Origin of the sequence: Microcystis sp. M144S2 (assembly GCF_020246065.1) — a bacterium.
GTDB lineage: Bacteria > Cyanobacteriota > Cyanobacteriia > Cyanobacteriales > Microcystaceae > Microcystis > Microcystis ichthyoblabe_A.
Genome location: NZ_JADBTR010000044.1, coordinates 1 through 55,502, shown reverse-complemented (window position 1 = coordinate 55,502; position 55,502 = coordinate 1). Strand labels below are relative to the sequence as shown.

64 protein-coding genes and 2 pseudogenes (1 of these 66 running past the window's edge) are annotated in these 55,502 nt (G+C 43.5%); 40 read left to right on the top strand and 26 right to left on the bottom strand.

Annotation, left to right across the window (positions count from 1 at the left end):
* Positions 1–60 carry the final stretch of a hypothetical protein gene (locus tag IM462_RS05915; protein WP_002803037.1) on the top strand. The gene continues 402 nt to the left of window position 1, outside the view, so only the last 60 of its 462 coding nucleotides appear in the window; the start codon falls outside the window, past its left edge; its stop codon occupies positions 58–60.
* 18 nt (positions 61–78) lie between these two features.
* Positions 79–285: a hypothetical protein gene (locus IM462_RS05910; protein ID WP_016517055.1), complete on the top strand. Its 207-nt coding sequence runs from the start codon at positions 79–81 to the stop codon at positions 283–285.
* Positions 286–569: 284 nt separating this feature from the next.
* Here IM462_RS05910 and IM462_RS05905 read toward each other — a convergent pair whose 3' ends face one another.
* The gene (locus IM462_RS05905) at positions 570–1,787 is read right to left on the bottom strand and encodes a tRNA nucleotidyltransferase/poly(A) polymerase-related protein (RefSeq protein ID WP_287702649.1); all 1,218 of its coding nucleotides are present in this window, start codon (positions 1,785–1,787) and stop codon (positions 570–572) included.
* Between the two features lie 94 nt (positions 1,788–1,881).
* Between IM462_RS05905 and IM462_RS05900 the strand changes: the two genes are divergently transcribed.
* The 3 genes from IM462_RS05900 (at position 1,882) to IM462_RS05890 (ending at position 2,643) form a co-directional block, all read left to right on the top strand.
* Positions 1,882–2,130: a Ycf34 family protein gene (locus tag IM462_RS05900; protein ID WP_002760106.1), complete on the top strand. Its 249-nt coding sequence runs from the start codon at positions 1,882–1,884 to the stop codon at positions 2,128–2,130.
* Between the two features lie 110 nt (positions 2,131–2,240).
* Positions 2,241–2,498: a hypothetical protein gene (locus IM462_RS05895; RefSeq protein WP_287702647.1), complete on the top strand. Its 258-nt coding sequence runs from the start codon at positions 2,241–2,243 to the stop codon at positions 2,496–2,498.
* Entirely contained in the window at positions 2,464–2,643 is a 180-nt protein-coding gene (locus IM462_RS05890; protein ID WP_002795919.1) for a PIN domain-containing protein, read from the top strand. Before IM462_RS05895 ends, IM462_RS05890 begins: the two co-directional genes overlap by 35 nt.
* 19 nt (positions 2,644–2,662) lie before the next feature.
* On the opposite strand, the gene IM462_RS05885 is transcribed toward IM462_RS05890, so the two are convergent.
* From IM462_RS05885 to IM462_RS05855, 7 genes and pseudogenes are all read right to left on the bottom strand, one after another.
* Positions 2,663–5,362 carry a DNA methyltransferase gene (locus IM462_RS05885; RefSeq protein WP_287702644.1) on the bottom strand — a complete coding sequence of 900 codons (2,700 nt, stop codon included), beginning with the start codon at positions 5,360–5,362 and terminating at the stop codon, positions 2,663–2,665.
* A gap of 206 nt (positions 5,363–5,568) precedes the next feature.
* Positions 5,569–7,026, bottom strand: coding sequence for a DASH family cryptochrome (locus IM462_RS05880; protein ID WP_287702642.1), 1,458 nt, complete (start codon positions 7,024–7,026; stop codon positions 5,569–5,571).
* A 72-nt stretch (positions 7,027–7,098) separates the two neighbouring features.
* Positions 7,099–7,542, bottom strand: a pseudogene (locus tag IM462_RS05875) (ISL3 family transposase); the annotation flags it as partial.
* A 753-nt stretch (positions 7,543–8,295) separates the two neighbouring features.
* Positions 8,296–9,498 carry a glycosyltransferase family protein gene (locus IM462_RS05870; RefSeq protein WP_287702640.1) on the bottom strand — a complete coding sequence of 401 codons (1,203 nt, stop codon included), beginning with the start codon at positions 9,496–9,498 and terminating at the stop codon, positions 8,296–8,298.
* Between the two features lie 5 nt (positions 9,499–9,503).
* Complete coding sequence (locus IM462_RS05865) at positions 9,504–10,403, bottom strand: FkbM family methyltransferase (RefSeq protein ID WP_287702638.1); 900 nt, start codon at positions 10,401–10,403, stop codon at positions 9,504–9,506.
* A 6-nt stretch (positions 10,404–10,409) separates the two neighbouring features.
* A complete protein-coding gene (locus IM462_RS05860; RefSeq protein ID WP_287702636.1) occupies positions 10,410–11,159 on the bottom strand; it encodes a class I SAM-dependent methyltransferase in 750 nt (249 codons plus the stop codon).
* Between the two features lie 879 nt (positions 11,160–12,038).
* Positions 12,039–12,389: pseudogene (locus IM462_RS05855) on the bottom strand (helix-turn-helix domain-containing protein); the annotation flags it as partial.
* A 49-nt stretch (positions 12,390–12,438) separates the two neighbouring features.
* On the opposite strand from IM462_RS05855, the gene IM462_RS21180 reads away from it, so the two are divergent.
* A complete protein-coding gene (locus IM462_RS21180) occupies positions 12,439–12,681 on the top strand; it encodes a hypothetical protein (protein WP_407069729.1) in 243 nt (80 codons plus the stop codon).
* Positions 12,682–12,819: 138 nt separating this feature from the next.
* Here the strand turns inward: IM462_RS21180 and IM462_RS05850 are convergent, their stop codons facing one another.
* A complete protein-coding gene (locus IM462_RS05850) occupies positions 12,820–14,247 on the bottom strand; it encodes a glycosyltransferase family 2 protein (RefSeq protein WP_287703549.1) in 1,428 nt (475 codons plus the stop codon).
* Between the two features lie 211 nt (positions 14,248–14,458).
* On the opposite strand from IM462_RS05850, the gene IM462_RS05845 reads away from it, so the two are divergent.
* Entirely contained in the window at positions 14,459–15,694 is a 1,236-nt protein-coding gene (locus tag IM462_RS05845; protein ID WP_046660776.1) for a bifunctional sterol desaturase/short chain dehydrogenase, read from the top strand.
* A gap of 261 nt (positions 15,695–15,955) precedes the next feature.
* Here IM462_RS05845 and IM462_RS05840 read toward each other — a convergent pair whose 3' ends face one another.
* Positions 15,956–16,900, bottom strand: a complete 945-nt coding sequence (locus IM462_RS05840) for an NAD(P)-dependent alcohol dehydrogenase (protein WP_287703548.1) — start codon at positions 16,898–16,900, stop codon at positions 15,956–15,958.
* A 2-nt stretch (positions 16,901–16,902) separates the two neighbouring features.
* Positions 16,903–17,289: a hypothetical protein gene (locus IM462_RS05835; RefSeq protein WP_287703546.1), complete on the bottom strand. Its 387-nt coding sequence runs from the start codon at positions 17,287–17,289 to the stop codon at positions 16,903–16,905.
* Between the two features lie 752 nt (positions 17,290–18,041).
* On the opposite strand from IM462_RS05835, the gene IM462_RS05830 reads away from it, so the two are divergent.
* On the top strand, positions 18,042–18,572 hold the full coding sequence (locus tag IM462_RS05830) for a universal stress protein (RefSeq protein WP_287703544.1): 531 nt from the start codon (positions 18,042–18,044) through the stop codon (positions 18,570–18,572).
* On the opposite strand, the gene IM462_RS05825 is transcribed toward IM462_RS05830, so the two are convergent.
* Both IM462_RS05825 and sppA read right to left on the bottom strand, forming a co-directional pair.
* Entirely contained in the window at positions 18,562–20,721 is a 2,160-nt protein-coding gene (locus IM462_RS05825) for a ComEC/Rec2 family competence protein (RefSeq protein ID WP_287703542.1), read from the bottom strand. The two genes, IM462_RS05830 and IM462_RS05825, sit on opposite strands and share 11 nt — an antisense overlap.
* A gap of 54 nt (positions 20,722–20,775) precedes the next feature.
* Complete coding sequence (gene sppA, locus IM462_RS05820; protein WP_287703540.1) at positions 20,776–22,590, bottom strand: signal peptide peptidase SppA; 1,815 nt, start codon at positions 22,588–22,590, stop codon at positions 20,776–20,778.
* Between the two features lie 170 nt (positions 22,591–22,760).
* Between sppA and IM462_RS05815 the strand changes: the two genes are divergently transcribed.
* The 3 genes from IM462_RS05815 (at position 22,761) to obgE (ending at position 24,474) form a co-directional block, all read left to right on the top strand.
* Positions 22,761–22,982 carry a hypothetical protein gene (locus IM462_RS05815; protein WP_079206340.1) on the top strand — a complete coding sequence of 74 codons (222 nt, stop codon included), beginning with the start codon at positions 22,761–22,763 and terminating at the stop codon, positions 22,980–22,982.
* A 206-nt stretch (positions 22,983–23,188) separates the two neighbouring features.
* Complete coding sequence (locus tag IM462_RS05810) at positions 23,189–23,401, top strand: hypothetical protein (protein WP_287703537.1); 213 nt, start codon at positions 23,189–23,191, stop codon at positions 23,399–23,401.
* Between the two features lie 44 nt (positions 23,402–23,445).
* Complete coding sequence (gene obgE / locus IM462_RS05805; protein ID WP_002801904.1) at positions 23,446–24,474, top strand: GTPase ObgE; 1,029 nt, start codon at positions 23,446–23,448, stop codon at positions 24,472–24,474.
* A gap of 9 nt (positions 24,475–24,483) precedes the next feature.
* On the opposite strand, the gene IM462_RS05800 is transcribed toward obgE, so the two are convergent.
* The 4 genes from IM462_RS05800 to cdf31 form a co-directional block, all read right to left on the bottom strand.
* Positions 24,484–24,849, bottom strand: coding sequence for a KH domain-containing protein (locus IM462_RS05800; protein WP_287703535.1), 366 nt, complete (start codon positions 24,847–24,849; stop codon positions 24,484–24,486).
* On the bottom strand, positions 24,842–25,090 hold the full coding sequence (gene rpsP / locus IM462_RS05795; protein ID WP_002780060.1) for a 30S ribosomal protein S16: 249 nt from the start codon (positions 25,088–25,090) through the stop codon (positions 24,842–24,844). The genes IM462_RS05800 and rpsP overlap by 8 nt, the downstream gene beginning before the upstream one ends.
* A 194-nt stretch (positions 25,091–25,284) precedes the next feature.
* Positions 25,285–26,361, bottom strand: a complete 1,077-nt coding sequence (gene rfbB, locus IM462_RS05790) for a dTDP-glucose 4,6-dehydratase (RefSeq protein WP_002801907.1) — start codon at positions 26,359–26,361, stop codon at positions 25,285–25,287.
* 46 nt (positions 26,362–26,407) lie between these two features.
* The gene (cdf31, locus tag IM462_RS05785) at positions 26,408–27,334 is read right to left on the bottom strand and encodes a CDF family zinc efflux transporter Cdf31 (protein ID WP_287703533.1); all 927 of its coding nucleotides are present in this window, start codon (positions 27,332–27,334) and stop codon (positions 26,408–26,410) included.
* A 664-nt stretch (positions 27,335–27,998) separates the two neighbouring features.
* On the opposite strand from cdf31, the gene IM462_RS05780 reads away from it, so the two are divergent.
* Both IM462_RS05780 and IM462_RS05775 read left to right on the top strand, forming a co-directional pair.
* Positions 27,999–28,940 (top strand): transposase, encoded by a 942-nt coding sequence (locus IM462_RS05780; protein WP_287703531.1) that lies wholly within the window; start codon positions 27,999–28,001, stop codon positions 28,938–28,940.
* 10 nt (positions 28,941–28,950) lie between these two features.
* The gene (locus IM462_RS05775) at positions 28,951–29,859 is read left to right on the top strand and encodes a glycosyltransferase family protein (RefSeq protein ID WP_287703529.1); all 909 of its coding nucleotides are present in this window, start codon (positions 28,951–28,953) and stop codon (positions 29,857–29,859) included.
* A gap of 184 nt (positions 29,860–30,043) precedes the next feature.
* Here the strand turns inward: IM462_RS05775 and IM462_RS05770 are convergent, their stop codons facing one another.
* The 3 genes from IM462_RS05770 to IM462_RS05760 form a co-directional block, all read right to left on the bottom strand.
* Positions 30,044–30,760 carry a nucleotidyltransferase family protein gene (locus tag IM462_RS05770; protein ID WP_287703527.1) on the bottom strand — a complete coding sequence of 239 codons (717 nt, stop codon included), beginning with the start codon at positions 30,758–30,760 and terminating at the stop codon, positions 30,044–30,046.
* 92 nt (positions 30,761–30,852) lie between these two features.
* Positions 30,853–31,878, bottom strand: a complete 1,026-nt coding sequence (locus IM462_RS05765; RefSeq protein WP_287703525.1) for a GHMP family kinase ATP-binding protein — start codon at positions 31,876–31,878, stop codon at positions 30,853–30,855.
* Between the two features lie 37 nt (positions 31,879–31,915).
* Positions 31,916–32,551, bottom strand: coding sequence for a D-sedoheptulose-7-phosphate isomerase (locus IM462_RS05760; RefSeq protein WP_287703523.1), 636 nt, complete (start codon positions 32,549–32,551; stop codon positions 31,916–31,918).
* A gap of 603 nt (positions 32,552–33,154) precedes the next feature.
* Between IM462_RS05760 and IM462_RS05755 the strand changes: the two genes are divergently transcribed.
* The 3 genes from IM462_RS05755 to IM462_RS05745 all read left to right on the top strand — a co-directional run bounded on the left by IM462_RS05755 (position 33,155) and on the right by IM462_RS05745 (position 36,377).
* Positions 33,155–33,814, top strand: coding sequence for a D-glycero-alpha-D-manno-heptose-1,7-bisphosphate 7-phosphatase (locus IM462_RS05755; protein WP_287703521.1), 660 nt, complete (start codon positions 33,155–33,157; stop codon positions 33,812–33,814).
* Positions 33,811–35,010 (top strand): glycosyltransferase family 4 protein, encoded by a 1,200-nt coding sequence (locus tag IM462_RS05750; RefSeq protein ID WP_287703519.1) that lies wholly within the window; start codon positions 33,811–33,813, stop codon positions 35,008–35,010. The genes IM462_RS05755 and IM462_RS05750 overlap by 4 nt, the downstream gene beginning before the upstream one ends.
* Positions 35,011–35,258: 248 nt before the next feature.
* Positions 35,259–36,377 carry a glycosyltransferase family 4 protein gene (locus IM462_RS05745; RefSeq protein WP_287703517.1) on the top strand — a complete coding sequence of 373 codons (1,119 nt, stop codon included), beginning with the start codon at positions 35,259–35,261 and terminating at the stop codon, positions 36,375–36,377.
* Positions 36,378–36,412: 35 nt separating this feature from the next.
* Here the strand turns inward: IM462_RS05745 and purQ are convergent, their stop codons facing one another.
* Together purQ and purS are read right to left on the bottom strand one after the other, a co-directional pair.
* Positions 36,413–37,111, bottom strand: coding sequence for a phosphoribosylformylglycinamidine synthase subunit PurQ (gene purQ / locus IM462_RS05740; RefSeq protein WP_287703515.1), 699 nt, complete (start codon positions 37,109–37,111; stop codon positions 36,413–36,415).
* A gap of 93 nt (positions 37,112–37,204) precedes the next feature.
* Entirely contained in the window at positions 37,205–37,480 is a 276-nt protein-coding gene (gene purS / locus IM462_RS05735; RefSeq protein WP_287703514.1) for a phosphoribosylformylglycinamidine synthase subunit PurS, read from the bottom strand.
* 31 nt (positions 37,481–37,511) lie between these two features.
* On the opposite strand from purS, the gene IM462_RS05730 reads away from it, so the two are divergent.
* The gene (locus IM462_RS05730) at positions 37,512–37,895 is read left to right on the top strand and encodes a Fur family transcriptional regulator (protein ID WP_002734059.1); all 384 of its coding nucleotides are present in this window, start codon (positions 37,512–37,514) and stop codon (positions 37,893–37,895) included.
* A gap of 85 nt (positions 37,896–37,980) precedes the next feature.
* Here IM462_RS05730 and accD read toward each other — a convergent pair whose 3' ends face one another.
* The 3 genes from accD to IM462_RS05715 all read right to left on the bottom strand — a co-directional run bounded on the left by accD (position 37,981) and on the right by IM462_RS05715 (position 40,011).
* Positions 37,981–38,931, bottom strand: coding sequence for an acetyl-CoA carboxylase, carboxyltransferase subunit beta (accD, locus tag IM462_RS05725; RefSeq protein WP_287703511.1), 951 nt, complete (start codon positions 38,929–38,931; stop codon positions 37,981–37,983).
* A 19-nt stretch (positions 38,932–38,950) separates the two neighbouring features.
* Positions 38,951–39,100, bottom strand: coding sequence for a hypothetical protein (locus IM462_RS05720; RefSeq protein ID WP_287703509.1), 150 nt, complete (start codon positions 39,098–39,100; stop codon positions 38,951–38,953).
* Between the two features lie 101 nt (positions 39,101–39,201).
* Complete coding sequence (locus IM462_RS05715; protein ID WP_287703507.1) at positions 39,202–40,011, bottom strand: prepilin peptidase; 810 nt, start codon at positions 40,009–40,011, stop codon at positions 39,202–39,204.
* A 428-nt stretch (positions 40,012–40,439) separates the two neighbouring features.
* On the opposite strand from IM462_RS05715, the gene ybiA reads away from it, so the two are divergent.
* Positions 40,440–41,438, top strand: a complete 999-nt coding sequence (gene ybiA, locus IM462_RS05710; RefSeq protein WP_287703505.1) for a riboflavin biosynthesis intermediates N-glycosidase — start codon at positions 40,440–40,442, stop codon at positions 41,436–41,438.
* 231 nt (positions 41,439–41,669) lie between these two features.
* Complete coding sequence (locus IM462_RS05705; protein ID WP_104397526.1) at positions 41,670–41,972, top strand: YkvA family protein; 303 nt, start codon at positions 41,670–41,672, stop codon at positions 41,970–41,972.
* A gap of 122 nt (positions 41,973–42,094) precedes the next feature.
* On the opposite strand, the gene IM462_RS05700 is transcribed toward IM462_RS05705, so the two are convergent.
* On the bottom strand, positions 42,095–42,754 hold the full coding sequence (locus IM462_RS05700) for a phosphoribosyltransferase (protein WP_287703502.1): 660 nt from the start codon (positions 42,752–42,754) through the stop codon (positions 42,095–42,097).
* Between the two features lie 198 nt (positions 42,755–42,952).
* Here IM462_RS05700 and IM462_RS05695 point away from each other — a divergent pair, with 198 nt between their 5' ends.
* The 21 genes from IM462_RS05695 (at position 42,953) to secY (ending at position 55,291) form a co-directional block, all read left to right on the top strand.
* Positions 42,953–43,438, top strand: coding sequence for a DUF4079 domain-containing protein (locus tag IM462_RS05695; RefSeq protein ID WP_287703500.1), 486 nt, complete (start codon positions 42,953–42,955; stop codon positions 43,436–43,438).
* A 182-nt stretch (positions 43,439–43,620) separates the two neighbouring features.
* Positions 43,621–43,959 carry a P-II family nitrogen regulator gene (locus IM462_RS05690; protein WP_002787863.1) on the top strand — a complete coding sequence of 113 codons (339 nt, stop codon included), beginning with the start codon at positions 43,621–43,623 and terminating at the stop codon, positions 43,957–43,959.
* Between the two features lie 747 nt (positions 43,960–44,706).
* The gene (gene rplC, locus IM462_RS05685) at positions 44,707–45,345 is read left to right on the top strand and encodes a 50S ribosomal protein L3 (protein ID WP_002734589.1); all 639 of its coding nucleotides are present in this window, start codon (positions 44,707–44,709) and stop codon (positions 45,343–45,345) included.
* A gap of 20 nt (positions 45,346–45,365) precedes the next feature.
* Entirely contained in the window at positions 45,366–45,998 is a 633-nt protein-coding gene (gene rplD / locus IM462_RS05680) for a 50S ribosomal protein L4 (protein WP_158200256.1), read from the top strand.
* Positions 45,988–46,293 (top strand): 50S ribosomal protein L23, encoded by a 306-nt coding sequence (locus IM462_RS05675; protein WP_045358714.1) that lies wholly within the window; start codon positions 45,988–45,990, stop codon positions 46,291–46,293. Before rplD ends, IM462_RS05675 begins: the two co-directional genes overlap by 11 nt.
* A 33-nt stretch (positions 46,294–46,326) precedes the next feature.
* A complete protein-coding gene (gene rplB / locus IM462_RS05670) occupies positions 46,327–47,160 on the top strand; it encodes a 50S ribosomal protein L2 (protein ID WP_002746601.1) in 834 nt (277 codons plus the stop codon).
* A 30-nt stretch (positions 47,161–47,190) separates the two neighbouring features.
* On the top strand, positions 47,191–47,472 hold the full coding sequence (rpsS, locus tag IM462_RS05665) for a 30S ribosomal protein S19 (protein ID WP_002753908.1): 282 nt from the start codon (positions 47,191–47,193) through the stop codon (positions 47,470–47,472).
* 121 nt (positions 47,473–47,593) lie between these two features.
* Complete coding sequence (gene rplV / locus IM462_RS05660; protein WP_002746605.1) at positions 47,594–47,953, top strand: 50S ribosomal protein L22; 360 nt, start codon at positions 47,594–47,596, stop codon at positions 47,951–47,953.
* 23 nt (positions 47,954–47,976) lie between these two features.
* Entirely contained in the window at positions 47,977–48,705 is a 729-nt protein-coding gene (rpsC, locus tag IM462_RS05655) for a 30S ribosomal protein S3 (protein ID WP_185238747.1), read from the top strand.
* A gap of 30 nt (positions 48,706–48,735) precedes the next feature.
* Positions 48,736–49,155: a 50S ribosomal protein L16 gene (gene rplP / locus IM462_RS05650; RefSeq protein ID WP_002734310.1), complete on the top strand. Its 420-nt coding sequence runs from the start codon at positions 48,736–48,738 to the stop codon at positions 49,153–49,155.
* Positions 49,155–49,373 carry a 50S ribosomal protein L29 gene (rpmC, locus tag IM462_RS05645; protein ID WP_002746608.1) on the top strand — a complete coding sequence of 73 codons (219 nt, stop codon included), beginning with the start codon at positions 49,155–49,157 and terminating at the stop codon, positions 49,371–49,373. The genes rplP and rpmC overlap by 1 nt, the downstream gene beginning before the upstream one ends.
* A gap of 6 nt (positions 49,374–49,379) precedes the next feature.
* A complete protein-coding gene (rpsQ, locus tag IM462_RS05640) occupies positions 49,380–49,622 on the top strand; it encodes a 30S ribosomal protein S17 (protein WP_046660592.1) in 243 nt (80 codons plus the stop codon).
* A 20-nt stretch (positions 49,623–49,642) separates the two neighbouring features.
* Positions 49,643–50,011 carry a 50S ribosomal protein L14 gene (gene rplN / locus IM462_RS05635; RefSeq protein WP_002732358.1) on the top strand — a complete coding sequence of 123 codons (369 nt, stop codon included), beginning with the start codon at positions 49,643–49,645 and terminating at the stop codon, positions 50,009–50,011.
* 72 nt (positions 50,012–50,083) lie between these two features.
* On the top strand, positions 50,084–50,437 hold the full coding sequence (gene rplX, locus IM462_RS05630; protein WP_002753906.1) for a 50S ribosomal protein L24: 354 nt from the start codon (positions 50,084–50,086) through the stop codon (positions 50,435–50,437).
* A 54-nt stretch (positions 50,438–50,491) separates the two neighbouring features.
* Positions 50,492–51,031: a 50S ribosomal protein L5 gene (rplE, locus tag IM462_RS05625; protein WP_002734750.1), complete on the top strand. Its 540-nt coding sequence runs from the start codon at positions 50,492–50,494 to the stop codon at positions 51,029–51,031.
* Between the two features lie 244 nt (positions 51,032–51,275).
* Entirely contained in the window at positions 51,276–51,677 is a 402-nt protein-coding gene (rpsH, locus tag IM462_RS05620) for a 30S ribosomal protein S8 (RefSeq protein WP_002734721.1), read from the top strand.
* Between the two features lie 104 nt (positions 51,678–51,781).
* The gene (gene rplF, locus IM462_RS05615; RefSeq protein ID WP_287703495.1) at positions 51,782–52,342 is read left to right on the top strand and encodes a 50S ribosomal protein L6; all 561 of its coding nucleotides are present in this window, start codon (positions 51,782–51,784) and stop codon (positions 52,340–52,342) included.
* A gap of 3 nt (positions 52,343–52,345) precedes the next feature.
* Positions 52,346–52,708 carry a 50S ribosomal protein L18 gene (gene rplR / locus IM462_RS05610; RefSeq protein ID WP_002753900.1) on the top strand — a complete coding sequence of 121 codons (363 nt, stop codon included), beginning with the start codon at positions 52,346–52,348 and terminating at the stop codon, positions 52,706–52,708.
* Between the two features lie 26 nt (positions 52,709–52,734).
* Positions 52,735–53,256, top strand: a complete 522-nt coding sequence (gene rpsE, locus IM462_RS05605) for a 30S ribosomal protein S5 (protein ID WP_052275669.1) — start codon at positions 52,735–52,737, stop codon at positions 53,254–53,256.
* Between the two features lie 10 nt (positions 53,257–53,266).
* Positions 53,267–53,710 (top strand): 50S ribosomal protein L15, encoded by a 444-nt coding sequence (gene rplO / locus IM462_RS05600; RefSeq protein ID WP_002780095.1) that lies wholly within the window; start codon positions 53,267–53,269, stop codon positions 53,708–53,710.
* A 261-nt stretch (positions 53,711–53,971) separates the two neighbouring features.
* A complete protein-coding gene (gene secY, locus IM462_RS05595) occupies positions 53,972–55,291 on the top strand; it encodes a preprotein translocase subunit SecY (RefSeq protein WP_104397522.1) in 1,320 nt (439 codons plus the stop codon).
* The last annotated feature ends 211 nt before the right edge of the window (positions 55,292–55,502 follow it).

Sequence of the window (55,502 nt, the reverse complement as noted above, 5' to 3'; positions counted from 1 at the left end):
ATGATTGCCGCCACGGCCATGTCATGGCATCCACTATTTCCCTATTTACCCTTAACTTAAAGCCTAGGAGGTGACAAAATGAACGCTCAAGTTAGAAAGTTTTCCTCGCGTAAAATGCACGATATCGTCTGGATATTAGTGGGACTTTTTGGTTTATTTGCCATTACTTTTCCCCTGGCTATGTGGCGAGTGAGCAATATGGAAAAGTTTCAAGGTTCTCATGTGAAATCTTTAGTCGTAGAAGGAGAAAACGCTCCCCAATCTTCACAGCTTAAAACTAAATAAATCTCAGTTTTGGATAATCTGAGTTTTGGATAAGTCGAAACCCTGAGACTCAATCCGAATCTAAAACTCTGATTAACAGACAAAACTCTCCAAACTGTGAACAATTGCTAAGTAGGTAGGCGTTAAAAATTATCAGATGCCCCCCTTATTAAGGGGGATCCCCCCGCCTATCGGCACCCCCCTTATCAAGGGTAGATCCCCCCGCCTATCGGCACCCCCCTTATTAAGGGGGGCAGGGGGGATCGAACCTAAAATCCATTTTTAATTTAATTATAACCAACCACTTATAATAACTTTTTAGCAAAATCGATCGCCTCCTGAAAAACTGTGACTTGGCCCTCAATTTGGGCAATTTGTACCTCGGTTAATAACTTACCGATAATCGGACTAGGTTTCAGGTGTAAATGGTTAATTAAATCATCGCCCCTTAATAAAGGTCGGGGATGGGCGATAATATTATCGGGATCGAGATAGGAAGTCAACAGAGAAGCGACGATATTTTTGTTAATCCCCATCGATAGAGCAAAAAGGGCAAAGATAGGAAATACTTTTCCCGTATTTAGATAAATAAAATACTGTTCCCGCAGACTTAAATTATCTGGCTCCTTGAGAGGAGGTAAACACTTAATTACCGTGATTACCGTGCGAATTTCCCCCCTAGAATACTTGAGATCGATTAACTCTTTTTCCGCTTCTGCTAAAATATCCGATACCAATAGGGCCAATTTTGTCAACTGCAACTGAGAAGGGGAAAAGATAAATTTTTCTGGTAACAAAGATTCTAAAAATCCCGCTGCCGCTTCCACCCCCATAACTCGCTCCATTTTTGCGGGGGTAATCCGACGCAACCAGAGAGATAATAAGCCATCTTCCCAGGCACTTTTTAGCCATTTATTGCCACGGGAATTGAGCAGAAGGTAATTCAACTCGGATTGTACCCTTTCGGCGGCTACACGGTGCAATAAAGGGGCAAGAGAACGAATAGTTGCACGGGTATGGGGTTCGATCTCAAAGTCCAATTGAGCCGCTTGTCGATAGGCCCTTAATAATCTTAAGGGATCATCTTGGAGATTTTCCCTGGAAATCATCCGCAGGGATTGGCAGCCTAAATCTTTTAATCCCCCTAAAGGATCGAAAATTTCTTGGGTGTGGAGATTATAAGCGAGAGCATTAACGGTGAAATCCCGTCTTTTTAGGTCTATTTCTAGAGATTCTCCCTCCTGTTGTGCGAAATCAAGGGTCCCCTGGGGAAAAACGACGCGAGCAATTTGACGAACGGCATCTAAAACCACAAAACCCGCTTTATAATGATGGGCAATAGTTTGGGCAATTTCGATCGCTTTTTCGGGAACCACAAAATCTAGGTCAATATAGTCTTTCTGACGGTTTAATAAAGCGTCTCGCACAGCACCACCGACTAAATAAGCATTTTCTGGCAATTCTTGCCGATTAATCGCAAAAACTTCTTTAACTAAACTATCTAGGTTTTTTTGACAAGACATCGAGAAGATAAATTTACAAAAATATAATTTTTACCGGCCCTATTTGGGGAGAGACTGAGCTAGATTAACGGAAAAGACTTATAGAGTTAAACCTATGTGTATTTGTATTAACTGCTATTTTGTTGATCGCTGTCTCACCTATCATGCCGTAGAAACACAACATCAGGAACGTCATCTCACCGAGACACCGGACTTTGAAGCGAAGAACCCTTCTATTAACGTTAACATTCGCACCAAGGAAGATTATATCGAAATGGAGTGGGATGTGGTGGGTTGTGAAAGCTTTTTGCGCGAAACCGGTAAATGGTCTAGTTTGCGGCCGGGTGAACCAATTCCCACCTAAAACACCTGAACTACCCATACATATCTACTACAAGAGCCGAAAGTTAATCCCCAAATATGTCTTGGACAGCCAACGATTCGAGGAATGCGTAATTTAAGAGCGAGGTATTTATGGATAAAGAAGAAGAACTACTTGAACAATGGCGAGAATTGACCCCGGAAAAGCAACAAAAAGTTTGGCAATTTGTTCAAATACTTAAATCTGAGTCACAAACAACACCAGAAGCTAAATTTATTCCCCAAACACCATTAAGCAAAAAGTTATGGGAAATCCGACATCGGGCGATCACAGCTGGATTGCAACTGCTCAATGAAGAGGAAATAGAACAAGAACTTGCTGCACGTCGAGGAGGGTGCAGTGAGTCATGAAATTGCTGGCACTTACGGTTTAGCGGCGATGGATGCACTTCATGTTGCTGCTGCGCTGCAAATTCAAGCTGATGAACTAATCACCACCGAAAAGCCAACCAAACCAATGCACCGAGTCAGGGAAATTCAGATTGTTTCAATCTAATGTAAGGGGTTAGAGTAATCTAAGAGTAAGGGGACCAGGGACCGATGACGGTTTCTCCTCGCTTCTCTTTTTCTGCTAATTCCAGGTTTAAGGTTAATAGTTTCTCTAAGATGTCGTCGTCAGCTTGGAAGTGATATGCTTCCATCACTAGCTTGTCTAATTTCTGATGGATTTGATACAGTTGGCTACTGGGTTCGTTAAAGAATTGGTTATATAGTTTAGTGATTCCCCATTGTTTTTTCTCCATCTGTTGGCTGCGGTATTCGTGTAATTCGTTGGCGGTTTGACGGATTTTTTCGACAAGTTCCTGTGAAGGTTTCTGGGGAAAGGGGAAGGTTTCAAAACAGGTGTTATGGGTGTAGCGTGTTGTTTCTCCAAGAGTTGAACTTTTGGCTTTTACCCAGAGGCGATGAATGTTAGATGTCAGGATACCGAGAATGTAGAAATCATCAGAAGCAAGAACAATATTTAAATCTCCAGGAAGCCAGTCAAGGGGTGCTGGAATAAAAACCGCCCATTTAGAGACTCGTGGGACTGCAAAGTAGCAATCTAAAGGTTTAATTGCTGTTCTCATTTCAGGGCGAGGACGTAAAAATATCCACCAAAAATCACGTGCTTTCTTATCACGATTTATCTCTCTTTCTGGCTTAACATTTACTTTAATATGCTCAAAAGGTAGTTTATATTCACTAGCATCCTCCAAACTCATATCATTAAAATCAATAATCCAGCGTTCTGGCTTACCGTGAGGATTTTTAGCTAGATTTGCTCCCATTGAAAACAACTTAAGGACATCTGTATTTTTAGGTTCTTGTTTAATCCATTCATCAACTTGTTTTTCACTAACTAGAAAACCTTTACCAACAGGAATCACTCCTTGAAAACATTGACTAAGATTAGCTTTTAATCGTGGAGATTTAGAGACATCTAAAGTCGGTTTTAAAGAAGAATTAATCTGAGAAACTGGATGATTATCTAAATAATAACTTACTGGTTCAACTTTACTCCAATTGACAATACTAACATGAACAGTAGCCTCACCAGACCAAGGCTGAGTAGAAATCGCCTCATGAATGTGTCCACCATTGTGAGTAATATAATCCAACGCTGCTACACGACTTTTCCCTTGACTAATAGAATTAGTTCCGACTAAACCCGCCCTTCCTTTCTCGTCTAATTGATTATGTGCTAGACGAAACCAATAGGAACAAAAATCAACCGAGTCTTTAACCTCAGAAAACCTCGCAAACACTTTATTAACATAATCATCACTGAGATTTAATCTCATGTGTTTACCTCCCAAAAATGGAGGATTACCGATAATTGCGTCCGCTTTTTGCCAATCCGTAAACAAAGCATCAGCACAAATAATATTACTATCCAAAGTATCCAAAGGTAAAGAAGCTTCCGTCAAATTAAACCTATCAATCGCCACCTTCCGGGCAATCATTAAAGTCACCCGCGCCAACTCTACAGCAAAAGGATTAATATCCATTCCATAAAACTGTTTAGGCGTAACAAAACTAATCTGTAATTGGTCACTAGCAGAACGACGACGGTTAGCAATCTTTTCAATTAATAACTGTTCAATGCGCTTTAATTCTTGATAGGCGACATAGAGAAAATTACCCGAACCGCAAGCCGGATCTAATACCTTATACTGCTGTAATTCTAACTGAAGTGTATTTAACTCGCCAATCGTCCCAGCTTGCTCAATTTTCTCCTCCCAGTAACGGCTAATAGTTGGGCGAACAATTTTCATAATATCCGCTTCTGAGGTAAAGTGCATTCCGTAGGTGTGGCGTTCTTCAGCATTAGCTGTCCCCTCAAAAATATTACCAAAAATTGCCGGACGGATCTTACTCCAATCCTGACGCGCCGCCACATCCAGAAACCTTAATTCTTCATTAGTTAATTGAATTGGATGAATTATACTAAACAGTCCCCCATTAAAATAATCCACTCCCTGATATTTACCAACGGGGGTAATTCCGGGTTGGTTCATCTGTTGAAATAATCCCCCCAAGACATCATAGGAATTGCCCCCATTTAGACATTCTTGTACACAAGAAATAAATAAATCTCTCGGTAATAATCCTCGATCCTCAGCAAACATTGCTAATACACACTGCAAAATAAATCGCTGGGCCGTCAACTCATCAAAACCGCTTTTCTGACCGCGTTTTTTTAACAGTTGAAATAACTCACCCATCCGCCGCGCCGCCGTTTCTGTAATCTCGACTTGATTATTCTGAAAGATAGGGGTACGATTCCCTACTTCCATAAAATTGAATGCACTGACCCGATTTTTTAAATCGTTGAGATTTACTCGATCTACCGGTTCATCTATTTGAAGATCAAAATCAAAAATCCAGAACTGATCAAAATTACATAATAAGACATAGCGAGGGCGATTAGGAACCAATCGACTCCAGTATTCAAAAGCTTGGGGATAGTGCTTACTTAAATCTTCTCCTCGCTTTTTCATTTCAATTAAAACACGAGGTTTCCAAACTAAATCAGCAAATCCTGTTTTACCTTTCTTGCTACCTTTAGTAATCGCCTCCTCATAGGTTGCACCCGCTTCTAACGCACCTTTATGACCAAAAGCTCGAAAGAAACGGTCTAGGAAAATCTGAGCTTCTTTCCTTTCTTTGCCAGTAATGTGCTGTTGACAAAAATCAATAAATTCCTGTAAGCTTTCAAGAGTAGTAGTCATCTTTTGCCTTTCTATTGGAGTAGGGTGGGCGTTGTGGTGCGATCACTATCTTACACGATAAAATAAAGGAACTGAGTTGAAATCGAAGTCAAGCCTATGCCAATTCGAGGCGTTGCTGAATCAAGGTATGAATGGCAATTGTGCATCGTATCCAAAAGTTATTTTGGGTCTAGGTTTTAAAAATCCCACAAGAGAAGATTCATATCTCAAATCAGCAACGACTTGGCGAGATAAATTTTTTCGTTGTGTTTAATTGATTGAAAAAAATCGACAATAGGACGAGGATAATTAACCCCTAAAATCACCCCATAACGCTTTTGTTCCTCCAGAGATAATTTATAAGGTTCGTGAATTTTATCGCCTTTTATTAGGGCTAATTCGGGCAACCAGTGACGTAAATAATCACCTTTGGGATCATAATCTTTCGACTGTTTCGGGATATTAAAATAACGAAATCCTCGTGCGTCATTACCGACACCAGCAGTGTAATTCCAATTACCCCAATTACTACAGACATCGTAATCAACTAATAATGACTCGAACCATTCTGCTCCCATACGCCAATCAATACCGAGATTTTTAGTCAGAAAACTAGCGACATTTTGCCGTCCACGATTTGACATAAATCCTGTAGCAGCTAACTCTCTCATATTAGCATCTACAAGGGGATAACCAGTTTTTCCCTCACACCAAAGATTAAATCTTTGCCAATCTTCTAGCCAAGGTAAATTAAGTTCTTGCAAACCAGATTTATAAAAGATTTTATTCCCGTGTTTACTGCCAATAAATCGAAAAAAATCTCGCCATAATAATTCAAAAATTAGCCAATAAGTAGAGTCATTTTTTACTCTTGTTTGCTCATATTTTTGTACTTCTTCATAGATATAACGGGGGGAAAGACAGCCAAAACTTAACCAAGCTGAGAATTTTGAGGAATAATTAGTCCCTAACATTTCATTGCGGGTTTCCTTATAGGTTTTTAAGGAATCACTATCCCAAATATATTCTTTAACCCGTGATTTTCCTGCTACTTCACCCCCTTGAAAAGACAAAACATCTTCCCAGTCTAGAATTAGTTCTGTTAAGCCTAAATCGTTTAAACTAGGAAGGGTTCCCAAATCTATTTTAGGTAATTTTGTCAACTTTTTCGGACTGGGATAAGTTGTTCTTATTTCCCAATGACGTTCTACTTGTTTACGAAAATTAGTAAATAATTCCGGCAGTTGATTAAGGGTAAAAGGTAAATCATCAGGATGATATAAAGTGGCTGTCCAAAAAGTTTTTATCTGCACAGGAATTATAGATAAAGCCTTATTTACAGCTTTTTCTACCGCTAATTCCTCTGCTGTAACCTCTTGATGATAATAAACTTTCGCTATCTGTAATTCTTGAACTAATTGCGGGATAATTTCTTCGGGTTTTCCCCGTCGGATAATTAAATTACCGCCTAAATTTTCCAGAGATTGTCGCAAATCTGCTACGCTTTCTAATAAAAATTTAGCTCGGAACTTGCCAGTTTTTGGAAACCCGTAGGAAGTAAGACCAAATTGACGCTCATCAAAACAATAAAAGGGAATTATCTCTAATTGTTCTTGAATGGCTCGATAAATTGCCTCGTGATCGTGAACTCGCAGATCATTACGATACCAGATTAAAACCCGCATTTAACATTAATTAAAAGTTGATAAGTAAGTAGTTCTAATTAAAGGGTCTTCGTTACTCTCTATGCTAAAACAACATACAAGATGCCAAGATAACATACTTCTAACCCAAAAATTACGAAAGTTTCTAAAGCCATAGCCTCTCCGTTTTATTAGTTTAAGTTTATTGTTGATTCCCTCGACCACCCCATTCGTTGTCCTTCGCTCGAAATAACTAATGATTTCTCCAAACCAGTTTCGGATTGTTTGACAACTCTTGGTAAAAATACTGGAGGATTTTGCCAACCATTCCGAGATGGATAGCAGTCCTTCTGTCGCATTCTTTGAGGTCTTGTCAATCTTTCTAAATTCTTCCTTTAATTCGTGCATCTCTTTCAAATTTTGGAAAGTTTTTTTGATAGCTTCTAGTTTGATTTTTTGGGGTTCCGTTAAATCTTCTTCATTTTTTAACCGGCTATATTTACTTCGCTTGAAAACTTCTAGCTTTGCTTCTTTTTTCGCTTTCTGTTTTTTATTTTTCGATTCGAGCCGTCAGACTATACCGATATTTTCTAGGTGTAGATAGCCTTGAATAGAGGTTCCTTCTAGTTTCAAAAATTTGTCAAGTATCATAAGTAAAATACTCTGGTTTTTGGCTATTATATCAAATCTTAACTCTATTGTCTATCTTTTGGTATTAACCCGTTTGTGCCTCAAGTCCTTCTCTGTATAGATTTCAGCTATTTTTGGGCGTAGGCACTCTCATCGAATTTTATTTTAAGTTAATTATTTGCATAACAATTCCCGAAGAGCCAACATATATTTAAAAGCTTGGCGGTCACTTCTCATTTTACCTGACAGTGATCGCTTTTACTTTTGACATTCTGATGGGTGAATGAAACAGCCCTACCCTAGCTGGCACTGAGAAAACCCTCACCAGCTAAGTATTTTTACTCAAGTCTCTAGAGGGGGACGACCAATGTGACAGTTAAGGGTGCGGAATGTGGGATACTATCTATAGCGTTTCCTGTTCGCACGAGGTACATTATCGATGTTAAAAAGCTTAATCAGCAAAGGTCTAAAGGTGCCACACAGGTGTGAGAACTGCTATATCTAGGGCTTAAGGATTACTTTATTCTCAATAAGCTCTGCTTCTTGCTGTGACTAATTACAAAAATGTTATATCATTTTTCAAAAGTAATGACAGACTTAGTTGATCATTTCAAAGCGTAATCCCTCTCGGAGAAAGGAATTGCACTTTCAGATGTTAGTCACGACTATTGAAAATTGGTATTACAGCAATTTTACGAGTTCTTGAAAAGCCGATTGTAAACGAGTAATCGAGTGTAACTGCCTATAACTATCAAAATCTGGCTCGATCGAGAGCCTACCACTAGAGAGTTCCGTCCGCAATTGTTCTAAAAGACTGACACACTGAGCAATATTTCCCGCCTCAATTGTGTATCCTAAATGAAACTTTTTGACTCTTTCTCCTATACAGTATTGCTGGTTGGCGATCACGAGTTTCTGAAAACAAGCTGCTTTGATGAGCGTGTTACTACTATAGGGAAAATTTTCTCGTACAGCAAACAAAACATCAGAGATTTTGACCAAAGCATTAAATTGCGACTCGCCAGGAATTTTCGTCAGATAAAAAAAACAATTCTCTGGTTCTGAGCAAAAAAATGATTTAATTGTCTCGATTTCTTGAGTTTTAATCCCTACTGTTGATAGATTTCCTGCAAAAACAAATAACCAACCTTCGGGAAATCGCCTAGATAATTCTACAAAAGTTGACAATCCTTTGTACTCACTCAAGCTTCCGAGCAAACTTATTATTCTTTTGCCCCTAGCTTTAGCGGCAATATCTTTGACTATCTGCCAATCTAAATCTGGGGGCGATTCATCGGCAAAATCAGGAAAAGCTATGACTGGTTTAGCGATTTTTCCTTGAAGTCTATCGGCAATACCTTCGTCTAGCACCGCGACACCTGGACAGTGCTTAGATTTCAAGACCGCAAGGGGATCGAGAATACCTCGCCGAATTTGCTGATATTTCAGAGTTTTCCGCAGGGATGGTTGAAAATACAATCCAGACCAAGGATAGGGAAAAATGCGATCGCTGGTAGCTGCCGTTAAATAAAGAGCCAAATAACTGTCCAGCCAGGCAAAAAAGGTTAAATCTGGTATTTTGCCCAGTTTTGTGGCGATTTTTTCCATAATCTTCGCCACTTGTTGCCAACGAGCGATCACCAATTTTCGCAGCTGCCATAGCCGTAGAGGGAAGTAGGGTAATAGGGGTTCATTTAGTTCAAAGCAGTGAAGACGATTAGTCAACTCTGGACAACAGCCAATAATCCATTGATTTACTTCTTCTGGTGCGGGACAAAGGACAATTACCTCATGTCCCAATTCTAGCAATGTCTTGGCGAAAAACTTCAGGTAGGTGGGGTGGTGGCCTCCCCACAGGGGATCAACTAGGGCGATGGTTTTCAAGGCTTTTAACTCTGCTTAGATTTCTGTGATACAGCTACGAACATATGATTGCCTATACTAACCTTACTTATGTCATTTTCAAGCAATGGCTCAAGCTGGCCGTAGGAACCCAGTTTAAACCAATTATAGCCACAATCTTTAAGCATTAAGATAATGTCTGAAGGGTGATAACCAAAGGCTTTTGACATTTCATCGGTAATTTCTATTAAAAGTCGAGAGATTTTTTGGGATTGAAACATTTCCAGCATTCCCTTAAGTACAAGGTATTCTCCGCCTTCAACATCAAGTTTCATTAAATCTATATGCTGTACATTATTCTTTTGTAACCAGGTATATCCCTGAAAAAGTTGAACTGGTATTGTCTTAAATTTATCGGGAGCTGCTGAAGGATGAATAATCTTGCCCAATGAGTTATAAACTTCCATTCCAGGTGCGCCTGAATTGAATTCTACAATCTCATCTTTTTCTCCAAAACCTGCCTGATGTATTTCAAGGTTATTAAATTTGTTCAACTCCTTATTTTTTTTCAGTAGATTGAAGGCAAAGTCTCCCGGTTCAAAAGCTATAACACGACCGCTTGGAGTTACTATTTTAGAGCAAAACAGCGAGAAGTAGCCAATGTTAGCACCAATATCCAGAAAAGTTTGTCCAGGTTTGAGATGATCGCCGATGAAATCAAGTGATTCAGGTTCAAATATATATTTAGTATAGCCAATTTTAAAGTACATATCTGGGTGAATTACCATTGGCAGATTGATTCCTGGCATTACATCCACCAACTCTTGACCTTTGGCTTTTGCCGATTCTAATTTAAGCTGATTTTGCCGAAAAAGATTTTGATCTAACTGCAATCGTCGGGCTATTGCTCTTGTTAACCTTCTTGAAAAAAATTTTAGGTTGTTCATGCAATGTCAGTTATGTCTTACTTGGTGTTGTATAAGTTCATCTGTCAACATTTCATTGTCAAGTTTAGTCCTCGAAGCAATAAATATAGAACGACTCAAACCTTGATGTTTTTCTGGATGATTCCAGTCTAGAGGAAATTCCTCATGATTAGGTTGTGTTCTAGGGATGTAAACATAATCAAAATGATTTTGTAAACGAGAAAATATCCATCGTCGTGTTGGACGACATCCCACACCAGAAAAAGCCTGAGTAGGGTTAGCTTGTATTTCTTTAACAGGGTTTATCTGTTCACTATCACCAAAAGAAACACAAGTTTCTAAAAAAAGAATTTTTTGACAAGATTGACTGAGAAAATCCAAGGCCACATCAGGATTTTTCAAATGGTAGAGTAATCCATAGCAATGAACTACATCAAATGGACTATTTTCAATTGGCTGAGGAGAATCCAAATCTAATCTCAAGATATTAACTCCGGGGTAACGCAAGACAAGATAATCAAGATTATCTTGTCTTGTTTCTGTTATCGTAATTTGGCACTCTCTGTCTAGATAGTAATGAGAGTGATCACCTATCCCTGCTCCCACTTCAAGTACTGACATACCTCTTACAGGTATGTTAAGGCTGGCCAAATGTTCAAGTCGTCTTGCATTATGCCTTAAATAAGCATTTGAGTGAAAGTGAAAAACAGGATCATTATTTTTGACTATTTTGTATCTCAGGTATTTAAAAGTCTTCTGAATAATATTTTTGAACATGACTTAAATCCTCTAAGGTTTCTATGTTTATTTTTATTTGAATATATGGGCTTTTTAGTAACTCAAAAGCTTTCTAGGAAAAAAAATTCAAGAATTTTTTCTAAAAATCGTGGTTACTGTTTAGAGGGTTAGGGAGTAAATAAGATTTTAGCCTTCCCCCTATAAAACTGGGCGGCTAAAGTCACAGCAGTGCGATAACGTGTCTGAAACCCGCCTTGTTCCCAATACCTTCCCAAACTTCCATCCTATTGTATCACACCTACTGTTCAATGACAACCTCGGCTTGTAAATGATTATATGGCAGATGAAAGATTCCACAGAAGATAAGTAGTCGTGCAAAATTAATTTCCTAGTCGAGACAGGAGACAGGAGACGGGAGACGGGAGACAGCTATTAGGGATCGGATTTGAGTTTTCAGTTCACTGTTTCCTCACACCAGAAGCCTGACGGAGTAGTAGACCTCTTGCATAAATCCGAAAACAAACGATAGAAACAATAATGGGAGGGACTTTCAGTTAATTATTTATTAGTAGTTGATAATCTTCAAAAATGTTGCTGTACAAGGATCGACTTAAGACTTTTGCAAGAGGTCTAGTAATCAGTGAAAGGCTGCAGCTCAATTTTATAGAAATATCTATATCATATTTTGGGCTTGTAGGGACGAATTGCATTCACCCTCTTTTAATAACTTCTGCTGCTGATTATAAGTGGGAGAAAGTCTCAGAGATGAGATGCACTCGATAAATATTGACTATATCGCCATATTTTTGCTTCTTTTTTGAGGTTTTGTTCTGTTCGACTCAATTGCTCAATACTTCATCGACAAGCAAATGGGAAACCATGTTACTTTTTCTCCAACTTTCTCGGACTCCTGTGGAATTTTTTGGGAAAACTTTGATTCAGTTTTTTCGTAATTCGCCCTAGGGTGGCTCTACTGACTTTAATCTCTGTCTTTTCATAGAGTAAGTTAGATAATTCTTGCAGGGTTGCATCCCTGTTAGCTTCGATGATTTCGACAAGAATTACTAATTGCTCACTATTTAACTTGCTTGGGGGACTGCCTCCCTGGGGACGAGGACGGATATCTCCAGTTTCTTGATATTGTTTCAATAACTTTTGAATAAAGCTTTTGGCCACATTAAATCTCTTGGCTAGTTCTCGAATAGAAATTTTTTCTTTTTCCCAGACATCGATAATTTTTTGGCGAAAATCTACTGAATAGGGTCTCATGTCTGCTCTGTCCCGCAATTATTTGTCTATTTGCCTTCTATTGTACCTCATGGCTCCAATAATTGCCATATTTTCAATGGTAGCGATCAATCTTTGTGTCCTTTGTGTCTTTGTGGTTCGTTCCATTCGCTCCCCCGCAGGACTGTATCTTAGAATACATTCAAACCCAAGAGAGCCATCAGCTTTTTTCTCCCTACTCCCCCTAACCCCCAACCCCGATTTAGATAAAAAAAACTGGAGCGAGCGCTTTTCGCTACCCCAGTGCTGTCACGGAATTCAATTCTGTATCTAAATTAACACATTATTGGCAGCAAGCATGATTAAGGAAATTGGAAATTTTTCCAAGAGGGGCTTGTAAGGGCTGTAACCTTTACTAACAGGGGATTTCAAGCCTGATAAGGCCAAAGTTTTTGGAGTCTATCCTCAAAAATTAAACTTCGGCACTGAGATGTTCCCCCAGATGAACGGTTTTCACCCATTTCAAACGTTTAGGACGCAAAGCCATCCGCAGGCTGACACTGGGAATAATAATAAACCAGTGCATCATATAAATCATGCCGCGAATGGTTTGAGCAAGGATGTCTAAACCGAGAGCGAAAGTGAATTTTTTACCCCTATTAACCCGGATTAATCCTGTCACCATCCCCCAGAGAGAAAGGGAAAGAGCCAAACCAGTTAAAGGCGTTAAAATCGGGGATTGATGCTGGGTAATTGTGATTAAAAGATCGGGAATAGCGGCCGCAGGTAAGATATATTGAACAATCAAAAAAGCAATTAAATCAAACTTTTTCGGCCAAGGCATGGGAGACTTTAAAATCGCTTTCCAATAGTCGAGATAACGCTGAAAACCACCTTCGGCCCAACGATTGCGCTGATGCCATAAAGCGATCGCGGTTTTCACCCCTTCTTCCGCTACTGCGGGAAAATTTAAGATATTAATTTTCCAATTATCGATATGGAGACGAATAGTTAAATCAAGATCGTCGGTGATCGTTTGTTCATTCCAACCCCCGCAACGATTTAAGGCACTACGACGGACAAATTGACCATTTCCGCGCAATTCTCCGATCCCTCCCACCGCGATCCGTTGCTGTTGGAAACAGCTATCAAAGATCATTTCTACCGCTTGTCCTTTTGTCCAGAAGTTTTCGGCGGCATTGGCGATCGCTTTTCGCACCTGTACCGCACCCACTTCTCGATCGTCGAACATCGGCACCACATGACGCAGTAAATCGGAGGATAATCCCGCATCGGCATCGAATACACCGATAATTTCCCCGTTAGTTAGGGATAAAACCTGATTCAAGGCGCCGGATTTGCCACCTCCGGCATTAGCAGCACGATGGAGAATTTGTAATTGGGGATATTCTAGAGCCAGGCGATCAAGAATCGCCCCCGTGTTATCGGTGCTATAGTCATCGACGATCCAAACTTCCAATTTATCTTGGGGGTAGTCTAGATGACAGAGATAATTAACCAGTTTCGTGATTACGGTTTCTTCATTTTTGGCCGCTACTAAGAGAGAAACCCTGGGGACAGAGGCTAAATCCTGATCCAGTAAGGGAATTGGCGGCGTTTCCGGTTTGGTGAACAGCAGCCGCAAAGCTTGCCCCGATAGTACCATAGTTAGGGCGATAATCGCCCAATAACCCCAACTCAGCCAATGAAGTCCGATAATTATTGTCCAGATCGCCATGAGGCTAAAAGCCGCTTTCTGTCTGCGTCCCGATCGGCCTTGAAAAATTTCGCTCCTAAATTCGTCCTCCTCGTCTTCGGGATCGGACCAGTCAGATAGGAGGGAACCAATCGGGTCTAATTCTTCGTTATCATCCTCTCGCGACCAATAATTTTCTGCCATAATCGACTCAGGTTAAGTAACTGTTCAAGTAGACGCTTATTTCTTGCTTTATTTTACCGAAAATTGTTAAAATTTTTAACAGAATCTTAAGTTTTTTCGGGAAATAAACCCTAGTTTTTCAAGCTATTGGCTTTTTTTTCCCTATAAATGCGCTTTTTCGGCTAAGATTGCTTTGTTTACATTCGTTGAGAAAATTTAACATTTATCCCCTATGTCAAACCTGCTCCTCTGTGTCGGACTGATTTGTGGCTCAATTATTTGGGTGGAGATCGTGCGTGATTGCTATCATGCTCTGGCCCACCATTGGCAGCCCCTTTATCGTCTGCACGTCTGGCATCATCGGGTTTTTCGTCCCGATCTGTCGGTAATGAGCGAGGAAATTTATCGTCGGGCCCACTGGTACAATGATGTACCGGAGGCCTTGGTTATGTTGGCTGCCAGTGTTTTACCGGTACTATTGGCCTACTCTTGGGGGTTCGATCGCCCTTGGTTGGGTTGGTTAGGTTCCCTTTATACTTTGGCTTTTCTCAGTACGGCGATCGGTCGAGGTTTAGGTATCGCCAATCTGGAGGAATTAACCGATTTAACCCATCGTCCGGGGCAATTTGAGAGTTTCCCCGCTCAATGGCGCGTTAATCGTACCTACCACTGGCGACACCATTTTGATAACCAAAAGGCTTATTATTGTGGAACTTTCACCTTTATGGATAAATTGATGGGGACGGCTCTTTCTCTCAAGGGTAAAACGATCGCCATTACTGGAGCGAATGGAACCTTAGGGCGATCGCTGTTAAAGTACCTACAACTGAAGGGAGCCAAGGTGATCGCGCTCACTTCCGGGGAGAATGCGATCGCTATTGAAATTAACGGCGAATCAGTACCTGTAAAAACCGTAAAATGGCAAATCGGTGAAGAAACGCAACTTGAGGACCTATTTAAGTCTGTAGATATACTGATTTTAAATCACGGCGTTAATGTCCACGGCCAAAGAACCCCAGAAGCGATCGAATTAGCCTACCAAGTGAATACTTTTTCCGTCTGGCGTTTAATGGAATTATTCTTCAAAACTGTCCGCACTAACGAGCAAATTGCCCGCAAGGAAGTCTGGGTGAATACCTCGGAAGCGGAGGTTAATCCTGCCTTTAGTCCCCTCTACGAACTCAGTAAACGGGCGATCGGTGATATGATTACCCTGCGTCGTTTAGATGCCCCCTGTGTGGTAAGAAAGCTAATTCTTGGCCCTTTTAAGAGTAATTTAAATCCTGTGGGTATTATGTCCGCCGATTGGGTGGCTAAACAGATTATCAAGGCGGTACAAAGGGATAGCCGCAATATTATTATTACTATTAATCCCTTGACTTTTATCACCTTCCCAATTAAAGAATTCTCTGTTTCTACCTACTTAAAACTATTTACTCGTTCCCCAAAAAATCGGGAAAATCCCTAACTATTTAGGGTTTGCAGCAAAAAGTTTGTTGGTGGGGACAGGGTGTGGGGTGTGGGGTGTGGGCTTCGGCCGTGAGCTCAGCCGAACGGGTGTAGGGTTTTACCCATTTTCAGGGGGTTAATTACCTAATTTTCAGGGAAAAAGTCCAGGGATTTTCCCCCCGATCACTCCCATATCTGGTACTTTTTGATTAACAAAAGGTCTAAAAGTGTTACCCAACAAGGTTTTCAGATTTATTCAGCAAACCCTAACTATTTATCCTTAATCGGGGATTAAGACTATTTTTCCGCGCACTCTTTCCGATTCACTATAATTATGAGCTGCTGCCACCTGGGAAAAAGTATAGGTGCGATCGATTCTAACAGTTAATTTACCCGATTCGATCGCTTCTTTGAGAAATTGCCAGTCGGACGCTTGTGCTTGAGCAAAAAATATCACTTTCCCTTTTTGTGGCAACCAAGCACCGAGATAATTTAGGAGGATAATTCCTGGATTTGGTAGGGTGGTTATATAGGTGCCTTGGGGTTTTAAAAGCTGACGACAGTGCCAAAAAGAAGACTTAGCCACAGCATCGAAGATTATATCATATTTCTGCTCAGTTTTTCTCCAATCTTCTTGGGTATAATCGATAACTTTATCTGCTCCTAAAGAGGTGACATAATCGATATTTTTACTACTACAAACTCCATCTACTTGTGCGGAGAAAATTTTTCCTATCTGCACAGCAAAGCTACCCACTCCTCCCGATGCACCATTAACTAAAATCCGATTTCCTGCTTGAATACCGCCAAAATCGCGCAAGACTTGCAAAGCGGTAGAAGCAGCTAAAGGAGTGGCGGCAGCTTCAATAAAACTCTGATTATGCGGTTTTTTAACTAATAGGGAAGCGGGAATAATTGCATATTCAGCATAGGTTCTACCGGGTAATTGATTGACAAAACCAAAAACCTCATCTCCGATCTGGAATTGTTCCACCTGACTACCTTTTTCAACGATAATTCCCCCATAATCAAAACCTAATTGCAGGGGAAATTTATTACCTGTGGCTATTTTGAGCATCCCCCGACGAATCTTCCAATCAATCGGATTAATTCCCGCTGCCATAATCTTAATTAATACTTCTTTCCCTTGGGGAATTGGCTTTTCTATGTCTGTGTATTGGAGAACATTACTATCGCCATAGCGATTAATGATAATAGCTTTCATAATTAAGAAAAAAGTTGATAAAATAGTAAGGGAGCAAAAGTAATGACCAAGAGAACAAAAATCCAAACTCGTCCCGCCAAAAGATTATAATCTTGCCCTAATCTTGACCAAGAGTGACCAGCGATAAAATGACCGAACAGAAACTCAAAACCCACTGTTAATACTAACCAAATTAAACCGATAGTAATGGCTTGACCGGAGGATTCTAGACCCCAAAAATAGACAAGAGTGCCAATATAAAGACTAAAAAAGAGGCTGCCTGTCAGGGTAGAAATTTGATGAGCGCGTAGTTCATCGAGATATTTTCCGTAGGTGGTTTCCCTGAGAATACCGTTACTAATTCCTATTAAGACCATTGGGAGCCATGCGACAATGTAGCGACTAATCATAGCTGTTGGTTTAGAACTCGCTCTAATCGTATTATATACTGCAGCTGTCCTTGGTAAAGGCTGCATCTCAATTTGGTCGAAATATCTAGATGACATTTTGGGCGCACGCAGTTCGATAAATCACTGACCACGGTGCGCCCCTACCATTGGCGCAATCATATTATTTATTGTAGGGGCGAATTGCCTTCGCCCTCTTTGAATAACTTCTGCTGCTCACCATCGGTGAGAGAAAGTCACAAATAGGAGATGCAGCCTTGTCAAATCTCTCAAGGCAGGGCAGCAGGAAGTGGGGAGCGGGTTTTTAAAGTTGGATCTAGAGTTAATCGTCCTATTAAAAACGGATTTGGGGTTAAAAAGGGAAAAAAAGGCGTGTAAAAGGACTGACATTTATAAATACAATGTATTTGTAAGAGGTTTACACGCCCGGACAGCTTTAAACATCCGCTTTCAATCTATAATCCCCCATTAGCGCCAATATAGATGTAATCTCGATCCTCTTCTGACTATGATTTGTATCAACAAATGATGGGCGCTTGGAGCAGAACAGGGAGGTGACAGTAGGGTAAATTGTTAATTTTCTTGGTAATTCAGCTAGATTATCCGAAAAATGTCACACTAGAGGTAGAGGAGCGTCAACTATCAATCATCAGCTTTCAGCAATTTTTGACTATTTCCCCAGAGTATTGCTGGCAGCCGATGGGAAAAAAGCAACTTCAACCCTGAAGTTATCTGCTATCGAGGAGGTTAATTCTATGAATAATACGGAAACACTCTCAGTCGATCGGGATACCAACAAACTCTATAATAAAATTCTCGTGGCTGTGGATTATCAAGATGTCACTCCAGAGGTGTTGAATGCGGCCATCCTCTTAGCAAAAACCTACGCTAGTGAGTTGCGGATTATTTATAGTCTGTCTAAACCTTTGATTCCCTACACGGAAACTTTTATTTATGGTAATCTGATCGGTTATGGTGGCGGTTATCCCTCCGATATGATCGCCTTAGAACAACAAATCACCGAAGAAATGCAGGCAGAATTACAGGCTTGGTTAAACGGTTTAGTCGATCGAGCTAAGGAAGATAATATCACGGCCAAGGCTGATTATTATATCGGTGATCCAGGGCAGAAAATTTGTCAAGTTGCCCAGCAAGAGGGGATAGATTTAATTATTGTTGGTCGTCACGGTCGATCGGGTTTATCTGAGTTAATCTTAGGTAGTGTCAGTAATTATGTGGTGCATCATGCTCCTTGTTCGGTTTTGGTAGTACACATCACTCATTAATTAGAAAAGGTTGAAATCCATTTTTTGCTGTCCATTGAATCGCTCCATCTCTCCCGGTCCAGTAAGTCTTAATCCTAGCCTTTCTCAGTTGATTTCTGGCATTGCGGGAGAGATTGTTAGTGACAGCGATCGCTGTTTGTGGTCGAATTGACTCTAACCATTGTTTATCTAGATTACTTCCCTGCCATAATAACACTAGGGGGCTGAATTCTTGGGATAAATTAACGGGAATTTTCGGGTTGACAATCCATAGCCAAGATTGATTTTTTACCTGAAATTTAAATAAATTTTTCTCGAGCAATTGTCCAGTAATTTCACCAAGATTAAATTTTTCTGACTGGGATAAATTAATAGTTTTTTGGATCGGTATATCCTCACTGATAGTTGAGAATTGCGCCGAATTATTGACGGTTATTGCTCCTTGTATTTGATTAATTCCCTCCTGTCGCAAAAAAGGTAAAACTGTATAACGTGCTGTGGCAGGTTCTTCCCCATTAATTAAGAGAGTATTTCCTCGATTTTGAATAATTATTACCGGTTGCGATTTGGTGGCTAAAACTGTCACCTGAGTTAAAGTAAAATGCTGATAAATAATCGGTATTAAAATTACAGCGAGGATAAATAACCCGATTAAATGCCACCGTTGACGAAACCAGAGATTAAAGCAGATTAAGGTAAGGCAAATATAAATAATTAACATCACTCCTAAAGATAATTTACCTGTGGAGTAGGTACTAAAAGGAAGCCGACTAAAAAAGGTGGTAATTTGCAGTAATAACTCTAGAGGGTAATAGAGAATACTAGCGCCGATACTGCCCAAAGGGGGATAAATTAAGCCTAAAAAAGCAGTAAAAACTCCTCCTAAACTAATTAGGGTAATTAGGGGAGTTGTGATAATATTAATGGGTATATTATAAAGAGTGATCGAGTTAAACGTAAACATTAATAAAGGCATAGTCCAGAGAGTGGCAGCTAGACTAATAGCTATAGGTTCAGCGATTAAATTAGGGAAATAGTCAATTTTATTTTTCAGTAAAGGAACGGTAATAATTAATCCCAAAGTTGCCAAAAAACTTAACTGAAATCCTAAATCCCAAATCCAGAGAGGTTGCCATAATAATAGAATTGTAGCCGCTAGTAACAGGGAACCTAAACTATTAACTTGTCGATTATAAAGCAGACCGATTAATGCCCCAATTCCCATCAAAATCGCCCGCAGAACTGAAGGTTGTAACCCTGTTAAAGTTCCGTAAATTATTAAGATAGTAAGGGCAATAATAAACTGTTTTTTAGGGGATAAATTGCGAGTAATAGTTAAAACAAATCCCAACAAAATAGCCACATGAAAGCCAGAAGCTGCTAAAATGTGAGCCAATCCAGTTTTAATAAATAAATCAGTGATTTTTGCTGGCAAATTAACCGCTTGTCGTCCGAGAGTAATTGAACTTAATAAAGTGCCTTTTTCTTGCCCTAGTCCTTGAATTTGTGCCTCAACAATGCGCTGACGAATCTGCCAAACTCCCCAAGTCGGTGACTTTTTATCAATAATTATCTCCCCTTTTAAACCAGCAAAAGCACCCCGACGCGCTAGATAATTAGCAAAGTCAAAAGCATTGGGATTATTGGCACGACGGGGACGATAAAGTAATCCTTTAACTGTTATTTCTTGTCCGGGATAAACCTGATTTTCTGCTAGATTGGGGAGAGTAACGTAGAGTTTACCCTCGGATTTTTTTGTGGGTAAATTCCTAAGGCTAAATTCCTTTACTTCTAACCAAAATTGTAAATTTTCTCGGCGATTGAGACGAATTTCTGATCTAATACTGCCCGTGATTTTAATAGAGTTAACCACATTATTTTTTAAAAGATGACTGATATCGTTTGCGCTGGGGTAAGGAGTGCGAATTTCCAGATAAACAACGGCAAATATAGCTATTAATCCCGCTATCAGCCAAATTTTTTTCGGGGGACTTTGCCACCAAAAACGACGGATAAAAGTTGTGGTTAACAGGGTAATTAAACCAAGAATAACAATTCTAATTACCACTTCTTGCCATCGGTTTAACTGGGGACTAAAATCTAGCAGACCTGTAGATAATAATCCCAGAATATAGGCTAAACCAAGAATAACGCTATTAGGGCGATTCATAGAAATTTTTGTTAAAGAATTTCAGAATTAGCGGGCATTATTTTTACCTAAGTATCAGCGAAAATCGAGATTAAAAAGTAACTTAGCGTAAACACGATGGGGATCGTTAAATGTAGGTAACTTTAATAATTCCTGCTGAAAATTTTGCCATTCCTGCGTCAAAGGATGATTATTTTTAGTGAGAGGAGGAAGATAGGTTTGCAAGAAATTAGAGAGAAGTTCTTCTTGCCAACTTTGCGATCGAGGATATTCTTGAAGACTCCAATCATCCCCTAATTTAGCTGTTTTGGCTGCGTATTGTACTGCCACTTCTAGACCACCAATTTGATCAACTAAACCAATTTTAACCGCATCTTTTCCCGTCCAGACACGACCTTGGGCCAGAGTTCTAACCTTGTCTGGGGATAATTTTCGCCCCTTGGCCACCGTCTCGATAAATAAATCATAGAACCGATTAACTGCCCCTTGATAAATTTCTAATTCTTGGGGATTTTTCGGTCTAGTAATAGTAGATATATCGGCTAATTGTCCAGTTTTTACCGTATCCCAATCGATGCCATTATTATTAGCAATCTTCTGGATATTTAACAATAATCCAAACACACCTATCGAACCAGTAATTGTATCATTATCAGCAAAAATTCTTTGACCCCCCATGGCGATCCAATAACCCCCAGAAGCTGCCACATCACCCATAGAAATAATTACCGGTTTGGTCGCATCTAAACGCTTAATTTCCCGCAGAATCACCTCAGAAGCGGTGGCACTTCCCCCCGGACTATTAATCCGCAAAACTACCGCTTTCACCTCCTCCTTCCCCTGTAATTTTCGCAGTTCTTTCGCCAATTTATCCCCACCGATTTGGCCTCTATCTCCCTGACCTTCTACGATTGTCCCTTCTGCATAAACTATCGCTATTTGATTGCTACTATCTCCCCCCTCATCATCGAGAGAACTAGCATAATTAGCTAAAGAAATTTGCGAAAAAGAGCCAGAATTTTCCTCCTCATTAGTTTTATTTTTTGCTTCTCCCGTCAACTCTTTAGCTAAAACAATTACTCGATCTAAATAGGCCACTTCATCAACAAAACCCGCCTTTTTCGCCGTGGTTGCTTCCAGAATACCTTGAGTATCAGAAATAGTTTGCACCTGTTGGGGGGTTAAATTACGACTTTTGGCCACTGTGGAACTATAGTTAGACCAAATTGTATCGAGTAGGGTTTGCAGCTGCTGACGATTCTGGACACTTAAATCCTGACGCGTATAGGGTTCCACTGCACCTTTAAAAGAACCCACTTTTACCACTTGTACCCCCACACCATACTTTTCTAGTGCATCGGCAAAAAAGGTTTGTTGACTACTTAACCCATTAATTTCCATTCTCCCCACGGGGTTAATAATCACCTTTTCAGCAACGGAAGCGAGATAATATTCCTTTTCCGTCCATTCCACATCGTAGGCGATAATTTTTTTACCTGATTGGCGAAAATTTGCCAAAGCTTGCCGCACTTCCGTCAGGGTAGCATAGCCATATTCACCGACATTGTTGCGACCGTAGAGTAACAGACCGACAATATTATCATCAAGGGTGGCCTTTTCGATCGCCGCTATCACCTGTCGCAAATTTAAAGTGGTCGTACTCTCACCGGTCAAACTATCGGCTAAACTGGAACTAGGGGGAGCATCGCTGATATTGGTGGCCAAGTTAAAAACTAAGACCGATTTTTCCTTAACTGAGGAGCTATCGCTAGAAATAAGCAAGGAAAGCAGTAAAAATGCTAATCCTCCCACACCTAAGACCGAAAATGCCAATAATCCCAATAAAGTTCCCAAGCAACTAGCGAAAGTTTGTTTAAAAAACTGGCCCATCGGTTTTCATCTGCTACTAATTATCCTGTTTCCTATTGTAGGGATTCCCCGCCCAGAAACAAGTTTTTTCTTTCCGAACAAATGTACTAAAAACCTTGGAGATAGTGACTGGAGTTGTGAAGTGTCAAGGGATCGGCTAAGATGATGATAGACAATTTCCAGTTAAAGAGATGAATCAATTAAAACCCAAACTTGTCAATTATCCAGATTGGGATCGAAAAGAGCAAATTAAACGAAATCGTTCGGCTTTGGCTATCTTAGAACAAAGACGACAAAAACGGTCACAAATAACCGATAAGCAAGACCAAGAAATTTCCCAGTCTTTCCTCAATTTTCAGACTGCGATTGATAATGATCGTCCTTTGGGTTCAAAGCTTTATAGCCAAGGATGATCGTCTTTATCGATTCGGGGGTTTTGGGTTGATTAACTCATCCTAAAAAAGCGGGTAAACTGGGAAGATTGGCCTTATTCACTTTTGTCTAAGGGTGCTTATGTAGTTAGTTCCGATAGCTGTGATTATGAAGTCAGAAAAAGCCTATTATTAGAATCGGTCAAGAAAAATTCCTTTAATAGCTAGATAATTTAGATACCGAGGTGATGTTAGAATCGTCACAAATTTGGGTAGAAACTCGAAAGATTGGCCAACAAACGGCTGATAATTACAATATTGACGTAGATATTATTATTCTTGCTCATTGGCAGTTATTAAAAAAACAAGATCCGAGCCGTTATCTAGTCATCGCTACTACCAATGTCAAACATTTTCGGGGATTTGCAGAAGCTTTAAATTGGCAAGATATTAACATATAACAGCTTTAAGCTTGATCATTTTTTCACTTTAACTACTTAATCTTATGCAGTTTATTGATCGCGCCGAAATAGAAGTGGAAGGGGGTAAGGGAGGTGATGGAATTGTCGCTTTCCGTCGGGAAAAATACGTCCCCGCCGGCGGTCCGGCCGGAGGTAATGGGGGAAAAGGTGGTTCGGTAATTTTTGTGGCCACTCAGAACCTGCAAACCCTGCTAGATTTCCAGTATAGTCGCTATTTTAAGGCCGATGACGGTAAACGGGGCGGCCCCAACAACTGCACCGGAGCCAACGGGAGCGATCGCATTATTAAAGTTCCCTGTGGTACAGTGGTTTACGATCTCGATAGCGAGGAAATTATCGGCGATTTGGTCACTCCCGAACAGACTTTAATCGTGGCTGCCGGGGGAAAAGGGGGATTAGGCAACCGCCACTTTTTAAGCAATAATAATCGCGCACCCGAATACGCTTTACCCGGTTTAGACGGGGAAAAACGCCATTTACGCCTAGAATTGAAGTTATTAGCGGAAGTGGGCATTATCGGGCTGCCCAATGCGGGAAAATCCACCCTAATCTCGGCCGTTTCCTCTGCTCGTCCCAAAATCGCCGATTATCCCTTTACGACTCTCATTCCTAACTTGGGAGTGGTACGCAAACCCACGGGAGATGGGACGGTATTCGCCGATATTCCTGGATTAATCGAGGGAGCGCACCTAGGAATCGGCTTAGGACACGAATTTTTACGCCATATCGAACGCACACGCCTGTTAATTCATCTTGTCTCCTTGACATCAGAAGACCCGATCGCCGATTATCAAATTATTCAAGGGGAATTAGCCGCCTATGGTCGGGAATTGGAAAAGCGATCGCAAATACTGGTTTTCAACAAAATTGATGCTGTGGACGAGGAAACGATAGATAACTACCAAAAGCAGTTTGCTAAAATAACCAATGCCGAGATTTTGACTATTTCCGCCGTAACAGGAGCCGGATTAACGACTTTACTCGCCAAAGTTTGGCAGCAATTAGAGCAACTGGAGAGGGTCGAGGTTGAAACCCCTTCCCTGTTTTCCTAAAATCGCTCGTTAGTTGTTGAGCTGCCGGGGTGCGGGTGGTCGGCGATTGCTCGGTCTTCTTTCCGTACCTTCAAAGTTACCATTAGAACGACGGGTGCGGCGCTGTTCGCCTTCATTTTCGGCCGCATAGACTTCTAGATAAAGAGAGCGACCCGCACTCGCGGCCGCCATTTCTAGGGTAGTTCTAATCGCCTGTAAATTACGTCCTCCCCGGCCGTAAACTTTGCCTTTATCGGCATCATCGAAGGCTACACGCACCCAAAGACGTTCATTTTCCTTACAGCGCTCGATATCCAATCTCAGTCTGGCTGGATCTTCCAAAAACGGCTCGATCATAAATTTCACCAGTTCGAGATAATTGGGGGTACTAGGCATTGATTTTCTCGAAAATTTTCTGTTTGGTGAGAATGCCGCGCACGGTGTCCGTCGGTTGCGCACCTTGTTGTAAGCGTCGGATAATCCCTTCTTCATCCAGACGTACTTCATCGGTGCGGGGATTGTAAAATCCTAACTCCTCTAGGGGACGACCATCGCGACGACTGGTGCTAACGGCCGCAACGATACGATAACTGGCTTCGCGTTTTTTACCAAAGCGTTTTAGACGTAATTTGATCATGGTTACTCAAAAATTCTCCTTTCCGATTCTAACTCATCCAGGCGGTATTTCCACAAGTGGCGATCGAGGGAACGGTGGGCAGCCTTTCGATATTATTGAAAATAACGCCGATATCTTAATAGTGAGGTACAAGGTTTGAGGGTGTTAGTTTTGGCTAACACACCCAAAATTAAGATTAAAGTTTTTACCCCTCTCTAACCGTAAACTTTCCCATAATACTCTTGATATTCTTTGGATAACAAAGGTTGCCACCAATCCCGATGATCGAGATACCATTGAATGGTTTTTCTTAATCCCCCCTCTACGGTTTCTTGAGGTTGCCAACCTAATTCGGTGCGAATTTTACTGGCATCAATAGCATACCGGCGATCGTGTCCAGGGCGATCCTTGACAAAAGTAATTAAATTCTGAGCAGGTTTCACGGGTAAATCGGGAGCTAATTCATCCATTAACTCACATAACATCCTGACTAAATCGATATTTTTGACCTCATTATTTCCGCCAATATTATAGGTTTCTCCCACTTTTCCCTTGTGAATAACTGTATCTAAAGCTTGACAATGATCCCGCACATATAACCAATCTCGAACATTTTGACCATCACCATAAACGGGTAAAGGTTTACCCAAAAGAATATTAATACACATCAAAGGAATTAACTTTTCTGGGAAATGGTAGGAACCATAATTATTAGAGCAATTAGTAATAATTGTCGGCATTCCGTAGGTATGAAAATAAGCTCTCGCTAGATGATCACTCCCCGCTTTTGAGGCAGAATAGGGACTATTAGGAGCATAGGGAGTAGTTTCGGTAAAAGCCGGATCATCTACTCCTAAACTGCCATAAACCTCATCGGTGGAAACGTGCAGAAAACGATAGTTATCGGGTTGATGATTACTTAACCAATGTTGCCGAAAACTTTCTAATAGAGTAAAAGTTCCCACCACATTAGTCTGCACAAAAGCCCCAGGTCCAAGAATCGATCGATCCACATGGGATTCGGCGGCAAAATGGGCAACTGTATCGATATTTTCACCAGCAAATAATTGATCAACTAAAGCTCGATCGCAGATATCCCCTTGCAGAAAACGAAAATTCTTTCTATCTTTCAGTGTCGCTAAATTATTCAAATTACCCGCATAGGTAAGAGCATCGAGAACAATGACACGATCCTCAGGATAATTCTCGCACCAATGATGAACAAAATTCGAGCCGATAAATCCCGCTCCACCAGTAATTACTATGTTTCTAGCTTGATTTTCTGTCGCCATGGCCACCTCTAGCAAAAGTTTGCTACTTATTTTAGGCTTTTTTGCTTCACACTTCTTCATCAAAAGTGATCTGATCGGAACGATAATCCGGCGGTTCAACGTGAATTAAAATTCTCACAGGGCTAAATTGTTGGGTTAATCTTGCTTCTACCGCTTCCGTGATTGCGTGAGCAGTTTCCACATCTTCAGCGGAGACAACTAGGTGCATTTCTATAAATACCTGTCTTCCCACCACTCCCCGAGATGCGATCGCATGACAATTAAGCACCCCCGGCACCTCCATGACAATTTGATGAATCACTTCAGGAGCGATCGCCATTTCATCCACTAACAAAGGTAAATTCTCCATCAGGACTTTCCAACCACTGCTAAACACCAAAAAAGCGACGGGAAAGGACAAAATCACATCTAACCATTGTAATTGGGGAATATTAGCCGTATTGCCCACCCAAACCCCGACTAAACCCAATAAAACCGTAATTGTCACCCACACATCACTCATGGTATGACGAGCATCGGCAATCAAAATCGCACTACCGACACGCTGCCCCACCGATCTTTCATAATAGGTGACAAAAATATTCACCCCTAAAACGATAATTAATAGCCATAACTCAGGACCTGCAATCTCGACGGGTTTTCCTCCTTTGATAATACGCATGATCCCCCCTTGCAAGATTTCAAAACAGGCAATCCCCAAAAATGCGGCGATCGCTAAAGCTCCGATCGCTTCGTATTTCAGATGTCCGTAGGGATGATCTCGATCGGGATAGGGAGAGGAAAACCGCATCGCTACTAATCCCAAGACATTATTGGCACTATCGGTGACACTATGGAGAGCATCCGCTTGCAGACTTAAAGCACCAATTCTCAAACCCACCCCCGCTTTGATCGCCATAACCAAAATGTTCAGCAGTAGGGTGATCCAGAGAACTTTTTGGACGGTAGCCCGATTATCTTTTAAAACAGCCACAGGATTATCAGTTATCAGTTATCAGTATTAATTTTCCCACTCCTATCTCCGTTTTTTTCCTTTTTACTTTTGGCTCTTCTAGAGTACTGGACAGTGCAAAGTTCTTGCCGGGGGGAAATCTGACTATCCCCAGGATGATCAGGCTCAAATTTTGGCTAAAGTCGAAGCCTTTGAAGGTTTTGTTACTCTCAATGCCCTTGGTTTGCTCCCAGTTCTCAGTTTAGAATTGCCTAAGACCATTTAGGCAGACTTCCCTGGCTGGTTCGCACTCTTCCCCGCCATGGCTTGCCTAGCGAGCGGATTGCTCTACTCGCCCTGCAACACCCTCGCCCAAGCCTTTTTCCCGCAAAGCCCACCCAGTCTACTTTTGCCTAAATTACTCGCCGCCAAACCCGACCCCATCCCCAATCCTGATCCGCTGGACTTAGCCCCATAACCGTTACTCGATTCCACCACTCTAAACTTCGTACTCTCCAGGAACGAAGAGCCAGATTAAAAAACCTAGAAATCAGATTTTAGGATGGGAAACAAGTTGAATATCGATTTTACTTCTCTTGAATTCCCACTCTTGACCTCTCAGCCTTCCAATCTTCCAGAAATTTTCCTTGTTGCCGGAGAACTATGATACAATGGCATCAAAAAATAGAGGAAAAATTTTTTTATCATGGACAAGGTGTCAACACCAAGCCTATCAATTGTTATTCCCACTAGAGAAGGATTCGCTGACCACTGGTTTAATGCGCTGACCGAGGTCAAGGGAGAAGTAGAATTTATCTTGGTTCATCCACCAGAAGCACCTAAGTATCCCACGTCCGACCCCAGGGTACAGCAAATAGTCAGTCCCTTGCGGGGAGAAATTATTCAAAGAATTAGTGGATTGATGAATGGGACAGTACCTTACACACTAACCATTAATTGTGATGAGTTTCTTCATCCCGATATCTTGACCATGGTTCTACAGTATTTCCAGCGATTTCCAGATAGCTGGGTGATGAGACTCTGTACTAAGCGATTTCAGTATGGGGAAACAAAAGAACTGACCGCTCCCTGGCAACCGCTGCCCCGGATAGAAGAGCTGCCAGTGTGGGATAAAAGCTCCAAAAATCAGGATATCCCCGCTCAAAGTGGCTACTTAAAGGAAATTCCCATCGTTCCTTTTGACAAAAGAAAGTTAGATTTGATGTGCTTTGTGCGCGAAAGAAAAGATCATCACGGCCCTCATACTGAAAATTTTGATAAAAAAGTCTGGCTCACTCAAATGGTACAGGCAACCTGCAAAGATATCGTTAGTTTGTTACCATTAATGGGTCCGTTTAGGTATATTCCATTTTGGTGTTTAGATCGTCTTTTGGGTTTATTTATTCAAGCTAAGTTTTTCGAGCAAGGCCAAGGGAAAATCATCGGTCATCTCATGCCATCTCCAGAACAGTTACGCATGGAAAACAATCCCCCCGAATATAGAAGACTAAATCGCTATGGTATTTTATCAGAAATTTTCCTAGTCAAGTGTTTTCCTCAGTATGGATATATGTGGAATCTGGTGATTACCAATCTCAGGGAAGTTCCCAAAAAATATGTACTTTATCGACTAGGAAAAGAGGGATAGTCAGCTAATAATGATCAACTCACCAATTCTATCAATCGTTACTCCAACTCTGGGCAAATTTTCCGAATATTGGTTGCAACAACTTCTGGCAATTCAAGGGGAAGTAGAATTTATTTGGGTTTATCCTCCCGGAGCAGTTACCCCTTCCGTAGAAGACCCCAGAGTCAAAATTTTTCATAGTCTTTATCAGGGAGAAACGGCCCAGAGGGCCGTCGGTCTTCTCAATGCTTCCGGTCAATATGTGTTGGCTCTCGATGATGATGATTTCTTGCATCCTCAGGTGGTTGCCTTAGCGAAAGATTACTTTGATAATTTTCCCCAAAGTTGGCTCTTGCGTCTCCATAAGGGGGGAATTGATTATCTCGATGAGGAAAGAATTAAAGCTCCCTGGCCGGAGCTACCCGCTATCAATCAGTTAAATATCTCTAGAAAAAGACAAAATAAGTACCAAGATTTAGTGGAAGTTCCTATCGCTCCCCTAGATAATCCTTTCGAGTTAAGACTAGCTTTATGGCCCTACGGCAAAAGAAAAGATATTCATGGCTGTCATCTAGAACCGTTCAATAATAATATTTGGAAGACTGCCTTAGTGAAAGAAGCCTTAGATGATTTTGTCCGCAACATGAGGATAGGAGAAATTTTAACTTGGTTGCCTCTCTGGGGATTTGATAGAGCTTTAGGATTATTTCTGCAAGCGAAGTTTTTTCAAAAAGATATATATATCGGCCATTGGATGCCCGAACCCAGTCAAATAAGATATATAGTCAGACCTTATTCCATGAAAAGCCCAAGAATTCTTTTTCCTTCCGATGCTTTACTGGTCAAGCGATTTCCCCAGTATGGTTATTTCTGGAATCTCTTTTTCGAGGAGTTATACAATGGCATCAAGACCAAAATCAAAAGTCTCTGGAAAGCATGACTAATTATTGTATTATACTTTACCAATCTCTTTTTATTTCCCAATCACTCAAGTCACCGAGATAGGCTTTATCCATTACTAGGCTCAATTGAAGCTTGCTGTATAAGATATATGCTGTCAGGTTTTCCTCTTTAACTACTCTCTGCTTCATTATTTCTTAACAAAAAGTCTCTTAATCACGAGGTTAAACCTGATTTCGGAAATTAAAAAGTTCAGGTAATTCAATCTGACTTTTTTCGTAATCTTGGGGGATGCCTATGTCAATAAAATATTCGTCAGAAATAAAGCCATACATAGGAATTTTCTCGGTATAAACTTTGAGAAAGTCGTCCTCAAAAGAAAATTTTGATGGCAGATCAAAGCTGGATAATATGTTTTTCCATACACAATATATGCCGCCATTAATATAGCCCTTATCTTGGTATTTTTTGGATTCAAACCCAATAATTTTTTGGTCATCGTCTAGCAGAACATTATTATAACGATCAAAGTCAGTTAGGGGCTTCAGAGCAACAGTTATCAGGGATTTCTTTTGATTATGTAAATTAATTAAGGCGGATAAATTGACATTAAACAAGGTATCTCCGTTAACAATTAATGCTTGTTCGGTTTGAATTTTATTTAGTGCAAACTGGACTGCTCCTCCAGTTCCCAAGGGGCTATCTTCTATCAGATAATTTAGCTCGTATTCTTTGTATTGATCGCCAAAATGATCGATAATTTTCTGATGTTCATAGCCAACAGAAACTAAAAATTTGTTGGTAATTTTTTGAGAGATTAAGTAATCTAATAGATATTCTAAAAAAGGTCTGTCGGCAACGGGAGCCATAGGTTTTGGTAAACTGTTGATAACCGATCGCAACCTAGTTCCTAACCCACCCGCCAGAATAATTACGTCCATAGATACACCTCAAAAATCTGAATTATTGCCAATCTTTTGAAAACTATTTTTAGGCTTATAGGGATAATCCTCCCCCGTCGATCCTTTGCTTGCTATAATGTCCATGCTTGGGTTCCGTATTTGGTAAAGTGAAAATTAATCACTTGGCCTCCTGCTGCTTTCAAAGCTTTAGTTACTTCGATTTTCTTGGTAGGATCGACCATAAAGATAATAAAACCACCGCCACCGGCTCCCGATATTTTGCCCGAATAGGCCCCGGTTTCCCTCGCTACCTGATAAATGTGATCAATCTGCGGATTACTAATTAATTTGGATAATTTCTTTTTCGCTTCCCAAGAAGTTCTCAGAATTTCTGCTATCCCCATAAAATCTGATTTAAGCAGTGCTTCTTTAAAGAGAATTGCCTCTTTTTTGAGTTGATGGGTAGCGGCGATCGCCTGCTTATTTTTTTCTTGGACATTCTGAATTTGATCCTCAATTACTTGAGATGAGTAGCGAGAAATGCCTGTATAGTAGAGGATCAGAGAAACTTCCAATTCATTGATCACCCAATTTTTAATTCTCAAAGGATTAACTATGACTCGATCTTGTTCATAAAATTCCATAAAATTAAAACCGCCAAAAGTAGCAGCGTACTGATCCTGTTTGCCCCCTAACCAGCCGAGGTCAATTCGTTCGATCTCGTAGGCTAAATGAGCGATATCATACTCACCTAGGGGTAATTTTAACAGTTCCACAAAGGCTTTAACTATGGCCACGGCTAGGGTAGAAGAAGAACCCAATCCCGAACCGGCTGGCGCATCGGAAAAAGTGGTGATTTGCAGCGGCAAAGGTTGCCCTTGATTAAAGTCTTTAATCAAACGATTATAGACCGCTTTATGCAGATCGAGAACGCCGTTATAAGGTAGAGGAAACTGAAGGGTTTCTATTTGTTGTTCTCCTCGATCGGCGGCAACAAAAATGACTTGTTTGTCAGTAATTTCCGTGACTGTACAGTAGGCATAGAGATCGATAGTAGCGTTGAGAACGTAACCCCCATAAAGACTACAGTAAGGTTCCACATCGGTGCCGCCACCACCTAAACCTAATCTTAAAGGAGCTTTGGTTCTGATGATCATGGTTATGCTGTTTAGGTTGATTTTTTGCTAGGAGATTTTAGTTAGGAAAGAGCGCTTCTTCGATCGCTAAACAAATAGTATGAAGAACAAAACCATGACCTTCTTGAATGCGCGGGGTACTGGTGCTAGGAATCATCAAACAATAATCGGTTTTTTCCGCTAGAGCTAATCCCTTCGCCCCAGTTAAACCGATGCTAGTGAGACCTTTTGCTTGACAAACTTTGAGAGCTTGATGGATATTGGCGGAATTTCCCGAAGTGGAAATACCGATAAACACATCACCCGGATTACCTTCCGCTTCTATCTGGCGGCTAAAAATATATTCGTAGCCATAATCGTTAGCGATCGCTGTTAAACTGGCGATATCGCTATTGAGGATGCGAACCGGTAAAGACTGTCTTTCTTTCAGAAATCGGCCGTGTAGCTCACCGCCAAAATGGATAGCATCGGCGGCACTGCCTCCATTACCGGCGACTAATACTTTGTGGTTGTTGCGATAAGCATGGATACATACTTGGCAAATCTCTTGGATTTTCTCTAGATATTTTGTCTCGGTTAGCAGGGTTTTCTTCAGGTTATAAGCTTCTTCCAATTCAGTCTTGATTAAAATTGATAGAGAGGGATCGCTCTGGAAACTATCCAATTTTTTGTTTGATTTTTCCACCATTCGCATAGGTTTGATTTTCCAATTTTTATTAGTTGAATAAATTTAACTCTCAATCATCCTGTCATTACATTGAATAGTATCAAAAGACCAGAATCGCTGTCCATTAATTGGGTACAAAACCCCTAGCATGGTAGAATTGATCACGGGACAAGAAAAACAGGCCGATGATAGTTCTAGAGAAACCTAGAGCGATCGAGTCAAAAGAGTGATCTTTTGCCGGTTATTCTCGGAATATACGACAAACGCAGCCAACTCTAGCACAATTTGTTTTGTTTGTAAATAAATTTTTGATGTATTCTGGCCGGGATGGGGGATTTCTGACCGGGGGATTCAACCTTTGCCAGTCTTGGACTTTTGTTTGGCTGGACAAAAATGTTAACAATTCCTGACAATACCGCCGATATAATCAAAAGCCCAAAGGCCTGACGGCGTATAATATGCCGTGATTGCTATACTCTAACACCTAGATAGTGAGGAGAAGCAATTTAGTCGAGAAAACTAGCACAAATCGCTACAATCCCTCGAATTTTGTCTGTGCATCAGTTCAAGCTCTCGTCTCTGACAGAAGAACTGAGAATTCTAGTCCCCGACTCGAAAAAGTCCAACATAATGAATCCTTTCCCCGCAATTTCTGTCAATGACGGCCACCAAAAATACCCGTCTCCGCCACCTCCTGGCAATTCTGACCACGAAAGCGAAGATAGAGCAAAAAAGAACAAAGCCTTATTTCTCGATCGAGATGGGGTAGTTATTGACTATATCCCCTACCTGAGCAAACCAGAACAGGTGAGCATTCCCGCCGGGGCAGCGGCTGCCTTAAAACAGTGGCAGGATGCTGGCTATCTGCTGATCATCATTACCAATCAATCGGGACTTGCTAGGGGCTATTTCACTTGGGACGATCTGGCGGCGATTCACGGGCGCATGATTGAGGAATACCGACAATTGGGCGTGCATTTTCACGATCTTGCCATCTGCCCGCACCATCCCGACGAAGGTTGTCCCTGCCGCAAACCCTCCCCCTATCTGCTGCTGACAGCCGCCCACCAGTACGGAATCGACTTAGCCGGCTCGTTGTTTATCGGCGATGCGCCCAGTGATCTAGAGTGCGCCCTAGAAGCTGGTTGTCAACCCGTATTGCTCTTAACAGGACGGGGAAAAGTCACCCTTGGGGAGATCGAGAAATACCCAGTTAAGATTCCTGTATATAGCCAACTAAAGGAAACGGTAGAATTATTGCCAAAAACCGCTGCCGAGATAGAATTATGAGAATATTAGTCCTTTCTTGCCATAACTTTCCCTATCCACCTAGTCGCGGGGCAACCGAGGGTAGAACTTTTAACCTGATCAAATGTCTTCATCAAAACCATGATGTCACCCTGTTTGCCCGTCGGGTGGAGAATGTCACAGAAACTCAGATCGAAGAATTAAAAACCTTTACCAATCATCTTGTCTTATTTCCGCCCCAGGAAATTCCCGAACCAGGCAAGGGACTGACAAAACTAATCGGTCAAACAGGGCGCTTTCTGGAGGCAATAGTACAGATGACCCCAGCTAATGTTCTTAGTTATCGTTCGCCGCTCATTCAAGAGCGAATAGATGAATACGTCGAGCAGCAAAAATGTGATGTAATTATCTGCGCTCAGAGTATCAGCGAGATTTTTATCCGGCCGGAATACCGTCAGCGAGTCAAAACAGTAGTAGATATTCACAGTTCCGTGTACGGTTGGACACGCAATCATCTAGATGGAGGAGCCTCCGCCTATCCGCTGCGGGATTTTCTCTCTCTGCCCCTACTCTATCAGTACGAAAAACGTTACTGTGCCAAGTTTTCCCAGTTGGTGGCTACTACCGATTACGATCGCGAACAATTATTAAAAATCCTCCCGGATGCACGGGTGGATATCGTGCCTAATAGCGTGGATTTAGCCCTGTTTCCCTATCGTCCTCGGGATCCTGGCGGCCATAATTTGGTCTTTGTCGGTGCCATGAGTTCTACCCATAATATCGATGCCGCCCGTTTTTTTGTTTTAGAAGTCCTGCCAGTCATTCAACAGCGATATCCCGACACCACTTTAACCCTAGTGGGGGCAAACCCAGCACCGGAAGTTCTCGAACTGGCCAAGTATCCCGGTGTGAGGGTGACGGGAACCGTTCCCTCGACAGTGGAATATTTACACCGGGGAACCGTTTGTGTGGTTCCCCTGCGGGTGGGATTGGGAATCAAGACCAAAACCCTAGAATCCATGGCCGCGGGGATTCCGATTGTCGCCAGCGATCGCGGCTTAGAGGGTTTAACGGTGGCAGCCGAGGGAATTCCCCCTAGGGCATTGCGCGCCAATAGTGTTGCTGAGTACGTCACAGCGATCTCTAGGTTGTTCGATGATCCTTCTGTGCGAGAACAACTGTCCCATAAGACCTCTTGCAAAAGTCTTAAGTCGATCCTTGTACAGCAACATTTTTGAAGATTATCAACTACTAATAAATAATTAACTGAAAGTCCCTCCCATTATTGTTCCTATCGTTTGTTTTCGGATTTATGCAAGAGGTCTATAATGCCCGGGCGATGGTGGAATCGGAGTACACCTGGGAGCGAGCGGGACAAAGGTACGAGGAAATTTTGCGGGACTAATATTATTCTTAACCCCTGAATTTTACTTGAGACTGTTTGAGAGTTTTACCGCCATAAAAATTGATTTTTTGGAGCCTAATCATGAAAGTTTTAATAGTAGGAAATTACGTCAATGATCGGCAGATCAGTATCAATCGTTTTGTCGGTTTAGTGGAGAAAGGACTCAGACAAAAAGGACACGAAATTCGGCGAGTGCAAGCACCGCCTATTTTCGGTCAACTGAAGCCTTCTCCCCAGGGAATCGGCAAGTGGTTAGGGTACATCGATAAGTTAATTATTTTCCCAGTGCAGTTACGTCAGCAGCTTGATTGGGCTGATATCGTCTGCATTTGTGATCAAGCTTTATCCTATTTAACTCCCTATCTAAAAGATCGCAAATATTTTGTCATCTGTCACGATATGCTGGCCATTCGTTCCGCCCTAGGAGAAATTCCTGAAAATCCCACCAGTTGGACGGGAAAACAGTATCAGGCTATGATTTTGCGAGGACTAAAACAGGCTAAATATGTTGTCTGTTCTTCCGAAGCTACTCGTGCCGATGTTCTCCGTTTAACTAAAATTGCTCCCGAACAAACGGAAGTAATTGAGGATTGCTTGAATCAGGGATACGGTCCGATGACAAAAGAAGCAGCAGTAGCTCTGGTGGGCAAATTTAATATCAACCGTGATTATCCCTGGTTAATTCATGTCGGAGGCGGCCAATGGTATAAAAATCGATTGGGATTGCTGAAAATATTCAAGAGGTTAATCACTTTCCCCGGTCTGGAAAATTGCCGATTGATCCTGATGGGAAAACCTTTGCTGCCGGATATGCGAGAATTTGTTAATCAGAATAACTTGTCCGCACAAGTAATCGAATTAGGAACCGTCTCTGATGATGACTTACGCGCCTTTTATTGCCTAGCAACTGCTTTAATTTTTCCCTCCTTTCAGGAAGGATTCGGTGTTCCCGTTATTGAAGCTCAATCCTGTGGTTGTCCCGTCTTTACCTCCAATCGTCTCCCCATGACTGTTATCGCTGACGATGCGGCGGTGTATTTCGATCCCACCGAACACGAGGCTGCCGCTACTATTATTGCTTCAAATCTTCTCGCTCCCGATCGCCTGGAAGATTTGAGGCAAAAAGGTTTTATCAATGCCACTCGCTTTACTTACGAAAGAATGATCCAATCCTACGACCAATTATTGCCAAAATTGTAGTCTAGAGCTTTTTGGCGACTCATGATCATCATTCCTCACATCAGGACAGCACAATTACCTGTTATCTCCCGAAATAACAAACTACCATCGGTCAAATTGAGCATCGGATCGGCAGCCCGTTCGGGATGAGGCATCATTCCTAGCACATTTCCTGCTTTATTGGTAATTCCTGCAATATTATTTAACGAACCGTTGGGATTTCCTGACTCATTTACCTCTCCTGTGGGAGTACAGTAACGAAAGAGAATTTGACCGTTATCCTCCAGAGATTTTAACGTATCTTCTGCGGCATAATAACGCCCTTCCCCGTGGGCAATCGGCAAATTAAGCACCTGTTGCGGTTGATAACCTCGCGTCCAGACAGATTGATTATTTTCCACTTTTACTGGCACTCGATCGCAGATAAAATGTAAATCGCGATTACGAATTAACGCACCGGGTAGCAGTCCGATTTCCGTTAATACCTGAAAACCGTTACAGATGCCTAAAACTAATTTACCTTTTTCGGCTTCTTCTCGGACAGTTTTCATCGCCGGTGAAAACCGAGCGATCGCACCACAGCGCAAATAATCGCCGTAACTAAATCCCCCCGGCACCACGATCACATCCAAATCCCCTAGATCCGTCTCTTGATGCCAAACATAGCGGGTAGGTTGCCGAAAAATCCCCTCCGTCACCGTTGCCACATCTCGATCGCAATTCGATCCAGGGAAAACAATAATCCCAAACTTCATAATTTTTAACTTGGTTAATTCATTGTGCAGAAAGCTCTCATCAGATGGGTGTTAGGGTGTTGGAGTTAGTTGAATTTCCCTAATCCCTATCCCCTATCCCCTATCCCCTATCTCCTGACAATGCAAATCAAAGCGATAATTTTCAATCACAGGATTAGCCAATAGTTGATCGCACATTTGATCCAATTGCGATCGAGCGCTGATTTCATCCGCTGCTGTCACGGTAAGCTCAATATATTTACCAATTCGCACCCCGGCTACAGTATCATAACCCAATTGCTTTAATCCCGACTCTACCGCCGTACCCGCCGGATCGAGAACCGAGGGACGCAGGGTAACATAAATAAAGCACTGATAATTTTTTGGCATAGAATTAAATTTGATCGCTGACCTTTTTGATATGAAATCCCAACGCACCCGATCGCAAGAGCGCATTATCCACTTACTCAAAACCTTAAATCGGGCAGTATCCGCTCAGGAATTGTTTGTGGAACTCCGTCAGCGTGACCAAAATATGGGGTTAGCCACTGTTTACCGCGCCCTAGAATCCCTAAAGCTACAGGGTGCGGTGCAGGTGAGAACCCTAGCCACAGGAGAATCCCTCTACAGTTCCGTTCAGCAGGATCAACACCATCTTACCTGTATTCATTGCGGTCGGTCTATCGTCTTTAATGAGTGTCCCGTTCACGAATTGGAAGAAAAACTCGAAAAATCCCACCAATTCAAGGTTTATTACCATACTCTCGAATTTTTTGGACTTTGCGATCGCTGTCAACCCAGTTAAGTAAGCTGTACTACATTTAAACTGCCTATCGGGTGAATTTAGTACAAATGCTCAGACTTTCAACTCCAGTGCCGTCTTACAAAGATTAAACTGTTTTTTGTCCCTGGGCTGTTTTCAGGGGGATTAACTCCGGTTGACTGTAGTGATGATGGCTGTTGAGGGGGGATAACAAGGGGAAAAAGGGCTGATGTAAACTGATTAATTGGGCCAGGGTTTTCTTGAGATGGGGACGGGGAACGATCGCATCGACAAACCCATGTTTTAACAAGTATTCCGATGTTTGGAAACCTTCTGGCAATTTCTCGCGCAAAGTCTGTTCAATTACCCGTTTACCGGCAAAACCGATAGTAGCCTTCGGTTCAGCAATAATAATATCTCCCAACATGGCAAAACTGGCCGTGACTCCTCCCGTGGTGGGATTAGTCAGGACGGGAATATAGAGTAATTTTGCCTCCCGATGCCGGTTAAGAGCGCCAGAAATCTTGGCCATCTGCATTAAACTTAACATTCCTTCCTGCATTCTCGCCCCGCCGGAAGCGCAGATAATCACCAGGGGTAAACTTTCATCGGTAGCGCGTTCCGTCAAACGACAGAGTTTTTCTCCCACCACCGATCCCATGCTACCCCCCATAAAACGGAAGTCCATCACCCCTAAAGCGAAGGGTAAACCGTCGATTGTCCCCGTTCCCGTCCGGACAGCATCCGTCATTCCAGTTTTTTCTTGGGTTTCCCGCAGGCGATCGCTATAACTTTTCCGATCGCGAAATTTGAGCGGATCCGTCGGTCGAATCTGTTCATCGAGGGAATTCCAAGTATTAGCATCCACTAACTGGCGAATTCTTTCTTCACTTTCCACCCGATTATGATGACCGCAATCGAGACAAACCAGTTGATTAGCTAATAAATCCTTCGTATAGGCCAAAACGCCGCAATTTGGGCATTTTGTCCATAAACCATCGGCTATTTCTCGTTCCTGTTGTTGTTGAACCTTGGGTTCTGTTTTTTGGCGATTTGCAAACCAATCAAATAGAGACATAGTTTAAAATAAAGACAATTTATCGACTTTCCTCTAGAGGACTTAATAACAAAAGTGCTGTCCAGCGATCTTGGGGACCCACTTGTAGGGCGGCCTGATGCTCCTGGCCGCAATAAATACCAAGGCCAATAGCGATAACGCGACTGGGGATGTCGTGAGCTTTGAGCATTTCCTGTAGCCAATCGGCTTACCAACGGCTCGGGGTTGTTCTAATGGTGATCCAAGACACGGAAGATTATTGTATCAAGATTTAATTACAAGATAGCTTTTTTACAACAAAGGGAAAAAAATGGTTTGATAGGCTGAGATGATCTTATCACTCCAAAAGACACTCATCAGAGCGCCGAGGGCAAGAAATGGACCGAAGGGTATAGCTTGTTTTTTCCCCATTTTACCAAGAAAAATGCCCGTCATACCGATCGCCGCCCCAATAGCGCAGGCCAGAAAACCGGTGACTAATAATGCTTGCCATCCTAACCAAGCACCGATCATGGCCGCTAATTTCGCATCTCCTCCCCCCATGGCCTGCTGTCCGAGGGCAAAACTTCCCCCCCATCGGATCAGATCAAATAACCAGACTCCTAAAACCGCACTAGCGATCGCTGAAAAGAGATAGATAACACTTTGATTATTTTGCCAACCTAAAAGAGTCTGAAAAACTATCCCTAAAACTAATCCCGATTGGGTGAGGGAGTTAGGAAGCGTCATCGTGTCAAAATCAATCAAAGCTAAAGCTAATAACCAACTGAGGAGAATCCAATAGCCGAGGGTCTGCCAAGAAAAGCTAAAATCTCCTAAAACCAGACAAAATAACAAACCGGTAAAAGTTTCGATCGCTGGATAACGGACAGAAATCGGGGTTCTACACCAGCGACAGTGACCCCCTAGCCATAACCAGCCGAAAACGGGTATATTCTCGCTTTTACCCAACCTGTGGTGACATTTCGGACAGTGGGAAGGGGGAGAAACTAGAGATATCCCCTTAGGTAATCTATAGATGACCACGTTTAAAAAACTGCCCACCGAGGCACCAAAAGCAAAGACAAAGGCAAAAGTAACTAGATGAAAGAGGGTTTCCATAGATTCAAGGCTGAAATCCGATCACTTTCCTAGAATACCCGGTTATTGCAGTTATCTTAATAGTCAGATAGGAAGTTTTCCTTTTGGGGAGTCAGTCCTCGATACCAAATTAAGTTATACTTCATCTATTACGGGTCGGGAATGTCGCCTTCATCCCCTCCCATTCAGACCCGTGGGTTAGACTTTCACCTCTCGCGGCCTCTAGTTTGACTGTTCCATTGTTTACAGCTTATCTTAGCCACTCACTATATCTTCTTGTGAGGCTTAAAAACCTATGGTTGAACTTTCGCCTGATTGATACGTTTCCATACATTCGTGGTCCCAATAATTACCAGTTTCCCGCATCCTTTAGTTTATAAACATGAAGACCGCCATAATCGGCATTCATCTCTATTTGATGGTTTGTCAGTTCAATCAAAGTGCTTATCATGGGAAGTCTATTCAATTTTTACTTGCCTTACAAAGACGAAAGCGGAAACAATCTTTCCGCATTTGATCAAGCTCTCGCTATTATTGCTGAAGCACAAAAGCTGATCAGTATAGGATCCCCTGGTGTTGCTATCACCTACTCGGCTAACTATGCTCAAACTGTCACAATTCACCAGACCTATGAATCCGGTCATTGGAATACTAATACATCAGGAGCCAATCAAGCAGCGGTCATGGAAGCGATGGAGTCTCTGATGGGAGGTAAATACTCCACATTACAAAGGCGTTTGCAAATTGCTCCCATTACTACGATGACTTACAGCGATTATGGCGGACGTACTCACCAACAAGTGGTTGAATCTGACTTGGAATATATAAAGTTTCTGCTTGATCAGGGATGGGATATTTTGGGATGGCAAAATCAAAGCTCAATACCTGGTTATGCAATTGGCGGAGGTATTGCAACACTTCCTCGGGAAATTAATACACTTATCCAAACGACTCTAGCGAAGTATGCTATCGACTATGCAAGCGACGCTCGGAGTGAGCCTATTAAGTTTTACCATTTAAATCAGCCTTACGGGTTTTTCTCAAATTTCGCACCATACCCAATCCATCTAAAAGATAGAATATGGCCTACCTCAGAACATTACTTTCAGGCTCAGAAGTTTGTTAATACTCCTCATGAAGAAGAAATTCGACAAGCCAAAACAGCACGAGAAGCGGCCGAGATGGGACGGGATCGTCGCAGACCACTGCGTCGAGATTGGGAAATCATCAAAGATGATGTCATGCGAGAGGCTCTATATGCCAAATTTACACAACATCCTGACTTGACTGAAAAGATACTTTCAACAGGTGATCTAAAGCTGATTGAGCAGACAAAAAATGATAGATACTGGGGTGATGGTGGAGATGGAACTGGATTGAATATGCTCGGTCAGCTATTGATGGAAACCCGTGAACGAATACGTTACGATTTTTCCAGCGGCCAGTAGATGCTTGACTGGCGAGCTAACCAACGCCTGGACGGGAAAAGATGCCACTATCTCCCCTCTTAAGCATCCAGTAATAATACTTAAAGCTCATCCCTAAAGGTGAATTTTCTTCTGGGCTTTTTTAGTGGATAATTAGCGGGGATAACCCTACATAATGGGTGTAAAACCGCACTATCACCCCCAAGTAGAACCTGACAAAATTAAATTATCGCCGTCAACGAGGACAAATTAATGAAACCGATTGTTGAATCTTTTTACAACTGGTACAGCAGCAAAATCACTCACCCTAAATATCGTTGGATTATCATTCTGGGAACTATGGTTTATCTTTTTAGTCCCCTCGATATTTCTCCTGACGTTTTCCCGATTATTGGTTGGATCGATGATGGGATTGTCCTCACCCTTTTAACCACGGAATTATCGCGATTAGTTCTTGATTATCGCAATCGCCGTCCAGGGAGAGTAAATAATCAAACTGAAGTCTCTTCCCCAACTAATACCGTTGATACCGATGCCTTAGAAGTCAAAAGTTAGAACTCTGAAGTCTCAATTTTGACTTCTGAATTCAGGAGATTGCTGTTATTTATTCTCCCCCCGCAAGGCACACGAAGTGGTCTTCCTACACCCTTCTCCCCACTTCCCCACTCCCCATCTCCCTAAACTGGAATCAAAGAACTATCGACGCTGGCTAAAAGTGTTTGCACCTCCTCATCGCTGGTTTGGGAAAAGTCCTCGTACCAAAGAGAAATCGATCTCAATTCGTAGGGTTTATGTAGGCAAATTACTCGATCAACTAATTTTTCTAATTGCTCACAGACTTCCGGCGGGGCAACAGGAACGGCAACAATAATAGCAGCGGGATTTTCAGCCTTAAGGGTCAGAATCGCCGCTTTAATCGTTGCTCCCGTAGCGATCCCATCATCTACTAGAATAATCGTTTTCCCCTTCAAGACTGGAAATGGGCGTTCACCTCGATATAAGCGATCACGTCGCTCTAATTCGATCATTTCTTCCTTTGCTACCCTTTCCATCATCGCCTCCGATAGGTGCAAGTCGTCAACGATACTTTCATTGATTACCCGCACACCATTCTGACCGATCGCCCCAAAAGCTAACTCTTTTCGCTCCGGTACACCTAATTTTCGCACCAAACACAGATCTAGCGGTAAATGTAACCTTTGGGCAATTTCAAAGGCGATCGGAACCCCACCCCGGGGCAAAGCCAACACTAGCGCCCTAGCACTATTGGTATATTCTGTCAAGTAACTAGCTAATAGTCTCCCTGCTGATCGCCGATCTTTAAGCAGATAAGTCATAATGCCCTCCTAGGGGTTAATCCCCGTGGGGATCCCTGGTTTCCCCTGCCTTTATTCTATATTTCTCCGCTTATGTCTAGCTGAAATGTTAAGAAATTTAGCGAAGGCTTGACATTTTTTCGGCTAACCGCAGTTTTTCCAGGTCGGAGATCGGCTAAAATCTTAGGCAAAAGGGTTTTGTAAAGTTAGGTAACAAACATGAATCAAAGTTTAAGTGATGCGCTAGAGCCGATCGCCGCTGCCTTTCGCAGTCTCGGAACTCCCGAACCGATCGTTCATTGGGGACATCCAGTTATGATGGGGATCGTGGTTTTAGTTATGGGTAGTTATACTGCCTATGCCGGTTGGCAAAGCCGTTTAAGCCAAGATGGGGAAGTAGTGGACAAAAATCGGGCTGATCACCGCAAACTCGCCCCCTGGCTGTTTTTATTTATCGCTCTCGGTTACACCGGTGGTATTTTATCCCTAGTCATGCAGAAACATCCCATCCTCGAAAGCAGCCATTTCTGGACAGGATCGATCGCGATCGGTTTATTAGCTTTTAATGGATTATTGTCCCTCACTGGCTTCGCTGGCGGGAAAAAAGAACTTTTCCGGACTGTTCACGCCTATATCGGCAGTATTGCCCTAATTTTACTGCTAGTTCACGGTGTTTTTGGTCTTCAGTTAGGATTATCTCTCTAGTTGGTTTATTTATGGCTGCGGGTGGGCCAATTCCCACCCAGAAATTTTTCACGGTGAAGACTGTGGCCAAGGCCAATAATTGAAGAAATCATGACTTTAAGCGCTATTGTCGGGATTCTGCGTTTAGAATTAACAGTTAATTCACCAAGAAGGTATCGTCACGCAACGAGGAGATAGATATTTTGAAGAAAGTAGAAGCGATTATCCGACCCTTTAAACTGGAAGAGGTGAAAATCGCCCTAGTTAACGCGGGCATTGTCGGCATGACTGTCTCCGAAGTTAGAGGTTTCGGTCGTCAGAAAGGTCAATCGGAACGTTATCGCGGTTCCGAGTACACCGTCGAATTTCTCCAAAAACTCAAGATCGAGATCGTCGTCGAAGATAAGCAAGTCGATATGGTCGTCGATAAGCTGATTTCGGCAGCCCGTACCGGTGAAATCGGAGACGGTAAAATCTTCATCTCCCCCGTGGAACAGATCGTCCGCATCCGTACCGGAGAAAAAGATCTCGAAGCGATTTAACCTCCAAACAAGGGATGATAGTACCCTGCTGTCATCCCCCCCCATTGAAAGCAATTCCCATCAAGCAGTGTAACCTAATTTGATATCGACGACCGGTTCCCCCAAAACAAAAACTTTCTACCTCACCATTAAGATAACTACTATAATCGCGATCTGCTGAATATCAGTTTAAGCCTTGCTATAAAATAGTTTTGCGAACTTTTTGGCTAAAAAAGCACCAGAAACCTGAAGGGGTGACAAGCAGGGAGAATTAAGTTAATCAATTTGAAGGGTGACAGCGAGGAGATTTTCCCAGAACCCCACAGCCTAGACCCTGCACCCAGCCTAGACTTTAACCTCATTGTCACCCCTTCCTTCAGCCGGACTAGATAGGATCATTGCCGGTGACTAAAAAACCTCTTGCCTAAAAAGTCACAAATATTATATAATGTTTGATTGTGGCCAAAATCGGTGTTAGGTGGTGCTAAAGGCACTACCGAGCAGAACCGCCTTGGCCGCTCGGTCTTCGCCGGGATACTGAAGATAAACCCTTTAAGTCCCCAAGAAACAAAGACCAGCAACAATCTAGGCAGAACCAGCAACCCTGTCTAGTCCTACTTACGAATTTAACGGGATGCCAGCTTAAATAACTCGAAAAAAGTTATTCAAGTTGGGCAGGCTGATAAAGCGGGAAAGATTTTTCTCGCTCCTATAGCCACGGCCACGTTATTTTTGATTGTCGTCTAGTAAAGATAAAGAGAACAATCCGTGTCTATCGGTATCCTCGGTACAAAACTGGGCATGACCCAAATCTTCGACAACAAAACGGGAGTCGCCATTCCCGTCACCGTCGTTCAAGCCGGTCCCTGTCCCGTCACCCAAGTCAAAACTAAAAAAACCGACGGTTATGAATCCATCCAAGTGGGATACAAAACCGTCAAAGAAAAAGCCCTCAACAAACCGCTACTCGGTCATTTAGCCAAAGCCGGTGTCTCCCCCCTGCGGCATTTAATCGAATACCGCCTTGAGGACGCATCCGCTTACACTTTAGGCCAAGAAATTACCGCCGCTATCTTCCAAGAAGGCGATTTAGTCGATGTGGCTGGAACCACCATCGGACGGGGTTTCTCCGGCTATCAAAAACGCCATAACTTCAAGCGCGGTAACATGACCCACGGTTCCAAAAACCACCGTCTCCCCGGTTCCACCGGTGCCGGTACTACCCCCGGCCGGGTTTTCCCGGGTAAGAGAATGGCCGGACAATACGGAGCCACCCAAGTGACCATCCGCAAATTGTCCGTGGTCAAAATCGATAGCGAACGCAACCTGATCCTGATCAAAGGAGCCGTCCCGGGTAAACCAGGAACCCTGTTAAACATCACCCCCGCCAAGAAATTTGGTAAATAGGGCAAGGAAAGATTAAAGCCATGGTTAACTACACAGTCAAAAATTGGCAAGGGGAAGAAGCGGGAACAGGCACCCTGGAACTGAAAACCGCTAAACCCGAAACCGCCAAACACCTAATTCACCGCGTCGTCGTCAGCCATCTAGCGGCGGCCCGCCAAGGTAACGCCTCCAGCAAAACCCGCTCGGAAGTGCGCGGCGGTGGTCGCAAACCCTGGCGGCAAAAAGGCACCGGTCGTGCCAGAGCCGGTTCGATCCGTTCTCCCCTCTGGCGTGGTGGCGGTGTCATCTTCGGACCCAAACCGAGAGATTTTGAGGTTAAGGTCAATCGCAAAGAGAAAAGATTAGCCCTGAGAACCGCTTTGATCGGCCAGGCCGATAACTTTATCGTTGTTGAAAGCTTCGCCGAACAATTCTCCCAACCCAAAACCAAAGAACTCACCGCTGCCTTAAGTCGCTGGGGAGCCAGTCCAGAGGAAAAAATTCTGCTGATTTTGACGGAAATTCCCGAAAATGTCTATTTATCGGGGCGTAATATCTGCAATCTCAAAATTATTCGCGCCGATAGTCTCAACGTCTATGATGTCATCCTAGCCGATCGAGTTATCGCCACCGCCGCAGCCCTAGCCAAAATTGAGGAGGTCTATGGTGCTTAAAACTGAAGCCAGGCAACTCGCCGATCTGATCCTAAAGCCGATCGTCACCGAGAAAGCCACCCTACTCCTAGAACAAAATAAATACGTCTTCGATGTCGCCTTGAAAGCGACCAAGCCGGAAATTCAAGCGGCGATCGAACTGCTGTTTGAGGTGAAAGTAACGAAAGTGAACACCAGCCGCCCCTCTCGTCAGAAAAAACGCGTCGGCCGTTTCCTCGGTTACAAACCCCAATACAAACGCGCGATCGTCACCCTAGCCGAAGGCGACTCGATCACCCTCTATCCCGACGTATAACAACCAAGAAACCCGATAACGGAAAACTAAACTATGGGTATTCGTTCTTTTAGACCTTTAACCCCCGGGACAAGGCAGGCGGCCATCTCCGACTTTAAAGAGATCACCAAAACCGAACCGGAAAAGTCCCTAACTCATCGCAAACACAGCAAACAGGGGCGTAATAATCGCGGTGTCGTTACCAGTCGTCACCGGGGCGGCGGCCATAAACGCCTCTACCGGATTATCGATTTTCGTCGCGATAAACGGGATATTCCGGCCACAGTAGCGGCGATCGAGTACGATCCTAACCGTAACGCCCGCATTGCCCTGCTTTTCTACAAAGACGGGGAAAAACGCTACATCATCGCCCCCGCCGGTTTAGGCGTTGGTGATACCGTCATCGCCGGAGAAAACGCTCCCTTCGAGGTCGGTAATGCCCTACCCTTAAGTCGCATCCCCCTAGGGACAGAAGTTCATAACATCGAACTCGTTCCTGGTCGCGGTGGTCAAATGGTGCGGGCTGCCGGCGGTTTCGCCCAAGTGGTAGCCAAAGAAGGCGATTACGTTACCATCCGCCTCCCCTCCAAGGAAGTCCGCATGATCCGGCGTGAATGCTACGCCACCATCGGAAAAGTCGGTAACGCCGAAGCGAGAAACATCAGTCTCGGTAAAGCCGGCCGTACCCGTCACCGCGGTCAACGGCCTCATGTTCGGGGTAGCGTCATGAACCCAGTGGATCACCCGCATGGAGGTGGAGAGGGTCGCGCTCCGATCGGACGTTCTGGCCCGATGACTCCCTGGGGTAAACCCGCCCTCGGTCGCAAAACTCGCAACAAGAAAAAACGCAGTAGCGATCTGATCGTGCGCCGTCGTAACCAAGGTTAGAAATTATTACTTTACTTTTGACTGAAAATTATGGGTCGTTCACTGAAAAAGGGGCCATTTGTCGCCGGCCACCTGATGGAAAAAATCGAAAAACTCAACGCACAGGGCAGTAAACAAGTGATTAAAACTTGGTCCCGTGCCTCGACAATCATTCCCGATATGGTCGGTCACACGATCGCCGTTCACAACGGCAAACAGCACGTTCCCGTCTATGTTTCCGAGCAGATGGTCGGTCATAAACTCGGTGAATTCGCTCCCACCCGCACCTTCCGCGGCCACGCCAAGAGCGACAAAAAAGCAGGACGGAAATAAATCAGCCGCTACTCCCTCAGTCGTCAGCTAGATAGTGGCCTCTGAGCAAGGCCGAAGAGTCGTGACCATAAATCACCAAGACTGATGACTGATAACTGATAACTGATAACTGATAACTGAAATGACCATCGATACCTCTAACGAAGTCAAAGCGATCGCCCGCTATATTCGGATGTCACCCCTGAAAGTCAGACGGGTACTCGATCAGATTCGCGGTCGCTCCTATCGGGAAGCCCTAATTATTCTCGAATTTATGCCCTACCGGGCCTGTGACCCGATTCTGAAAGTCCTGCGTTCCGCCGTTGCCAACGCCGAAAATAACGAAGGACTCGATCCCGCCACTTTGGTAGTTAGCCAAGCCTTTGCCGATGGCGGACCGACCCTAAAACGTTTTCGACCCCGGGCCCAAGGCCGCGCCTACCAAATTCGCAAACCCACCTGTCATATCACCGTCGCCGTCGCTCCTAGCAACAAAGACTAATCACCTTAACTAAAAAAACCACAATGGGACAAAAAATCCATCCCCTCGGTTTTCGTCTCGGCGTTATCAAAGATCATAAATCTTGCTGGTATGCCGACGCGAAACGTTACCCCGAATTAGTGCAAGAAGATCGCCGCATTCGTGATTACGTCGAAAAAAACCTCGCTAATGCCGGTATCGCCGATATTCGCATCGAACGCAAGGCCGATCAAGTAGATATTTCCATCCACACTGCCCGCCCCGGGGTCGTCGTCGGTCGTGGTGGCACGGGAATCGAACAGCTGCGCCTAGGTTTGCAAAAAGCCCTCGGTGGCCAGCGTCAAATTCGCATTAACGTCATCGAAGTGGCTCGCGTTGATGCCGATGCCAACCTGATCGCCGAATACATCGCCCAACAACTAGAAAGACGGGTTTCCTTCCGTCGTGTGGTTCGCCAGGCCATCCAACGGGCGCAAAGGGCTGAAGTCAAAGGGATCAAAATTCAAGTTAGCGGTCGTCTCAACGGGGCAGAAATCGCTCGGACTGAATGGGTGCGGGAAGGACGAGTTCCCCTCCATACCCTGCGGGCTGATATCGATTACTCCTATAAAACCGCCAGCACCATCTACGGGATTCTAGGCGTGAAAGTTTGGATCTTTAAGGGCGAAATTATCCCTGGCCAAGAAGAAATTGCCGCCGCCGTTCCCGCTCAAGCACCGCGCCGTCAACAGCGTCGCCGTCAACAGTTTGAAGATCGCTCTAGCGAAGGCTGATCCCTAATATTTATCAGTGGTAAATAGCTCATGTTAAGTCCCAAAAGAACAAAATTCCGCAAACAACAGCGCGGACGGATGCGCGGGCTGGCCACCGGCGGAAATACGATTAATTTCGGCGATTTCGCCCTGCAAGCCACCGAACCCTGTTGGATTACTTCCCGTCAAATCGAAGCGGCCAGACGGGCAATGACTCGTTATATCCGTCGGGGTGGCAAAATCTGGATCCGCGTTTTTCCTGATAAACCCGTCACCCAACGGGCTGCAGAAACTCGGATGGGTTCTGGGAAAGGTTCCCCCGAATTCTGGGTGGCTGTGGTTAAACCGGGGTTCATTATGTTTGAAATTGCCGGGGTAGCCGAACCGGTAGCCCGGGAAGCAATGCGCCTAGCGGCTCAAAAATTACCAATTAAGACCAAATTTATCACTCGCGAGGAGGATTTTGTCTAATGGCTTTACCGAAAATCGCCGAAGTGAGGAAGATGAGCGATGACGACATCGCCGACGCTATCCTCGATGCCAAAAAGAAACTGTTTGAATTGCGTTTGCAACAGGCCACCCGCCGCTTGGAAAAAACCCACGAATTCAAACACACCCGCCACCGTCTTGGCCAATTATTGACCGTAGAACGGGAGCGCCAACTAGCCCAGTCCACCCCGGAGGCATAACCCGCTATGGCAGTTAAAGAAAGAGTTGGGGTAGTAGTCAGCGACAAAATGGATAAAACCGTAGTGGTAGCCATTGAAAACCGCTCTCCTCACCCTAAATACGGCAAAATCGTCGTGAAAACCCAGAAATTTAAGGCTCACGACCCAGAAAATCAAGCCAAACAAGGCGATCGAGTTCGTATTCGTGAAACCCGCCCCCTCAGTAAAACCAAACGTTGGCAAGTGGCGGAAATATTAACCGATAATTAAATTTCACCTAGGTAAAAACCGTGATTCAACAACAAACCTACTTAAATGTCGCTGACAATAGCGGGGCGCGGAAACTAATGTGTCTGCGGGTGCTGGGAACAGGTAACTGTACCTACGGTGGCATCGGTGACAAAATTATCGCCGTGGTTAAGGACGCTATCCCCAATATGCCCGTGAAAAAATCCGATGTGGTCACTGCGGTGATTGTGCGGACCCGTCAAACCGTCCGTCGCGATAGTGGCATGAGCATCCGTTTTGATGATAACGCCGCCGTGATTATTAATAATGACGGTAATCCCAAAGGTACTAGGGTTTTTGGTCCTGTCGCTCGGGAATTGCGCGATAAAAACTACACCAAAATTGTTTCCTTAGCCCCAGAAGTTCTCTGATCAAAGTGAAAAGTACCAAGGCAATTGGCTGATGGCTAGTCTAAAACTTTTCACACTTTGAGGTCAAAAAAAATGAGTAAGAAAAACATTCAAACCCCGCCCCAAAGGCAAAAAATGCACGTTAAAAAAGGGGATGTCGTTCAGGTAATCGCCGGTTCCGATAAGGGCAAAGTGGGCGAAATTTTACGCGCTTTACCCCAAGAAAGTACCGTGGTGGTCAAGGGAGTTAATATCCGCACCAAACATACTAAACCCCAACAGGAAGGAGAATCGGGTCAAATCCTTACCTACGAGGCACCGATTCACAGTTCCAAAGTGATGATTTATTCCGAGAAGAAAAAAATCGCCAGTCGGGTGGGTTATACCTTTACCGAAGACGGTCGGAAAGTGCGGATACTGAAGAAAACTGGCGAAATTATCGATTAGTTTCCCATCAATTCTAGTTCCTGACCAAGCCCAGGAAAAGCAAGCAGCAAAACTATGAGCCAAAAACTAAAAACCACCTATCAAGAAACCATTGTTCCTAAACTGAAAGAACAATTTGGTTATACCAATATCCACCAAGTACCTAAAGTTATCAAAATTACTGTTAACCGCGGTCTTGGGGAAGCTTCACAAAACGCCAAAGCTTTGGAGTCTTCCAAGGAGGAACTGTCCACCATCACCGGACAACAACCGGTAGTGACTAGAGCTAAAAAAGCGATCGCTGGCTTTAAAATCCGCGAAGGAATGCCCGTGGGTGTCATGGTGACATTGCGCGGCGATCGAATGTACGCTTTTTTAGACCGTCTCATTAATCTGGCCTTACCACGCATTCGCGACTTTCGCGGTATCAGCGGTAACAGTTTTGATGGTCGTGGTAACTACAGTTTAGGCATTCGTGAACAGTTGATCTTCCCTGAAATTGAATACGACAAAATCGATCAAATTCGCGGGATGGACATCTCAATCATCACCACCGCTAAAAACGACGAAGAAGGACGCGCCCTCCTCAAAGAGATGGGAATGCCCTTTAGATAAATCAATCAAGAGAAAAGTAAACAGTGACCAGTAAATAAGTGAACAGTGAACAGCAAACAGTAAACAGTGAACAGTCAACAGTGAACAGTCAACAGTGATTGAGTGAAAAGACAGCAGGAACCTGCTATTTAATACTACTCACTTAATACTCAAATCTGATAACTGACCTACTGATAACTGATAACTGATAACTGATAACTGACCACTGATGTTGATCCCAATTTAGGAGAAAAACAGGTAATTCATGTCTGCTAACGATACCATCTCGGATATGCTGACCCGCATCCGTAACGCTTGCGCGGTTCGGCAGACCACTACTCAAATTCCCACCACGCGGATGACGCGCAGTATTGCCCAAGTTCTCAAGGACGAAGGCTTTATTGCTGACTTTGAGGAAGTGGGTGAGGGGATTAAATCTCAATTAGTTCTTTCCCTCAAATATAAAGGCAAAAACCGTCAACCGATCATTACTACCCTCACCAGAGTCAGTAAACCGGGCCTGCGAGTTTATTCCAACAGTAAAGACTTACCGCGCGTCCTCGGTGGCATTGGCATCGCCATTGTTTCTACCTCTAAAGGCATTATGACCGATCGCGAAGCGCGTAAACAAAACGTTGGCGGCGAAGTCCTTTGCTACATCTGGTAAACAAGGATAAGCTATCAGCCGTCAGCCTTTCCCAGTTTAAACCTGATAGCTGACCCACTGATAACTCTTCCCTGATAACTGATAACTGATAACTGATAACTGTTATGTCTCGTATTGGCAAACGCCCGATCCCTATTCCCAATAAAGTCACCGTCGATATCGATGGTGCTACCGTGACGGTGAAAGGACCTAAAGGAACTCTCCAGAGAACCCTACCCACCGCCGTCGCCATCGACAAAGATGGCGAAACCCTGCTCGTTACCCGTCAAGATGATTCGCGTACCGCCAGAGAACGCCACGGACTCTGTAGAACTCTAGTGGCCAACATGGTAGAAGGAGTCGCTACTGGCTTTCAAAAACGCCTCGATATCCAAGGGGTGGGCTACCGCGCCCAGGCGCAGGGTAGTAAATTAGTTCTTAATGTTGGTTACAGTAAACCCGTGGAAATGGAGATGCCCGATGGTGTTTCCGTAGCCGTAGAAAATAATACCCAAGTTATCGTCAGTGGCATCGACAAAGAAGCGGTCGGTAACATTGCCGCTAAAATCCGCGAAGTTCGTCCCCCCGAACCTTATAAAGGAAAAGGGATTCGCTATCTTGGTGAAGTCGTCCGTCGCAAAGTTGGTAAAGCTGGCGGTAAAGGCGGTAAAGGAGGTAAAAAATAAACCATGAAACTTAGTCGCAAAGAATCAGTCCGTCGTCGTCACCAGCGTGTGCGTCGCAAAATTAATGGCACTGCTGAACGGCCGCGTTTATCCGTATTTCGTTCTAATAACCACATCTACGCCCAAATTATCGACGACGTAGCCCAACACACCCTCGCTGCCGCTTCTACCCTAGAGGCCACCTTGCGCGGGGAATTGGAATCCACCGCTACCCAAGAAGCCTCGGCTGCCGTGGGTAAACTGGTGGCCCAACGGGCCCTAGACAAAGGCATTGAACAAGTGGTTTTTGATCGCGGTGGCAATCTCTATCACGGTCGCGTCAAAGCCTTAGCAGAAGCGGCTCGGTCAGCCGGCTTAAACTTCTAAAATATCCTTTCAACACTGATAAAACTATGGCAAAACGTCGCAAAGGCAACCGCGAAAAAGAAAAAGAAACCACTTGGCAAGAGCGGGTCATCCAGATCCGCCGGGTTAGTAAAGTGGTTAAGGGTGGTAAAAAACTCAGCTTCCGGGCCATCGTCGTGGTCGGCAATGAAAACGGCCAGGTGGGAGTGGGAGTCGGCAAAGCAGGGGACGTTATCGGGGCCGTCCGTAAAGGCGTGGCCGATGGCAAAAAACAACTAATTGAAGTCTCCTTAACTAAAGCTAGTTCTATCACTCACCTCACCCGGGGGGCTTCCGGTGGCGCTCAGGTGCTTATGCGTCCAGCGGCACCGGGGACTGGGGTTATTGCCGGGGGTGCTGTCCGTACCGTTTTAGAATTAGCCGGGGTAAAAAATATCCTCGCTAAACAACTCGGTAGCGATAACCCCCTCAATAACGCTAGAGCCGCCGTTAACGCCCTGGAAACTCTCCGCACTTTCTCGGAAGTGGCTAAGGATCGAGGCGTATCTATAGAACATTTGTACACCTAGAGAAATCACCATGAAACTCCACGAAATCGCCCCCCAACCGGGGTCCACTAAACGCCGTCGTCGTGTGGGACGGGGTGTCTCGGCCGGCCAGGGTGCTAGTTGCGGCCTGGGAATGCGCGGACAAAAATCTCGATCTGGGACGGGGACTCGTCCCGGTTTTGAGGGGGGACAAATGCCCCTCTATCGTCGGGTTCCGAAATTAAAGCATTTTCCTTTGGTTAACCCCCGTCAATACACGATTGTTAATCTGAGAAAATTGGCTTCTTTACCCGCTAATACGGAAGTTACCCTAGAAAGTCTCCTAAAAGCTAAAATTCTCACCAGCAATGACGGCCCTTTAAAAGTTTTAGGTGATGGTGAAATTACCGTTCCCCTCAAGGTGAAGGCCGCCGCTTTTAGCAATAGTGCTAAAGAGAAAATTACCGCCGCTCAAGGTACTTGGGAAGAAATTTAACGGAGACAGGAGACAGGAGATAAAAGGCAAAAGGCAAAAGGCAAAAGGCAAAAGGCAAAAGGCAAAAGGCAAAAGGTAAAGGGCAGCTTTGTTCTCCCCACACCCTACACCCCACACCCTACACCCCACACCCTAACACCCAATCCCCAAGACCGGATTGCTATATCATAAGAAAGACAGGGGAAATCTTAAAAAAATCGAGAAAGTTTTCCCCCTCGATTACTTTTTCCCATAAAAAAACTGCACTAGAGGTAACTGTTAATGGTCGTCAGTCGTGATAAGGCTCCCACGGCACAGGAAACGTTTATGCAAATGGCACAAGCGGCTGGTTTACGCGGTCGCTTGTTGATTACATTGGGTTTACTGGTTCTGCTCCGTTTTGGGATGTTTGTACCGATACCCGGATTGGATCGGGCAAGATTAGCAGAAATTATTCAAAGTAACGCCGCTTTGGGAATCCTTGACCTGTTTACTGGGGGAGGATTATCGACGTTAGGGATTTTTGCCCTCGGCATTCTTCCCTATATCAACGCCTCAATTATCGTGCAACTACTCACCGCTGCCCTTCCTTCTTTGGAAGATTTACAGAAAAATGAAGGGGAAGCAGGACGGCGAAAAATTGCCCAAATTACCCGTTATGTTGCCTTTGGTTGGGCAATTATTCAAAGTATCGGTATTACTCTCGGTTTATTGGTGGCTAACGGCGTTGTGGCTGGAACTTTACCCTCGATCGCCGCTACGGTTCTCGCTTTAGTGGCCGGTTCTATGTTCGTGATGTGGATTTCGGAACTGATTACGGAACGCGGTCTGGGAAATGGAGCATCTTTGCTGATTTTTGTCAACATTGTCGCCGTTTTACCGAAAACCCTCGGTGATACAATTACTTTTGCTCAACAGGGTGGCCGACAAGCGATCGCTCAAGTGGTGATTCTCTTGCTGGTTTTCTTGGTGATGATTATCGGCATTGTTTTTGTTCAGGAGGGAACCCGTCGGATTCCTATTGTTTCTGCCCGTCGTCAGGTGGGTCGTCGTCTCTATCGGGAAAGAACCAGTTATCTACCCCTACGACTCAATCAAGGGGGCGTGATGCCGATTATTTTCGCCTCGGCAGTGTTGGTCTTACCTTTCCAATTGGTGCAAGCTTTACCCACGGATAACCCGGTCGGTCAGGTTTTAGTTCAGTTGGTTAATGCTCTGCGTCCCGATAGTTGGGGTTATGTGGCTTTTTATAGCTTACTGATTCTCGGTTTTAGTTTCTTCTACGCTTCCCTGATCGTTAACCCCAAGGATATGTCCCAAAACCTGAAAAAAATGGGGACCAGTATTCCGGGGATTCGACCGGGGACCGCTACTACTAATTATCTGGAAGGGGTGCTGAATCGTCTCACCCTTTTGGGCGCTCTCTTTTTAAGTTTGGTGGCTACTGTGCCGACTGTAGTAGAAAGCGCTACTGGTGTCACCACTTTTCGCGGTTTGGGGGCAACTTCCCTGTTAATTCTGGTGGGGGTGGCGATCGATACGGCGAAACAAATTCAAACCTATGTCATCTCTCAACGCTATGAGGGCATGATTAAACAGTAGTTAGATAGTCAGCCAGTGACCTTTTAGCGGTTACTGGTTATTTTTTCCCTTAAAACCCTATATTTAATCCTTGACATCCTCGCCGCCGTAAACGGACGGTGATTCCCAAACCTCACGATTTAGGCTTCGGCCGTGAGCTCAGCGTTCGACCGAGCTCACGCCGAGGTCCGAACGGTTTCTGCTTCTTTCCCGAAGGATTTTTCGCACCTGC

Excerpts from the sequence above, each read along its gene's own strand:
- IM462_RS05895 (WP_287702647.1), top strand. The coding sequence starts at position 2,241 with ATGGATAAAGAAGAAGAACTACTTGAACAATGGCGAGAATTGACCCCG.
- IM462_RS05885 (WP_287702644.1), bottom strand. The coding sequence starts at position 5,362 with ATGACTACTACTCTTGAAAGCTTACAGGAATTTATTGATTTTTGTCAA.
- IM462_RS05700 (WP_287703502.1), bottom strand. The coding sequence starts at position 42,754 with ATGACTTATCTGCTTAAAGATCGGCGATCAGCAGGGAGACTATTAGCT.
- IM462_RS05900 (WP_002760106.1), top strand. The coding sequence starts at position 1,882 with ATGTGTATTTGTATTAACTGCTATTTTGTTGATCGCTGTCTCACCTAT.
- IM462_RS05860 (WP_287702636.1), bottom strand. The coding sequence starts at position 11,159 with ATGTTCAAAAATATTATTCAGAAGACTTTTAAATACCTGAGATACAAA.
- IM462_RS05760 (WP_287703523.1), bottom strand. The coding sequence starts at position 32,551 with ATGCGAATGGTGGAAAAATCAAACAAAAAATTGGATAGTTTCCAGAGC.
- rplB (WP_002746601.1), top strand. The coding sequence starts at position 46,327 with ATGGGTATTCGTTCTTTTAGACCTTTAACCCCCGGGACAAGGCAGGCG.
- IM462_RS05830 (WP_287703544.1), top strand. The coding sequence starts at position 18,042 with ATGAATAATACGGAAACACTCTCAGTCGATCGGGATACCAACAAACTC.
- accD (WP_287703511.1), bottom strand. The coding sequence starts at position 38,931 with ATGTCTCTATTTGATTGGTTTGCAAATCGCCAAAAAACAGAACCCAAG.
- IM462_RS05865 (WP_287702638.1), bottom strand. The coding sequence starts at position 10,403 with ATGAACAACCTAAAATTTTTTTCAAGAAGGTTAACAAGAGCAATAGCC.
- rpsS (WP_002753908.1), top strand. The coding sequence starts at position 47,191 with ATGGGTCGTTCACTGAAAAAGGGGCCATTTGTCGCCGGCCACCTGATG.
- IM462_RS21180 (WP_407069729.1), top strand. The coding sequence starts at position 12,439 with ATGGCTCCAATAATTGCCATATTTTCAATGGTAGCGATCAATCTTTGT.
- IM462_RS05845 (WP_046660776.1), top strand. The coding sequence starts at position 14,459 with ATGTCAAACCTGCTCCTCTGTGTCGGACTGATTTGTGGCTCAATTATT.
- purS (WP_287703514.1), bottom strand. The coding sequence starts at position 37,480 with ATGCCAAAAAATTATCAGTGCTTTATTTATGTTACCCTGCGTCCCTCG.
- rplE (WP_002734750.1), top strand. The coding sequence starts at position 50,492 with ATGAGCCAAAAACTAAAAACCACCTATCAAGAAACCATTGTTCCTAAA.
- rpsH (WP_002734721.1), top strand. The coding sequence starts at position 51,276 with ATGTCTGCTAACGATACCATCTCGGATATGCTGACCCGCATCCGTAAC.
- IM462_RS05765 (WP_287703525.1), bottom strand. The coding sequence starts at position 31,878 with ATGATCATCAGAACCAAAGCTCCTTTAAGATTAGGTTTAGGTGGTGGC.
- rplF (WP_287703495.1), top strand. The coding sequence starts at position 51,782 with ATGTCTCGTATTGGCAAACGCCCGATCCCTATTCCCAATAAAGTCACC.
- ybiA (WP_287703505.1), top strand. The coding sequence starts at position 40,440 with ATGGGAAGTCTATTCAATTTTTACTTGCCTTACAAAGACGAAAGCGGA.
- IM462_RS05755 (WP_287703521.1), top strand. The coding sequence starts at position 33,155 with ATGAATCCTTTCCCCGCAATTTCTGTCAATGACGGCCACCAAAAATAC.
- rplX (WP_002753906.1), top strand. The coding sequence starts at position 50,084 with ATGAGTAAGAAAAACATTCAAACCCCGCCCCAAAGGCAAAAAATGCAC.
- IM462_RS05775 (WP_287703529.1), top strand. The coding sequence starts at position 28,951 with ATGATCAACTCACCAATTCTATCAATCGTTACTCCAACTCTGGGCAAA.
- IM462_RS05770 (WP_287703527.1), bottom strand. The coding sequence starts at position 30,760 with ATGGACGTAATTATTCTGGCGGGTGGGTTAGGAACTAGGTTGCGATCG.
- IM462_RS05840 (WP_287703548.1), bottom strand. The coding sequence starts at position 16,900 with ATGAAAGCTATTATCATTAATCGCTATGGCGATAGTAATGTTCTCCAA.
- purQ (WP_287703515.1), bottom strand. The coding sequence starts at position 37,111 with ATGAAGTTTGGGATTATTGTTTTCCCTGGATCGAATTGCGATCGAGAT.
- IM462_RS05720 (WP_287703509.1), bottom strand. The coding sequence starts at position 39,100 with ATGCTCAAAGCTCACGACATCCCCAGTCGCGTTATCGCTATTGGCCTT.
- IM462_RS05695 (WP_287703500.1), top strand. The coding sequence starts at position 42,953 with ATGAATCAAAGTTTAAGTGATGCGCTAGAGCCGATCGCCGCTGCCTTT.
- IM462_RS05745 (WP_287703517.1), top strand. The coding sequence starts at position 35,259 with ATGAAAGTTTTAATAGTAGGAAATTACGTCAATGATCGGCAGATCAGT.
- IM462_RS05850 (WP_287703549.1), bottom strand. The coding sequence starts at position 14,247 with ATGGCAGAAAATTATTGGTCGCGAGAGGATGATAACGAAGAATTAGAC.
- rplP (WP_002734310.1), top strand. The coding sequence starts at position 48,736 with ATGTTAAGTCCCAAAAGAACAAAATTCCGCAAACAACAGCGCGGACGG.
- IM462_RS05730 (WP_002734059.1), top strand. The coding sequence starts at position 37,512 with ATGAAATCCCAACGCACCCGATCGCAAGAGCGCATTATCCACTTACTC.
- rfbB (WP_002801907.1), bottom strand. The coding sequence starts at position 26,361 with ATGGCGACAGAAAATCAAGCTAGAAACATAGTAATTACTGGTGGAGCG.
- IM462_RS05800 (WP_287703535.1), bottom strand. The coding sequence starts at position 24,849 with ATGCCTAGTACCCCCAATTATCTCGAACTGGTGAAATTTATGATCGAG.
- IM462_RS05810 (WP_287703537.1), top strand. The coding sequence starts at position 23,189 with ATGTTAGAATCGTCACAAATTTGGGTAGAAACTCGAAAGATTGGCCAA.
- IM462_RS05905 (WP_287702649.1), bottom strand. The coding sequence starts at position 1,787 with ATGTCTTGTCAAAAAAACCTAGATAGTTTAGTTAAAGAAGTTTTTGCG.
- rplO (WP_002780095.1), top strand. The coding sequence starts at position 53,267 with ATGAAACTCCACGAAATCGCCCCCCAACCGGGGTCCACTAAACGCCGT.
- rplD (WP_158200256.1), top strand. The coding sequence starts at position 45,366 with ATGGTTAACTACACAGTCAAAAATTGGCAAGGGGAAGAAGCGGGAACA.
- rplV (WP_002746605.1), top strand. The coding sequence starts at position 47,594 with ATGACCATCGATACCTCTAACGAAGTCAAAGCGATCGCCCGCTATATT.
- IM462_RS05675 (WP_045358714.1), top strand. The coding sequence starts at position 45,988 with ATGGTGCTTAAAACTGAAGCCAGGCAACTCGCCGATCTGATCCTAAAG.
- secY (WP_104397522.1), top strand. The coding sequence starts at position 53,972 with ATGGTCGTCAGTCGTGATAAGGCTCCCACGGCACAGGAAACGTTTATG.
- IM462_RS05705 (WP_104397526.1), top strand. The coding sequence starts at position 41,670 with ATGAAACCGATTGTTGAATCTTTTTACAACTGGTACAGCAGCAAAATC.
- IM462_RS05780 (WP_287703531.1), top strand. The coding sequence starts at position 27,999 with ATGGACAAGGTGTCAACACCAAGCCTATCAATTGTTATTCCCACTAGA.
- IM462_RS05815 (WP_079206340.1), top strand. The coding sequence starts at position 22,761 with ATGAATCAATTAAAACCCAAACTTGTCAATTATCCAGATTGGGATCGA.
- IM462_RS05825 (WP_287703542.1), bottom strand. The coding sequence starts at position 20,721 with ATGAATCGCCCTAATAGCGTTATTCTTGGTTTAGCCTATATTCTGGGA.
- sppA (WP_287703540.1), bottom strand. The coding sequence starts at position 22,590 with ATGGGCCAGTTTTTTAAACAAACTTTCGCTAGTTGCTTGGGAACTTTA.
- IM462_RS05880 (WP_287702642.1), bottom strand. The coding sequence starts at position 7,026 with ATGCGGGTTTTAATCTGGTATCGTAATGATCTGCGAGTTCACGATCAC.
- rpsQ (WP_046660592.1), top strand. The coding sequence starts at position 49,380 with ATGGCAGTTAAAGAAAGAGTTGGGGTAGTAGTCAGCGACAAAATGGAT.
- IM462_RS05835 (WP_287703546.1), bottom strand. The coding sequence starts at position 17,289 with ATGATTAGTCGCTACATTGTCGCATGGCTCCCAATGGTCTTAATAGGA.
- obgE (WP_002801904.1), top strand. The coding sequence starts at position 23,446 with ATGCAGTTTATTGATCGCGCCGAAATAGAAGTGGAAGGGGGTAAGGGA.
- IM462_RS05910 (WP_016517055.1), top strand. The coding sequence starts at position 79 with ATGAACGCTCAAGTTAGAAAGTTTTCCTCGCGTAAAATGCACGATATC.
- rpsC (WP_185238747.1), top strand. The coding sequence starts at position 47,977 with ATGGGACAAAAAATCCATCCCCTCGGTTTTCGTCTCGGCGTTATCAAA.
- IM462_RS05715 (WP_287703507.1), bottom strand. The coding sequence starts at position 40,011 with ATGGAAACCCTCTTTCATCTAGTTACTTTTGCCTTTGTCTTTGCTTTT.
- rpsE (WP_052275669.1), top strand. The coding sequence starts at position 52,735 with ATGGCAAAACGTCGCAAAGGCAACCGCGAAAAAGAAAAAGAAACCACT.
- rpsP (WP_002780060.1), bottom strand. The coding sequence starts at position 25,090 with ATGATCAAATTACGTCTAAAACGCTTTGGTAAAAAACGCGAAGCCAGT.
- IM462_RS05750 (WP_287703519.1), top strand. The coding sequence starts at position 33,811 with ATGAGAATATTAGTCCTTTCTTGCCATAACTTTCCCTATCCACCTAGT.
- rpmC (WP_002746608.1), top strand. The coding sequence starts at position 49,155 with ATGGCTTTACCGAAAATCGCCGAAGTGAGGAAGATGAGCGATGACGAC.
- rplR (WP_002753900.1), top strand. The coding sequence starts at position 52,346 with ATGAAACTTAGTCGCAAAGAATCAGTCCGTCGTCGTCACCAGCGTGTG.